General features: G+C 71.4%; 50 protein-coding genes and 3 pseudogenes (2 of these 53 cut by a window edge). 22 read left to right on the forward strand and 31 right to left on the reverse strand.

The genetic code is table 11. The features are described 5' to 3' along the window. A protein-coding gene (locus tag AC067Z_RS14745; RefSeq protein ID WP_478789865.1) for a pectate lyase crosses the window boundary here: on the reverse strand, nt 1–1,057 show its 5' portion. It extends 764 nt beyond the left edge of the window; 1,057 of the gene's 1,821 nt are visible here — the first part of the coding sequence; it begins with the start codon at nt 1,055–1,057; its stop codon lies beyond the left edge, outside the window. A 463-nt stretch (nt 1,058–1,520) separates the two neighbouring features. Here AC067Z_RS14745 and AC067Z_RS14750 point away from each other — a divergent pair, with 463 nt between their 5' ends. Further along, the gene (locus AC067Z_RS14750) at nt 1,521–2,918 is read left to right on the forward strand and encodes an MFS transporter (RefSeq protein WP_478789866.1); all 1,398 of its coding nucleotides are present in this window, start codon (nt 1,521–1,523) and stop codon (nt 2,916–2,918) included. Nucleotides 2,919–2,997: 79 nt separating this feature from the next. Here AC067Z_RS14750 and AC067Z_RS14755 read toward each other — a convergent pair whose 3' ends face one another. The 6 genes from AC067Z_RS14755 to AC067Z_RS14780 form a co-directional block, all read right to left on the reverse strand. Next, a complete protein-coding gene (locus tag AC067Z_RS14755; RefSeq protein ID WP_478789867.1) occupies nt 2,998–4,896 on the reverse strand; it encodes a helix-turn-helix domain-containing protein in 1,899 nt (632 codons plus the stop codon). 83 nt (nt 4,897–4,979) lie between these two features. After that, nucleotides 4,980–5,783, reverse strand: a complete 804-nt coding sequence (locus AC067Z_RS14760; protein ID WP_478789868.1) for a 3-hydroxybutyrate dehydrogenase — start codon at nt 5,781–5,783, stop codon at nt 4,980–4,982. Between the two features lie 55 nt (nt 5,784–5,838). Beyond that, nucleotides 5,839–6,321, reverse strand: coding sequence for an NUDIX hydrolase (locus AC067Z_RS14765; protein WP_478789869.1), 483 nt, complete (start codon nt 6,319–6,321; stop codon nt 5,839–5,841). Nucleotides 6,322–6,375: 54 nt separating this feature from the next. Beyond that, nucleotides 6,376–8,010 (reverse strand): apolipoprotein N-acyltransferase, encoded by a 1,635-nt coding sequence (gene lnt / locus AC067Z_RS14770; RefSeq protein ID WP_478789870.1) that lies wholly within the window; start codon nt 8,008–8,010, stop codon nt 6,376–6,378. Between the two features lie 182 nt (nt 8,011–8,192). Next, complete coding sequence (locus AC067Z_RS14775; protein ID WP_478789871.1) at nt 8,193–8,753, reverse strand: hypothetical protein; 561 nt, start codon at nt 8,751–8,753, stop codon at nt 8,193–8,195. A 308-nt stretch (nt 8,754–9,061) separates the two neighbouring features. Continuing rightward, nucleotides 9,062–9,859, reverse strand: a complete 798-nt coding sequence (locus AC067Z_RS14780; RefSeq protein ID WP_478789872.1) for a glutamate racemase — start codon at nt 9,857–9,859, stop codon at nt 9,062–9,064. 58 nt (nt 9,860–9,917) lie between these two features. Between AC067Z_RS14780 and AC067Z_RS14785 the strand changes: the two genes are divergently transcribed. Beyond that, entirely contained in the window at nt 9,918–11,132 is a 1,215-nt protein-coding gene (locus AC067Z_RS14785; protein ID WP_478789873.1) for a glycosyltransferase, read from the forward strand. 16 nt (nt 11,133–11,148) lie between these two features. Here the strand turns inward: AC067Z_RS14785 and AC067Z_RS14790 are convergent, their stop codons facing one another. Continuing rightward, entirely contained in the window at nt 11,149–12,423 is a 1,275-nt protein-coding gene (locus tag AC067Z_RS14790) for a TerD family protein (RefSeq protein ID WP_478789874.1), read from the reverse strand. Nucleotides 12,424–12,674: 251 nt separating this feature from the next. Here AC067Z_RS14790 and AC067Z_RS14795 point away from each other — a divergent pair, with 251 nt between their 5' ends. The 4 genes from AC067Z_RS14795 to AC067Z_RS14810 all read left to right on the forward strand — a co-directional run bounded on the left by AC067Z_RS14795 (nt 12,675) and on the right by AC067Z_RS14810 (nt 17,365). Continuing rightward, nucleotides 12,675–13,124: a DUF6643 family protein gene (locus tag AC067Z_RS14795; protein WP_478789875.1), complete on the forward strand. Its 450-nt coding sequence runs from the start codon at nt 12,675–12,677 to the stop codon at nt 13,122–13,124. Nucleotides 13,125–13,167: 43 nt separating this feature from the next. Continuing rightward, a complete protein-coding gene (locus tag AC067Z_RS14800; RefSeq protein ID WP_478789876.1) occupies nt 13,168–14,001 on the forward strand; it encodes an MOSC domain-containing protein in 834 nt (277 codons plus the stop codon). A 202-nt stretch (nt 14,002–14,203) separates the two neighbouring features. Continuing rightward, nucleotides 14,204–14,812 carry an Rv1733c family protein gene (locus AC067Z_RS14805; RefSeq protein ID WP_478789877.1) on the forward strand — a complete coding sequence of 203 codons (609 nt, stop codon included), beginning with the start codon at nt 14,204–14,206 and terminating at the stop codon, nt 14,810–14,812. 129 nt (nt 14,813–14,941) lie between these two features. Continuing rightward, entirely contained in the window at nt 14,942–17,365 is a 2,424-nt protein-coding gene (locus AC067Z_RS14810; RefSeq protein WP_478789878.1) for a right-handed parallel beta-helix repeat-containing protein, read from the forward strand. Here AC067Z_RS14810 and AC067Z_RS14815 read toward each other — a convergent pair. After that, entirely contained in the window at nt 17,335–19,791 is a 2,457-nt protein-coding gene (locus AC067Z_RS14815) for a hypothetical protein (protein ID WP_478789879.1), read from the reverse strand. The two genes, AC067Z_RS14810 and AC067Z_RS14815, sit on opposite strands and share 31 nt — an antisense overlap. Before the next feature lie 225 nt (nt 19,792–20,016). Here AC067Z_RS14815 and AC067Z_RS14820 point away from each other — a divergent pair, with 225 nt between their 5' ends. The 3 genes from AC067Z_RS14820 (at nt 20,017) to AC067Z_RS14830 (ending at nt 21,936) form a co-directional block, all read left to right on the forward strand. After that, a complete protein-coding gene (locus tag AC067Z_RS14820; RefSeq protein ID WP_478789880.1) occupies nt 20,017–20,862 on the forward strand; it encodes a DeoR/GlpR family DNA-binding transcription regulator in 846 nt (281 codons plus the stop codon). Between the two features lie 4 nt (nt 20,863–20,866). Continuing rightward, nucleotides 20,867–21,307: an SRPBCC family protein gene (locus AC067Z_RS14825; RefSeq protein ID WP_478789881.1), complete on the forward strand. Its 441-nt coding sequence runs from the start codon at nt 20,867–20,869 to the stop codon at nt 21,305–21,307. A 146-nt stretch (nt 21,308–21,453) separates the two neighbouring features. Beyond that, a complete protein-coding gene (locus AC067Z_RS14830) occupies nt 21,454–21,936 on the forward strand; it encodes an SRPBCC family protein (protein ID WP_478789882.1) in 483 nt (160 codons plus the stop codon). A gap of 74 nt (nt 21,937–22,010) precedes the next feature. Here AC067Z_RS14830 and AC067Z_RS14835 read toward each other — a convergent pair whose 3' ends face one another. From AC067Z_RS14835 to cds1, 3 genes are read right to left on the reverse strand one after another with little or no spacing between them, the layout of a single operon-like run. Continuing rightward, nucleotides 22,011–22,580: a TetR/AcrR family transcriptional regulator gene (locus AC067Z_RS14835; protein WP_478789883.1), complete on the reverse strand. Its 570-nt coding sequence runs from the start codon at nt 22,578–22,580 to the stop codon at nt 22,011–22,013. A gap of 9 nt (nt 22,581–22,589) precedes the next feature. Continuing rightward, nucleotides 22,590–23,168 carry a sugar O-acetyltransferase gene (locus AC067Z_RS14840; protein ID WP_478789884.1) on the reverse strand — a complete coding sequence of 193 codons (579 nt, stop codon included), beginning with the start codon at nt 23,166–23,168 and terminating at the stop codon, nt 22,590–22,592. 55 nt (nt 23,169–23,223) lie between these two features. Beyond that, on the reverse strand, nt 23,224–24,402 hold the full coding sequence (gene cds1 / locus AC067Z_RS14845; protein ID WP_478789885.1) for an L-cysteine desulfhydrase Cds1: 1,179 nt from the start codon (nt 24,400–24,402) through the stop codon (nt 23,224–23,226). A gap of 196 nt (nt 24,403–24,598) precedes the next feature. Here cds1 and AC067Z_RS14850 point away from each other — a divergent pair, with 196 nt between their 5' ends. Both AC067Z_RS14850 and AC067Z_RS14855 read left to right on the forward strand, forming a co-directional pair. Then, a complete protein-coding gene (locus AC067Z_RS14850) occupies nt 24,599–24,922 on the forward strand; it encodes a hypothetical protein (RefSeq protein ID WP_478789886.1) in 324 nt (107 codons plus the stop codon). Nucleotides 24,923–25,103: 181 nt separating this feature from the next. Next, entirely contained in the window at nt 25,104–25,625 is a 522-nt protein-coding gene (locus AC067Z_RS14855) for an ATP-binding protein (protein WP_478789887.1), read from the forward strand. Between the two features lie 43 nt (nt 25,626–25,668). Here AC067Z_RS14855 and AC067Z_RS14860 read toward each other — a convergent pair. The 3 genes and pseudogenes from AC067Z_RS14860 to AC067Z_RS14870 form a co-directional block, all read right to left on the reverse strand. Beyond that, nucleotides 25,669–26,805: pseudogene (locus tag AC067Z_RS14860) on the reverse strand (ABC transporter permease); the annotation flags it as partial. Continuing rightward, a pseudogene (locus AC067Z_RS14865) lies at nt 26,775–27,053 on the reverse strand (hypothetical protein); the annotation flags it as partial. The pseudogenes AC067Z_RS14865 and AC067Z_RS14860, both read right to left, overlap by 31 nt. Next, complete coding sequence (locus tag AC067Z_RS14870; RefSeq protein ID WP_478789888.1) at nt 27,050–27,334, reverse strand: SHOCT domain-containing protein; 285 nt, start codon at nt 27,332–27,334, stop codon at nt 27,050–27,052. The gene AC067Z_RS14870 and the pseudogene AC067Z_RS14865, both read right to left, overlap by 4 nt. A 227-nt stretch (nt 27,335–27,561) precedes the next feature. On the opposite strand from AC067Z_RS14870, the gene AC067Z_RS14875 reads away from it, so the two are divergent. Beyond that, nucleotides 27,562–28,143 carry a DUF4865 family protein gene (locus AC067Z_RS14875; protein ID WP_478789889.1) on the forward strand — a complete coding sequence of 194 codons (582 nt, stop codon included), beginning with the start codon at nt 27,562–27,564 and terminating at the stop codon, nt 28,141–28,143. Nucleotides 28,144–28,222: 79 nt separating this feature from the next. Here the strand turns inward: AC067Z_RS14875 and AC067Z_RS14880 are convergent, their stop codons facing one another. Continuing rightward, nucleotides 28,223–29,074: a YhjD/YihY/BrkB family envelope integrity protein gene (locus tag AC067Z_RS14880; protein WP_478789890.1), complete on the reverse strand. Its 852-nt coding sequence runs from the start codon at nt 29,072–29,074 to the stop codon at nt 28,223–28,225. 69 nt (nt 29,075–29,143) lie between these two features. Next, nucleotides 29,144–30,358: an ROK family protein gene (locus tag AC067Z_RS14885; RefSeq protein ID WP_478789891.1), complete on the reverse strand. Its 1,215-nt coding sequence runs from the start codon at nt 30,356–30,358 to the stop codon at nt 29,144–29,146. A gap of 76 nt (nt 30,359–30,434) precedes the next feature. Here AC067Z_RS14885 and AC067Z_RS14890 point away from each other — a divergent pair, with 76 nt between their 5' ends. From AC067Z_RS14890 to AC067Z_RS14900, 3 genes are all read left to right on the forward strand, one after another. Then, nucleotides 30,435–31,721 carry an MFS transporter gene (locus AC067Z_RS14890; protein WP_478789892.1) on the forward strand — a complete coding sequence of 429 codons (1,287 nt, stop codon included), beginning with the start codon at nt 30,435–30,437 and terminating at the stop codon, nt 31,719–31,721. 66 nt (nt 31,722–31,787) lie between these two features. Then, nucleotides 31,788–32,132 (forward strand): SCO4225 family membrane protein, encoded by a 345-nt coding sequence (locus AC067Z_RS14895; protein ID WP_478789893.1) that lies wholly within the window; start codon nt 31,788–31,790, stop codon nt 32,130–32,132. Between the two features lie 102 nt (nt 32,133–32,234). After that, complete coding sequence (locus AC067Z_RS14900) at nt 32,235–32,978, forward strand: maleylpyruvate isomerase family mycothiol-dependent enzyme (protein ID WP_478789894.1); 744 nt, start codon at nt 32,235–32,237, stop codon at nt 32,976–32,978. Nucleotides 32,979–33,030: 52 nt separating this feature from the next. On the opposite strand, the gene AC067Z_RS14905 is transcribed toward AC067Z_RS14900, so the two are convergent. After that, a complete protein-coding gene (locus AC067Z_RS14905; protein ID WP_478789895.1) occupies nt 33,031–33,441 on the reverse strand; it encodes a MarR family transcriptional regulator in 411 nt (136 codons plus the stop codon). An 87-nt stretch (nt 33,442–33,528) separates the two neighbouring features. Here AC067Z_RS14905 and AC067Z_RS14910 point away from each other — a divergent pair, with 87 nt between their 5' ends. Continuing rightward, the gene (locus AC067Z_RS14910) at nt 33,529–35,010 is read left to right on the forward strand and encodes an MFS transporter (RefSeq protein ID WP_478789896.1); all 1,482 of its coding nucleotides are present in this window, start codon (nt 33,529–33,531) and stop codon (nt 35,008–35,010) included. Between the two features lie 89 nt (nt 35,011–35,099). Here AC067Z_RS14910 and AC067Z_RS14915 read toward each other — a convergent pair whose 3' ends face one another. The 3 genes from AC067Z_RS14915 to AC067Z_RS14925 form a co-directional block, all read right to left on the reverse strand. Further along, on the reverse strand, nt 35,100–35,765 hold the full coding sequence (locus AC067Z_RS14915; RefSeq protein ID WP_478789897.1) for a response regulator: 666 nt from the start codon (nt 35,763–35,765) through the stop codon (nt 35,100–35,102). Further along, entirely contained in the window at nt 35,762–36,994 is a 1,233-nt protein-coding gene (locus AC067Z_RS14920; RefSeq protein ID WP_478789898.1) for a sensor histidine kinase, read from the reverse strand. The genes AC067Z_RS14915 and AC067Z_RS14920 overlap by 4 nt, the downstream gene beginning before the upstream one ends. A 134-nt stretch (nt 36,995–37,128) precedes the next feature. Continuing rightward, nucleotides 37,129–37,905 carry a TetR/AcrR family transcriptional regulator gene (locus AC067Z_RS14925; RefSeq protein WP_478789899.1) on the reverse strand — a complete coding sequence of 259 codons (777 nt, stop codon included), beginning with the start codon at nt 37,903–37,905 and terminating at the stop codon, nt 37,129–37,131. Between the two features lie 162 nt (nt 37,906–38,067). Between AC067Z_RS14925 and AC067Z_RS14930 the strand changes: the two genes are divergently transcribed. Beyond that, nucleotides 38,068–38,517: a nitroreductase family deazaflavin-dependent oxidoreductase gene (locus AC067Z_RS14930; RefSeq protein ID WP_478789900.1), complete on the forward strand. Its 450-nt coding sequence runs from the start codon at nt 38,068–38,070 to the stop codon at nt 38,515–38,517. Between the two features lie 150 nt (nt 38,518–38,667). Here AC067Z_RS14930 and AC067Z_RS14935 read toward each other — a convergent pair whose 3' ends face one another. Further along, nucleotides 38,668–39,963, reverse strand: a complete 1,296-nt coding sequence (locus tag AC067Z_RS14935; protein WP_478789901.1) for a geranylgeranyl reductase family protein — start codon at nt 39,961–39,963, stop codon at nt 38,668–38,670. A 110-nt stretch (nt 39,964–40,073) separates the two neighbouring features. On the opposite strand from AC067Z_RS14935, the gene AC067Z_RS14940 reads away from it, so the two are divergent. Continuing rightward, nucleotides 40,074–41,444 carry a M20/M25/M40 family metallo-hydrolase gene (locus AC067Z_RS14940; RefSeq protein ID WP_478789902.1) on the forward strand — a complete coding sequence of 457 codons (1,371 nt, stop codon included), beginning with the start codon at nt 40,074–40,076 and terminating at the stop codon, nt 41,442–41,444. A 73-nt stretch (nt 41,445–41,517) separates the two neighbouring features. Beyond that, nucleotides 41,518–42,225, forward strand: a complete 708-nt coding sequence (locus AC067Z_RS14945; RefSeq protein WP_478789903.1) for an MBL fold metallo-hydrolase — start codon at nt 41,518–41,520, stop codon at nt 42,223–42,225. On the opposite strand, the gene AC067Z_RS14950 is transcribed toward AC067Z_RS14945, so the two are convergent. Beyond that, entirely contained in the window at nt 42,199–43,236 is a 1,038-nt protein-coding gene (locus AC067Z_RS14950; protein WP_478789904.1) for an NUDIX hydrolase, read from the reverse strand. The genes AC067Z_RS14945 and AC067Z_RS14950 overlap by 27 nt on opposite strands. Nucleotides 43,237–43,403: 167 nt before the next feature. On the opposite strand from AC067Z_RS14950, the gene AC067Z_RS14955 reads away from it, so the two are divergent. Next, a complete protein-coding gene (locus AC067Z_RS14955) occupies nt 43,404–43,580 on the forward strand; it encodes a hypothetical protein (protein ID WP_478789905.1) in 177 nt (58 codons plus the stop codon). Between the two features lie 177 nt (nt 43,581–43,757). On the opposite strand, the gene AC067Z_RS14960 is transcribed toward AC067Z_RS14955, so the two are convergent. The 4 genes from AC067Z_RS14960 to AC067Z_RS14975 all read right to left on the reverse strand — a co-directional run bounded on the left by AC067Z_RS14960 (nt 43,758) and on the right by AC067Z_RS14975 (nt 47,537). After that, complete coding sequence (locus tag AC067Z_RS14960; RefSeq protein WP_478789906.1) at nt 43,758–44,117, reverse strand: hypothetical protein; 360 nt, start codon at nt 44,115–44,117, stop codon at nt 43,758–43,760. A gap of 242 nt (nt 44,118–44,359) precedes the next feature. Continuing rightward, complete coding sequence (locus tag AC067Z_RS14965; protein WP_478789907.1) at nt 44,360–45,286, reverse strand: carbohydrate ABC transporter permease; 927 nt, start codon at nt 45,284–45,286, stop codon at nt 44,360–44,362. Continuing rightward, nucleotides 45,283–46,245, reverse strand: coding sequence for a carbohydrate ABC transporter permease (locus tag AC067Z_RS14970; protein ID WP_478789908.1), 963 nt, complete (start codon nt 46,243–46,245; stop codon nt 45,283–45,285). The genes AC067Z_RS14965 and AC067Z_RS14970 overlap by 4 nt, the downstream gene beginning before the upstream one ends. After that, on the reverse strand, nt 46,245–47,537 hold the full coding sequence (locus AC067Z_RS14975; RefSeq protein WP_478789952.1) for an ABC transporter substrate-binding protein: 1,293 nt from the start codon (nt 47,535–47,537) through the stop codon (nt 46,245–46,247). The genes AC067Z_RS14970 and AC067Z_RS14975 overlap by 1 nt, the downstream gene beginning before the upstream one ends. A gap of 267 nt (nt 47,538–47,804) precedes the next feature. Between AC067Z_RS14975 and AC067Z_RS14980 the strand changes: the two genes are divergently transcribed. Continuing rightward, nucleotides 47,805–49,871 (forward strand): NPCBM/NEW2 domain-containing protein, encoded by a 2,067-nt coding sequence (locus AC067Z_RS14980; RefSeq protein WP_478789909.1) that lies wholly within the window; start codon nt 47,805–47,807, stop codon nt 49,869–49,871. A gap of 645 nt (nt 49,872–50,516) precedes the next feature. Here AC067Z_RS14980 and AC067Z_RS14985 read toward each other — a convergent pair. Next, on the reverse strand, nt 50,517–51,473 hold the full coding sequence (locus AC067Z_RS14985) for an ROK family protein (protein ID WP_478789910.1): 957 nt from the start codon (nt 51,471–51,473) through the stop codon (nt 50,517–50,519). Nucleotides 51,474–51,700: 227 nt separating this feature from the next. Between AC067Z_RS14985 and AC067Z_RS14990 the strand changes: the two genes are divergently transcribed. After that, entirely contained in the window at nt 51,701–52,681 is a 981-nt protein-coding gene (locus AC067Z_RS14990) for a LacI family DNA-binding transcriptional regulator (RefSeq protein ID WP_478789911.1), read from the forward strand. A gap of 39 nt (nt 52,682–52,720) precedes the next feature. Here the strand turns inward: AC067Z_RS14990 and AC067Z_RS14995 are convergent. The 3 genes and pseudogenes from AC067Z_RS14995 to AC067Z_RS15005 form a co-directional block, all read right to left on the reverse strand. Next, nucleotides 52,721–54,450 (reverse strand): annotated as a pseudogene (locus AC067Z_RS14995) (serine/threonine-protein kinase). A 74-nt stretch (nt 54,451–54,524) separates the two neighbouring features. Beyond that, a complete protein-coding gene (locus tag AC067Z_RS15000) occupies nt 54,525–55,814 on the reverse strand; it encodes a DUF6986 family protein (protein ID WP_478789912.1) in 1,290 nt (429 codons plus the stop codon). Nucleotides 55,815–55,984: 170 nt separating this feature from the next. Further along, nucleotides 55,985–56,272, reverse strand: partial view of an electron transfer flavoprotein subunit alpha/FixB family protein gene (locus AC067Z_RS15005; RefSeq protein ID WP_478789913.1) — the end only. It continues 675 nt past the right edge of the window; 288 of the gene's 963 nt are visible here — the last part of the coding sequence; its start codon lies off the right edge, out of view; it ends in the stop codon at nt 55,985–55,987.

Consider the following 56,272-nt stretch of genomic DNA (forward strand, 5'->3'; position numbering starts at 1 on the left):
TGGTGTGCGTGGCCAGGGCCCGAGGCTCGTACGAACGGGCACCCGCGGGCGCGCCGGCGGGACGGCCGCCGACCGCGTACGCGAGGTGCTGCAGACCCCAGCCCGCCTGCGGGCCGGGCTGCTGGAGACGGTGCAGGCACGCCATGGCCCGCAGCACGGGCCGGTTCAGATCGCGACGCCCGAGCGTCGAGGCGCACATCAGCAGGAACTTGATGTTCTCGCCGAGTACGTCGTCGTTGAAGGTGACGTGACGGGTGTAGTCGCCGTCCTCCATGCCGTGACCGACGTCGGAGGGCAGCCAGGAGGGCCGCACGTCGGGCCAGGGCATTTCGTCGACGGCGCCCGAGAAGGACGGGAAGCGCTGGGGCCAGCCGCCGTCCGTCGGCCCTCCCTTGAGCTGCGCCTTGAGCATGAAGGAGATGACGCGGTCGAGGGAGGCTCGGAATCTCGGGTGCCGCCGCTCCAGATAGAGGCGGAGGATGAACTGGGCGGCGGTGGAGGTGCCGGCGTCGTCGAAGGTGGCGTTGCCGTAGTAGTGCTGGAACTCCTCGAGCCGCCAGCCATTGGCGCCGATCGTGTCGTACCACCGGCGCAGTGACGCCTCTCCGGCGAAGTCGTGAATGTAGTTCCAGCCGCCGACGGGGAGCTGTGCGTCGACGAGGGCGAGGCCCGTGCGCTCGGCCGCCCGGTAGAAGGATTCGTCGCCGGTGGCGTGGTAGGCGTCGAGCAGACTGTGGCCGACGGTGGGTGTGCCGGGCGGCTGGACCCAGCACATGGTGCGCGCGGCCTCCATCTCGCCCCAGGTGACGGAGAGATCAGGCAGATAGCTCCAGACGTAGGCACCGCGGTAGGACACCTGCTGGTCCATGAAGAGTGCCGCGCGCCGCATGGCGCCGACCGCCTCGCCGCGGGCGGCCGCGGGAAGCGGCACGGTGGTGCGCAGACCGGCGGCGTGTGCCTGCCCGCTCGCGAGGCCGCCGGTCGCCGCGGCGAGGACGGGTGCCGCGGCCAGACGGGCGAAGGTGCGACGGGATATGCCGGTACCGGGGGTTCTCACGAGCGGTCGCCTCCAGGCATGACCGAACCGCGCGGCGGACGGCGCGCAGGTCGGCACCCTGCACGCGGCTTCACCACGCAGCTCTCGGGGAGAGGGATTTGGCGTGTGCTACAGGAACTATCACCGCTCCCTCGGGCGCCTTCAAGAGTTCGTATCAATGAATCTTGAACAAATATATGAACCACTGCTCAGATCACCGCGGAAGGATCGCTGTATCGGTCCGGGATGACCGAAAGGGCGTTCACATACAGGGACGACACGGAGCGCGAGCCGGGCTCGTCGACGCTCAGGGGGCTGGGGCACGGGGCACCGCATCCGCGACCTCCCCATGGGGGCCTCATAGGGGCCGCGTGCATAGGCACCATCAGAACTATGGTGCCCCACCACATACGCCCGTGACCTGCGTCTTCCTACGGTGTGGCGACACGAAAACGTCCCCGCCAACTGTCCGGAAGTGGTGTTCATGGCCGCCTCTGCTGCCGCTCCGCCAGCACCGTCCAACCTCCGGCGCATCGTCGCCGCGAGTCTCATCGGCACCACCATCGAGTGGTACGACTTCTTCCTGTACGGGTCCGCCGCCGCTCTGGTCTTCAACGAGCTGTTCTTCCCCGAACGCGACCCGCTCGTCGGCACCCTCCTGGCGTTCCTCACCTACGCGGTCGGTTTCGCCGCACGGCCGATCGGCGCTCTCGTCTTCGGACACTACGGCGACCGCCTCGGGCGCAAGAAGCTGCTGGTGCTCAGCCTGCTCCTGATGGGTTCAGCCACCTTCGCGATCGGGCTCCTGCCCACCCACGCGACCGTCGGCTCCGCGGCCCCGATCCTGCTCACCGTGCTGCGGCTGATCCAGGGCTTCGCCCTCGGCGGCGAGTGGGGCGGTGCGGTGCTGCTGGTCTCGGAGCACGGCGACGCCAAGCGCCGCGGGTTCTGGGCGTCGTGGCCGCAGACCGGCGCACCGGCCGGGCAGTTGCTCGCCACCGGCGTGCTATCCGCCCTGACCGCACTGCTGTCGGACGCCGCCTTCACCTCCTGGGGCTGGCGGATCCCGTTCCTGCTCTCGGGCGTACTGGTCATCGTCGGCCTGTGGATTCGTCTCTCTGTCGATGAATCCCCTGTGTTCAAGGCGGCACTGGCACAGGCCGAGGAGCGCAAGGCTGCCGCCGACCAGGTGGAGAAGATGCCGCTCGTGGCCGTGCTGCGGTACCACTGGCGCGATGTACTCATCGCCATGGGCGCACGGATGGCGGAGAACATCAGTTACTACGTGATCACCGCCTTCATCCTCGTGTACGCCACGACCGCCGTGGAGATGAGCAAGCAGACGGCGCTCAACGCCGTACTCATCGGATCCGCCGTGCACTTCGCCGTGATCCCGCTCTGGGGTGCGTTGTCGGACCGGATAGGACGCCGGCCCGTCTATCTCATCGGCGCGCTCGGTGTCGGTGCCTGGATGTTCCCCTTCTTCATGCTGATCGACCGGGCGAGCTTCGGATCGCTGCTGCTGGCCGTGACCGTCGGGCTGGTGCTGCACGGGGCGATGTACGCACCACAGGCAGCGTTCTTCTCGGAGATGTTCGCGACGCGCATGCGCTACTCGGGTGCATCCATCGGTGCGCAGTTCTCCTCCGTCGCCGCCGGGGCACCCGCTCCGCTCATCGCGACCGCGCTGCTCGTCGACTACGGATCCTCGACGCCGATCGCGCTGTACGTCATCGCCGCCGCGCTGCTCACGGTCGTGGCCATCGCCTGCGCCAAGGAGACGCGTGAGCGGGACCTCGGCAGCGTGGAGTCCGGTTCCGACGTGACGGCGGCCGCGGGCGAACCGGCGCCCGTCAAGGCGGACACGGCCCGCACCGCCTGAGCTGCCGCGCCGCAGCACCACGCAAACGACGCGGGGGCGCGCGGGATCCGAAAGGGTCCCGCGCGCCCCCGCGTTCGCGTCAGTCCCGGCGCGTGACCGCGGACGACATCCCGTACAGCCGCAGTGCCAGCTGGATCTCCAGCGAGCGGGCCGGTGTCTGCCAGTCGTCGCCGAGGAGCCTGCCGATGCGCTCCAGCCGCTGGGCGACCGTGTTCACGTGGACGTGCAGATCGTCCTTCGTACGGGCCGGGCTCATCCCGCTGGCGAAATAGGCGTCGAGCGTGCCGACGAGATCCGTGCCCCTCCGCCGGTCGTAGGCGATGATCTCTCCGATCGTCCGCCGGACGAAGCCGTCGATGTCGCCCGGGTCGGCGAGCAGCAGCCCGAGGAAGCCCAGGTCCTGCGCGGCCGCGCCCTGACCGGAGCGACCGAGCAGGCGCAGCGCTTCCAGACAGCGCCTGGCCTGCTCGTAGGCGAGCGACACCGGCGCGGGGTCGCCGGCCGGGGAGTCCACGGGGGACGAGGCGCCGACGGTGACCGACTCGCGGAGTGTGCCGCCCAGTTGGCGCGCGGTCTGCCGGGCGAGACCCGCCGCGGTGTCCTCGGGGCCGAGCGGCAGCAGCAGGACGGTGCCGCCGTCCCGCGCCGCGGCGAGGCCGGAGCGGGTGGCGGCCAGATGTGAGGCGGCCGACCACAGCCGCTGGCGGTCCGCGCTCTCGCGTGCGGCCGACTCGGGTCCGGCGCCGGGTCCCGTGGCGGGACCGTCGATGCGGGCGGCGAGGACGACGTGGGGCGTGTCGAGGTCGGCGCGGAGCCGGGCGGCGCGTTCGCGCAGCAGTCTGGGATCGCGGTCCGGTGCGTCGAGGAGGTCGTCGAGCAGTTCGCCGCGGACGCGCTGTTCGGCGTCGTGGGCGGACCGGCGGGCCAGCAGCAGGAGGGAGGTGACCATGGCGGCACGCTCCAGGGTGCGCTGGTCGACCGGGTCGAGGCCCGGGTGGCCGTGCAGCACGAGGGCGCCGAACACCTCGCCGCCCGCGGAGACTTCGGCGACCCAGTCGTCGCCGTGACGGCTCGCGTGCCCGTCCGTGCCGGAGGGGCGCGGACCGCTCTCCCGGAACTCGACCGTGCCGTCGAGGACCTCGGACAGCGCGGCGGCCACGTCGTCGACGCCTCCGCCGCGCAGGACCAGCTCCGTGAGGCGGTCGTGCACCTCGGACGCCCGCTCGATGACACCGCTGTGGTCCTGGATGATCGCGTTGGCCCGCTCCAGCTCGGCGAGTGCGGAGCGCGTCTCGGCGAGGAGATTGGCGGTGTCGATGGCGACGGCGGCGTGTGCGGCGAAGGAGGCGAGCAGGGCGACCTGCTCCCGCTCGAAGACACGGGCGCGGCGGTCGGCGGCGAACAGCACACCGATCACCTGGCTGCCGAGCATCAGCGGTACGCCGAGGATGGCGACCAGCCCCTCGTCCCTGACGGCCGCGTCGATCGAGCCGGTGTGCTCGAATCGGGCGTCGTCGAAGTAGCTGTCGGTCACATAGGGGCGGGCGGTCTGTGCGACGAGACCTCCGAGGCCCTCCCCCATCCCGAGCCGGACCTGCTGGAAGCGGGCGGACACCGAGCCTTCGGTGACCCGCATGTATGTGTCGCCGGCGGTGGGGTCGTTCAGGCTGAGATAGGCGACCTCGGTGCCCAGCAGGGAGCGGGCCCGCTGCACGATCGCGCGGAGCACCGCGTCGAGGTCGCGCAGGCCCGACAGGTCGTGTGCCGTCTCGAAGAGTGCGGACAGTTCCGCCTCCCGCCGCCGGCGGCCCTCCAGCTCGGCACGCACGCGCAGCGCGAGTTGCTTGGCGTGCTCCATGGCGGCGAGCGTGGCGGCGTCGGCGCCGTGCGCGCGGGCGAGCAGCACGGGCCGGTCGTAGGCCTCGGCTGCTGCTCCGCGGGCAAGGAGCTCCAGGTAGGCGGCTTGATCCAGGGACATGGACACAGGATTACCCGGCCCCGGCGGGGTCGCGCCAGCCCTGTGGAAAACCTCGCGTCCGTCCATGGCGGATCCGTCCGACGTCAATGAGCGGTCCATCCCCCGTCGAGGGCGAGGGAGGTGCCGGTGATGAACGCGGCCTGCGGGGTGCACAGGTACAGCACGGCCTCGGCCACCTCGTCCGGTTCGACGAGTCGCTTGATCGCGGAATCCTTGAGGAGGACGTCGGTGAGGACGCGCTCCTCCGGCAGAGAGTGCGCGGCCGCCTGGTCGGCGATCTGCTTCTCGACCAGTGGTGTGCGCACATAGCCGGGATTGACACAGACGGAGGTCACGCCGTGGGGGGCCCCTTCGAGCGCCGCGGTCTTGGAGAGTCCTTCGAGGCCGTGTTTGGCGGCCACATAGGCGGACTTAAACGCGGAAGCACGCAGTCCGTGCACGGACGAGATGTTGACGATCCGGCCCCAGCCCTGGGCGTACATGTGCGGCAACGCCCCCCGGATCAGTCGGAACGGTGCCTCCAGCATCACGGTCAGGACGGTGTGGAAGACCTCGGGCGGGAACTCCTCGATGGGGCGCACGAGTTGCAGTCCGGCGTTGTTCACGAGGATGTCCGCGCCCGCGGCCGCGGCCTCGGCGGCGTCGAGGTCCGTGAGGTCCAGGACCTGCGGCTCGACGGCGCCGGTCAGCCCGTCCGCCTGTTCCTCCAGGGCCGCCAGCCCGTCGCCGTCCCGGTCGACGGCGCGGACCTTGGCGCCCGCGGCTGCCAGCCGCAGCGCGCACGCGCGGCCGATGCCGCCCGCGGCACCGGTGACCAGGGCGGTGCGTCCGCCGAGGTCGAGGGAGACGGAGTGATCTGCGGAACCGGAGGTGATGGGCGCGGTCATGCTCCGCACACTAAGCAGTGATCAACCACGCACCGATGTGGTCAGCACCCATACTTCACCCCTCGGGGGTGGGTTGGAACCATGCCGGCCCGTCGGTCAGCGCCTGCTTGATCCTGAACAGCGCGAACTCCTTGAGCTCCGGCAGCGCGTCGACGGGGAACCAGCCCACCTCGAGCGACTCGTCGTCGTTGACCCGTGCCCGACCGCCCACCGCACGGCAGCGGAAGGTGATGTCCATGTACTGGCAGCAGTCGCCGTTGGGATAGGTGACCGGCTTGGGCAGGGCCTGCACGAGGACGACCCGTTCCGCGACGCACCGCACGGCCGTCTCCTCGAACACCTCGCGTTCGGCCGTCCCGGCGGGCTCCTCCCCCGGCTCCGGGATCCCGCCGATGATCGACCACTTGCCGGTGTCCGCGCGCCTGCCCAACAGGACCCGCCCCAGGTCGTCGAAGACGACGGCGCTGACGCCCGGCAGGAACAGCAGCCGGTGGCCGGCGGTGGCCCGGATCTCGCGGATGAAGTCAGGGGTGCCCATGCCTGCGACCCTAACGGGACCGGCAGCGCCGGGCCGCCACCGCCCGGCCTCCGTTCAGGACCCGGCGCCCTGCCCGGCGGTGGCCCCGTCCGTGGTCGCGGCTCGCCTGCGCCGCTCCCGTGCCGCATCGACCGCGACCTTGCCGAGCGCGCCCGCGGCGAGCAGCAGCAGCGCCACCTCGGGCCAGACCCCGAGCCGGGTCGCGGGGGTCAGGGAGGAACGCAGCGGTACCTCGGCGACCAGGGCGTCCGGGGTGAACATCTTCGTCTGCCGGACGATCTCCCCGTCCGGCATGATCACGGCGCTGACCCCGCTGGTGACGGGAACGACGACGGAACGGCTGTGCTCCACGGCCCGGACGCGCGACATCGCCAGCTGCTGATAGGTCATCTCGCTGCGGCCGAAGGTCGCGTTGTTGCTGGGTACGGAGATCAGTTGCGCGCCGTGGGTGACCGTGTCGCGCGCCGCGTCGTCGAAGGCCGCCTCGAAGCAGGTGACCATGCCCACGTCGGTGCCCGCGAGGTCGAAGACACCGACCTTGTCTCCCGGGCCGAAGTCCCGCCGGACGCGGTCGACGTCGGAGTTGAAGATCCGTACGAACGAACGCATCGGGATGTACTCGCCGAACGGCTGGACATGGCGTTTGTCATAGGTGTCGACGGGGCCCCTGCGGGGGTCCCACTCGATCAGGGTGTTGCGGAGCTTGCCCGTGTCGGGGCTGACGACGGCACCGACCACCGTCGGGACGCCGATCGCCTTGACTGCGTCGTCGATGACCAGGCGGGCGTCCGTCTCGCTGTAGGGGTCGAGGTCGGACGAGTTCTCCGGCCACAGCACGAAGTCCGGCTGCGGCACCTTGCCCGCCGCGACGTCGTCCGCCAGTTGCTCGGTGCGGCGGGCGTGGTTGTCGAGCACGGCCCGGCGCTGGGCGTTGAAGTCGAGGCCGAGCCGGGGCACGTTGCCCTGGACTGCCGCCACGGTGGCGGTGCCGTCCTCCGCGGAGTCGTCGACGAGGGGCCGGGCGGCCAGCGCCGCCGCGAGCGGCACTAGCAGGGCGAGGAGGGCGACAACGGCCGCGCTGCGCGGCACGCCGCCTGTGCGCCGGTACGCGACCACCTGGCGCACCGTCTCGTACAGGCCGAATCCGCACAGGACGACGGCGAAGCCGAGGACGGGAGTGCCGCCGAGCGCGGCGAGCGGCAGGAAGAGACCGTCCGCCTGACCGAACGCGATCTTTCCCCAGGGAAAGCCGCCGAACGGCACCCGGGCACGGGCCGCCTCCCCCGCAATCCACACGGCGGCCGCCCACACCGGCCATGCGGGCAGCCGAGAGACGGCCGCGACACCGAGGCACGCGAAGGCGACGAACAGCGCCTCCACCGCGGCGAGCGCGATCCACGGGACCGGCCCGACCTCCTCGCCCGTCCAGATCAGCAGCGGAAGCAGAAAGCCGAGACCGGTCAGGTAGCCGAGGCCGAGGGCCGCCCGCAGTCGGCGCCCGCGCAGGGTCCAGCCGAGGAGGGCGAAGGCCGGCAGCGTCAGCCACCACAGCGGCCTCGGCGGAAAGCTGAGGAAGAGCAGTACCCCGGCCAGTGCGGCGGCACCGGGGCGAACGAGTCGCCCGGCGAAGGGGCGGCCCGCCGCGGGGACGGGCTGAGGGGTGTCGACGGTGGTGATGGTGGCGCTCACCTGCCGGAGTCTACGGCGGCGGCCTGTCCGCCCGGGAGTGCGGGCTTCCGCTGCCGCGGGCACTGCAGGGGCGCTCCTGCGCCGAGGCGTTCCGCGGCCGGCCGTCCCCTTCGCCCGCATGCCGTCCGACGAGTGTGCCCCGGGGCCCCTCGAACCGTTCGTGCGCAGGGCCGCCGGCCCTGTCAGACCTGGGGGACGGAGCTGGTGCGGATGCGGCCGAGGTGGTCCCTGATGACCCGGACGGCCATTTCCGCGTCGTCGACGGTCACGGTGAAGATCTTGCCCTCACCCAGCGTGATCACCAGTCCCTCGCCGCGCCTCACGACCACGGCCGTGCCACGCTCCGGCCGCCATCGGCAGCCCCAGCCGCCCCACTGGCGCGGGTTGACCTTCGGGTCGAAGTCCGCGCCGACCACCTCGGCCAGCAGAATGCGTTTGCGCGGCAGCCCCATGTGCCCGCAACGCACCTCGACGGCCTCCCGGTCGACGGTCACCTCGCAGTGGACGAACGCGAGCGTCCCGTAGAGCATCAGCAGCCCGGCTGCCACGCAGCCGATCACAGCCATGAGCACTGCGGCGATACCGGAGTCCCAGTTGGCGTCGACGGCGATCTTGATACCCAGCGCCAGACAGGCGGCACCCGCCGCGGCGAGCACCCACTGCATGCGGTTGGTCGCGCGGCCGGTCCAGATCTCGGGGAGGGGCTCTGCTGCGGGCCCCACGTCACGGGAATGGTGCCTCATGCAAGGAGGGTACCCACCATCCCCGGACCGAGCACGGTCCCGGAAGTGACGCAGCGTAGTTCTCGGGCCGTAAGCGGCAGCGCCCGCCAGGTGCTCGGGGGCCGGCGTCACCGGGAGGGGAAGCCGTCCGTCAGGCCACCGGGGTGACCCGCCCGGAGACGTCCGTCAGACCGCCGGAGTGACCCGCCCGGAGAAGCCGTCCGTGAGACCGCCGGGGTGACCGGCCCGGAGAAGCCGTCCGAGAGCGAGTGCCCCGCCCGGAGACGTCCGTCAGACCGCCGGAGTGACCGTCCCGGAAAAGCCGTCCGTCAGACCGCCGGAGTGACCGCCTGGAGGAGCCGTCCTTCGACGTACGCCAGGGCGGCGGCGGGCAGTGGGGACTCCCGGCCGCTGAGGAGCACCGTGACGCGGCCGCTCGGTTCCGCGTTCGGCGCGGGGACCGCGCCCCCGCGCCGAAGGGCCTGCGCGGCGACCGCGTCCGCCGAGCCGTGGAGGACAAGGGGGGCACGCTCGGCTCCGGGACCCGATGGCCGGACGGCGGCACGGATACGTTCGCCGACGAGCTCGTAGTGGGTGCAGCCGAGGACGACGGCCCGCACGTCCGGCGGAGTGAGTGCGGCGGCCGCGGCGATCGCGTGGTCGATGGCGTTCTCGTCGGCCTTCTCGACGGCGTCCGCAAGACCGGGACAGGGGACCTCGACGACGTCGACGGAGTGGGCGAACTCCTTGATCAGGCCACGCTGGTAGGGGCTGCCGGTGGTTGCCGGGGTTGCCCAGATGGCGACGGGGCCGCCGCCGGCCGCGGCTGGCTTGATCGCGGGAACGGTGCCGATGACGGGCAGTCCGGGCTCCAGCTCCGCGCGGAGTGCGGGCAGCGAGTGCACCGAGGCGGTGTTGCAGCCGACGATCAGGGCGTCGGGCCGGTGGGCCGCGGCCGCGCGTGCGACGGCGAGGGCACGCTCGGTGATGCCGTCGGGGGTGCGGGGGCCCCAGGGCATGCCGTCCGGGTCCGACGAGAGCACCAGATCGGCGTCCGGCCGCAGCCTGCGCACCGCGGCGGCCGCCGGGAGCAGGCCGATTCCGGAGTCCATGAGCGCGATCTTCACCCGGTCACCATAGTCGACCGCCGCGCCCGCACTGCCGGTGTGGGGCAGACTGCGGCGGATGAGCGCCGTTGCGTGGATCGCCGTGGGATCTCTGGCCGTCTGGTGCTGGCTGCTGTTCGGCCAGGGGTTGTTCTGGCGTACGGATCAACGGCTGCCGCGTCGGCAGGATCCGGATCGCTGGCCGGACGTCGCCGTCGTGGTGCCTGCGCGGGACGAGGCCGAGGTGCTGCCGCTGAGCCTGCCGTCGCTGCTCGCCCAGGAGTACCCGGGCAGGGCGGAAATCATCCTGGTCGACGACAACAGCGCGGACGGTACGGGCGCGCTGGCCCGGTCGCTCGCCGCCCGGCACGGCGGCCTGCCGCTGCGGGTGGTGGCGCCGGGCGAACCGGAGCCCGGCTGGACGGGGAAGCTGTGGGCCCTGCGGCACGGGATCGCCCTGGCCGAGGCGGACGGACCCGAGTTCCTGCTGCTCACGGACGCCGACATCGCCCACGAACAGGACAGCCTGCGCGAGCTGGTGGCCGCGGCCCACGGAAGCGCTCGGGGGGAGGTGCGCGAGGAGACGGCGGGTAGGGGGGACACCTTCGACCTCGTCTCACAGATGGCGCGGCTGCGGGTCGAGAGCGGCTGGGAGCGGTTGGTGGTGCCCGCGTTCGTCTACTTCTTCGCCCAGCTCTACCCCTTCCGCTGGATCAACAAGGAGGGCACGCGGACGACGGCGGCGGCGGGCGGCTGTGTGCTGCTGCGCACGGACGTCGCCCGCCGGGCGGGCGTCCCGGCCTCGATCCGGCAGGCGGTGATCGACGACGTCTCGCTGGCGCGCGCCGTGCGGGACGCGGGCGGCAGGGTCTGGCTGGGGCTCGCGGAACGGGTGCACAGCGTGCGGCCGTACCCGCGGCTCGCGGATCTGTGGCGGATGGTGTCGCGCAGTGCCTATGCGCAGCTGCGGCACAGTCCGCTGCTGCTCGCGGGCACGGTGCTCGGGCTGGTGCTGGTGTATCTCGTGCCGCCTGTCGCGCTCGTGGCGGGGCTGGTCGCCGGCGACACGGTGGCCTCCTGGGCGGGAGGACTCGCGTGGACGGTGATGGCGGGCACGTATCTGCCGATGCTGCGTCACTACCGGCAGCCGTCGCTGCTCGCCCTCACCCTGCCGTTCACCGCGTTCCTCTATCTGCTGATGACCGTCGATTCCGCGGTGCAGCACCACCGGGGGCGCGGCGCGGCCTGGAAGGGGCGTACGTACGCCCGTCCCGAGGCCGCGCCGGACCGCTGAGCCCGTCGGGCAGCGCTCACTTCCTGCCCGGCGTCCAGTTCATGCCCCAGCCGTAGACGTGGTCGATGGTGCGCTGGGGGCTGACGCCCCGGTCGGGGACGAGGAAGCGTGCCTCGCGCTGGACGACGAGGTCCGAGCCGGTGTTGGTGATCAGGGCGAGGGCGCAGACCGTGGACGGCACGGTGCATTCGCCCAGTGAGAAGTCGATGGCAGCACCGTTCTGCGGCTGGAGTGTCACCGTCGCGTCGAGATCGGCGAAGCTGCGGGCGCCCTCGTAGATGGTCACGAAGATCACGAGGCGGCGGAGGTCGTTCTTGTGGTCGAGGTTGATGGTGAGGTTCTCGCCGGGTGTCCCGCCGGTGCGGTCGTCCCCGTCGAGGTGGATGTACGGCGGCTGATGCAGGGCGCCGAAGGCGTTGCCCAGCGCCTGCACGACTCCCTTGCGGCCGTCGGTCAGTTCGTACAGCGCGCACAGGTCGAGGTCGAGATCGCCGTGCATGGCGATGGCGCGGCCGAGTTTGGCGCCCCAGCCCTGGAACTGCTTGCGCACCTGCCAGCTGAGGTTCACCCGCATCGCGCCCGAGGTGCCGCCCTGCTTGGTCAGCGAGACGGAAGGCGCCTCCTTCGTCAGCGTGATCTTGGACAGCCGGACCGGGGTGGCCGGAGCGGACGGCGCCGGCGGCGGGGCGGCCGGAGGCGCAGGGGTGTGCGTGGCGACGGGCGCCGGTGGGGTGGGCGGCGGGGCGGGGGCGGCCGGCGGTGCCTGGGGTTCGTCGACCGTGATGCCGAAGTCCATAGCGAGGCCCTCGAGCCCGGTGCCGTAACCCTGGCCGACCGCGCGGAACTTCCAGACGCCCTGGCGCCGGTAGAGCTCGCCCAGGACGAAGGCCGTCTCGACTGTGGCGTCCTGGCTTTCGTAACGTGCCAGTTCGGCACCGGTCGCTTCGTCGAGGACCCGGATGTGGAGTCCGGGGACCTGCCCGAAGGTGCCGCCGTCGGCCGAGGCGACCAGCACGACCCGGTCGATGGCGGTCTCGACGCGGTCGAGGTCGACCGCGACCGTGTCGGTGGCGGCTCCCTGGGCGGTCGACTTTCCCTCGTGGCGCACGGCCCCGGAGGCGTGCGCGGGCTGGTTGTAGAAGACGAAGTCCGCGTCGGAGCGGACCTTTCCGGATGCCAGGAGGAGCGCGGAGGCGTCGATGTCCGGAACGCCCGGTCCCGGCCGCCATCCCAACTCCACGCGTACGCGGCGCGACTGCACCGCTGTATTGGCTCCCTTAGGCATCGACATGATCGCCCCCATCGCGGTTCGGTGCGCCCGGAAGTTCATTCATCGTCAACCTATTCCGCATACGTCCCCTTCAGCTGTGCCGACCCATCGGTAACCCTCCCTCAGCTCGCGCTTTACACGATCACAAGACGCAAGGGCGACCGTTTTTACCGGATTCGCTCGAATTGGGGATCCGTCGTCACTCACAGCTGCCGAAACAACCCTCTTATCGGGCTCCCCAACCAGCACATCGTGGGCTTAACTTATGTGCCATGACCTCCCCCCGCGCCACCTACGGCGGCGGTTACTACTCCGCGCCGTTGTTCCCCGACACCCCGATCTACGACTCCCTGGTCGCGGAGCGGGGCACGCCTCAGATCGCGCCGATCCGAGTGCCTTCCGCGTACGACACCGGCAACAGCTATCTGCCGGCGCTCCCCGCGGCCATGCCCGCCCTCCCGGCGGCACCGTCCCCGGCCTACGGATACCCGCAGCAGATGCACCAGCCCGTGCCTCTGCAGCAGGCGCCCGCGCCGTACATCCCGCAGCAGGCGGCACCGCCCCGCGGCTACCCGGGTCCGCAGTACCAGGGCCAGCCGCAGCAGCCGCGGCCGGCCGCCAACGGCTACGAGGCCATGCGGCCGGCGGCGGCACGCCCCGTCCCGGCGCAGGCACCCTACGAGGACCCGTACAACCGCCCGTACCAGGGCCGGGGGTACTGACCCGCCGCCCGTAGCGGCCGGCAATGACTGGCACCATGGCGGTATGTCCGAACCGGTCGTGCGGTCCCTTCATGTGTATCCCGTCAAATCCCTGGCGGGGTGCGCTCCCGATGCGGCATGGGTGGAACCGTGGGGGCTTGCCGGCGACCGCCGGTGGGCACTGGTCGACGCGTCGGCCCGGGTGGTCACACAACGGCGCCATCCGCTGCTGGCGTTGGCACGCGCCGAGCCGTTGGGGGACGGCGCGGTGCGGCTCACCGCGCCCGGACGTGAACCGCTGACCGTGCCCGTCCCGGAGCGGGTGGACACACTGGTCACGGATGTCTTCGGGGACACCGTCGAGGCGATTGCGGCCGCCGCTGCGGCCCACGCCTGGTTCGGTGAGTACCTCGGCGCGGAGGTACGGCTGGTCCACCTCGACGACCCCGCCCGTCGGCGCCCGCTCGACCCCGCGTACGCGAGGGCGGGTGAAACGGTGCATTTCGGCGACTCGTCGCCCGTGCATGTCATCACGGTCGCCTCTCTCGACGCACTCAATTCGCTCGTTGCGCAGGGGGATCACGCGGACGAGGGCCCGCTGCCCATGACCCGGTTCCGCCCGAATCTCGTGGTCACCGGTACGGCGCCCTGGGCGGAGGACGGGTGGCGGCGCATCGCCATCGGCGACACGGTGCTGCGGGTGACCAAACCGTGCGGGCGCTGTGTCATCAGCACGACCGACCAGCACACCGCGAGCCGCGGCAAGGAGCCGCTGCGCACCCTTGCCCGGCATCGCCGTATCAAGGGGGTACTCGCCTTCGGCCAGTACCTGGTGCCCGAGCGCACCGGCCGGATCCGCGTCAGGGACGCGGTCACCGTTCTCGGGCAGAATTGCTGAGGAACGGGAATCGCGCGCGGAGGCCCGCTCGTTGGAACTGTCGCGAGGACGTCCTCGCGACGGACCAGGGTCTGTCCCGCAGCGATCTGCCGGGCCGGCCCGGTGAGGGCCGACGGGGGGTGACGTTGCTCTCTCTTCGCGTGACCCGCGCTTGTTCCGTGTCGTCCACGGCTATCACGGACACAGAAGGGGGTGGCGAACGGTGCGCGCAGCAGCGGGAGTCTGGCGCTGGCGGCACAACCCCCTGCGCCGTGCGACCGATCTGGCCGAGGCCTGGCTCGCGCTCGTCGCCGCGATGCTCGTCGTCACGGCCGCCCCCGCCGTCGGCTGGATCACCAGCACGCTGACGGACGAGTCGCTGCGCCAGAGCGTGCGGATCCAGCGGCAACAGCGGCACCCGACGACGGCCACGGTCGTGGATCCCGCGCCCGTGACCCGACCGGCAGCCTTCAACCCCGAGTCGGGCGCAGACGCCGAGACCCACCGCTCGGTCGTGGCGGTCTGGACCGCGCCCGACGGAAGCCGGCGCACCGGGACGCCGACCGTCTCGCTGCCGTCCCTGCAGGCGGGGGACACGTTCCGTATCTGGACGGACGACGCCGGCCGAATAGTGCCCCGCCCCATGGGACTTGCCGCCGCGCACGTCCATGCCACGCTGGCCGGTGTCGGCGCGGCGGTGGGTTCCGGCGTGGTCGTCGAATGCGCCAGACGGCTGGTCCTGTGGCGTCTGGTACGCCACAGACTTGCCGACCTGGACCGGGCGTGGGCCGCCGTGGGGCCCGACTGGGGACGCGCCGGCGCCGGAAGCTGACCTGCCACATCCCGTCAACTGCCGCCCGTCACGCGCGCTACGGTGGTGCGACCCCCTCGGGGGTGCGGAAGGCGTCCCCGTCAGCGGCGCGGCGGTGCACGGAACACGAGGTGGGGGCAGAGCAGCACGATGGCACAGGGCACGGTCCAGGTGACGCACACCGGCACATCGCGGTGGCGGCGCCGCACGGGCGAGTACGCCTCTCTCGCCGCCGCCCTGGAGGCCGCCGGTGACGGCGACGTTCTCACCGTGGCCCCGGGGACGTACCGCGAGAATCTCGTGATCCAGCGGGCAGTGACGCTGCGCGGTCCCGAGGGCGCGGTCGGGTCCGTGCGCATCGCGCCCGTCGACGGTGTGGCGGTGACCGTGCGCGCCTCCGCCACCGTGCAGGACCTCCATGTCGAGGGCCAGGACTCCGCGGCGCCCGCGCTGCTCGTCGAGGACGGCACGCCCGAGCTGACGGATCTGCGGATCGTGACGCGTTCCGCGGCCGGGCTCGAGGTGCGCGGCGCTGCCCGGCCGACGGTGCGCCGCTGCACCGTCGACAATCCGGGGGGCGTCGGTATCGCCGTACTGGACGGCGCCGGCGGGGTGTTCGAGGAGTGCGAGGTCGTCGCCGCGGGCCAGTCGGGTGTGTCGGTGCGCGACGGGGCGCATCCGCGACTGGAGCGCTGCCGGGTGCACCACACCTCCGGCGCGGGGATCGCGGTCACCGGTGAGGGCAGCGGGCTGGAGGCCATCGGCTGCGAGATCTACGAGATCAAGGGCACCGGGGTGCAGATCGCCTCGCGGGCCGCGGCGCATCTGACGGACTCCTCCGTGCACCGGACCTCGTCGGACGGGATCACGCTCGACACGGACGCCGTGCTCACGCTCTCCGACTGCGACATCCACGACATCCCGGAGAACGCGATCGACCTGCGTTCGCGTTCCGTGCTCACCCTCACCCGTTCCACGGTGCGCCGCTTCGGCCGCAACGGGCTGTCCGTCTGGGACCCGGGCACCCGGGTGGACGCCAACCAGTGCGAGATCCACGACAGTACGGGCGACTACCCGGCAGTCTGGGTGAGCGACGGCGCGACGGCGGTGCTGGACTCCTGCCGCGTGCACGACGTGCCCGACGCCCTGTTCGTCCTGGACCGCGGTTCACGCGCCGACGTCGTGGACAGCGACCTGTCCCAAGTGCGCAACACGGCGGTGTCGGTGAGCGACGGGGCCACCGCGCAGCTCGACGACTGCCGTATTCGCGAGGTGTCCACCGGTGCCTGGTTCCGTGACCACGGCAGCGGTGGCACGCTCAACGGCTGCACGATAGACGCGGCGCAGACCGGTGTCATCGTGACCAAGGGCGCAGACCCGCTGATCGAACGCTGCACGGTCACCTCGCCCGCCGAGGCCGGGTTCTATGTGTCCGCCGAAGGCCGGGGCACGTTCCGCGGCTGCCGGGTGACCGGCAGCGGGGGGTACGGCTTCCACGTGATGGACGGCTGCCGCACCCTTCTGAGCCGCTGCCGCACCGAGCGGTGCACCCGCGGGGGTTACGAGTGCGGCGAGGACGACGGCCCGGTGGTCGAGGACTGCACGAGTGACGAGAGCGGCACGGTCCGGCCGGGTGCGGAGCGGGCGACCGCCGTGCTGACCGCGCCCCGGTCGCCCGGTCTGCTGTCCACCGTCCCCGCCCCGACTTCCGCTCCCCCGGCAGCGGCCGCCGACCCCTCTGCTTCGGCGGCCGACGAAGCGGTGCGCAGCTCCGGTGCCGTCCTCGGTGAACTGGACGCGCTGGTGGGCCTGGACAGCGTCAAGCGCGAGGTGCGCACTCTGACCAACATGATCGAGGTCGGCCGGCGCCGTCAGGAGGCAGGGCTGAAGGCCGCGTCCGTACGCCGTCATCTCGTCTTCACCGGCTCCCCCGGCACCGGCAAGACGACGGTCGCCCGGCTCTACGGCGAGATCCTGGCCTCCCTCGGGGTGCTGGAGCGGGGCCATCTCGTCGAGGTGTCCCGGGTGGACCTGGTGGGCGAGCACATCGGCTCCACCGCGATCCGCACCCAGGAGGCCTTCGTCCGGGCGCACGGCGGGGTGCTCTTCATCGACGAGGCGTACGCCCTGTCCCCCGAGGACTCCGGCCGGGATTTCGGCAAGGAGGCCATCGACACCCTGGTGAAACTGATGGAGGACCACCGGGATTCGGTCGTGGTGATCGTGGCCGGCTACACCGCCGAGATGGAGCGGTTCCTCACGGTCAACCCCGGTGTGGCGTCCCGTTTCTCACGGACCATCACCTTCCACGACTACGCGCCGGAGGAACTGCTGCGGATCGTGGAGCAGCAGGCCGAGGAGCACGAGTACCGGCTGGGCGAGGGGACGGCCGAGGCGCTGCTGAAGTACTTCACGGTGCTGCCCAAGGGCCCTGCGTTCGGCAACGGCCGTACCGCGCGCCAGACGTTCGAGTCGATGGTGGAACGGCACGCGGTACGGGTCGCCGAACTCGCCGAGGTGAGCACCGACGATCTGACGCTCCTCTACTCCGAGGATCTGCCCGAACTGCCCTGAGGGTCGGCATGCGTCTCGGCGTCGGCGTGCGCCTGTGTGTCCGCGTGCGACTGATGCGGCACGAGCGGCGTGAGCCGGTCGAGCAGATGGGCCCGCTCCTTCGCGAACACCGGATCGGCCTGGTACTCCGAGTGTCCGAGGATGGGCTCCGGTAGTGGATAGCGGTCGGAACGGCCGTGGACGAGAGGGTCCTTGAGCGCGTCGCGGTCGACGTCGGGGTGGCCGTTCGCCGCGGGGATCAGCACGGGCCCGCCGATGGGGTCGGTGGCCCGCCACAGATTGCGCCAGCAGTCGATCTGGCTGTTGAGCTCGGCAAGGGCGGTGGGCCCGAAGTAGGCGGGGAACCAGCGGCCGTAGAGCCGTTCCAGCGGTGATCCGTAGGTCAGCAGGGCAACACGGCGGCGTGTCACCGAGGGCAACTGCCACACGGCCGCCGCCGCGAGCACACTGCCCTGGGAGTGGCCGGAGATGACGAGGCGTCCACCGCTGCGGGCCGTCCATGTGCACATGCGCCAGGTCAGGTCGGGCACGGCACGCTCGGCGTAGCAGGGCGGTGCGAAGGGATGGGCGGCGCGCGGCCAGAACGTGCCGACGTCCCACAGGATGCCGATGGTGCGGCGGGCGGACCTGTCGCGGTAGGCGCGCCGCCCCATGGTGACGAACAGTATGAAGCCGAAGCCGACGAGCCAGGAGCCGAGTGCCTGGGCGGTCTCGGCCACGGTGTCGGTCGGGCCGCCGTCGCCGAAGGCACGGCCGGGTACCTCGCCGCTCAGCCAGGCGCCGGCGACGGCGACGATGCCGAGCAGGAGCGTGGAACCGGCCAGGATGCCGACCAAGAGCGGTGCGTCGTCGGTGAGTTGAGACCGCGCACGGGTACCGGCGATCCGCCGGGTACGGGAGGGCTCCGGGCGGCGCTCTCGGTAGTCGGCCTCGACGGCGGGGGCGAGACGGCGTCCGCGGAGCCAGGTCCGTAATCCGAGGGCGAGCGCTGGGAGCAGCAGGGCGGTCAGCAGCACGGGGATGACGGAGGCCTGCCAGCTCAGGAGGACGGGCGGACCGGGGATGGTGCCGCGATCGTCCATGCCCGGTGTGCCCGAGCCGTCGAGCCAGTCCGCGACGCGCTGCGCGACCCCGCCGGTCATCACGCCGCCGAGGGCGCAGGCGAGCATGGCGACGGCGGGGCCGCCGAGTCCGTGGAGCACGGCGCGCGGGTGGTCCGCGCGGCGGTGCAGCCGCAGGGCGACGACGGCGAGGGCGACGACGAGGGTTCCCTGGGCGAGGACGATGACGCGGAAGGTGACGTCGCCGGGCAGCGTGGCGGTGGAGACCCAGCCGGGCCGCGACCAGGAGGCGTAGAGCACGGCGAGGAGCAGCAGCGCGAGCGCGGTTCCGGGCAGGAAGCGTACGGCCGCCCGGTCGAGCCGTGCGTCCATGCGCTTCTCGCTGCGGCCCCTGCGGAACACGACCCACAGCACGGCGGCACCGGCGGTCGCGAGCGCGCCCTCCAGCAGTACGCCGCAGATCTCCAGCAGCGTGTTGTCGGCCGAGCGGTCGTGGCGGGCGGCGGCCCCGCCGACGGCAGCCGCAACGGTGAGGAATCCGGCCGCGGTGTGCGCGGCGCGCAGCCGGGCGACGAGCCGGCGGCCGTACCAGAAGCCGGGCCTGCCGAGCGCGGGCCGTACGAGGGGCACCCGTGCCCTCTCGCCGTCCGTCCGCTCCTCCCCTGCTGCCTCGTCCTCGTCGGTGTCGGCGTCCTCGTCCCGGGCGTCCTCGTCGGCGGGAAGCCCGTCCTCGCCGGTGGGCGGACGCTGCGACTCGTACGCGCTCCAGGTCCGGTTGGACAGGTACCAGAGCAGGGCGACGAGTGCGGTCGGCACCACGGCGGCGAGTGCGAGACGCCGGCCGGGCTGCGACCACCAGCCGCCGCGCTCCGCGGAGAGGAAGCCGAGCCAGGACCGGTCGCCGGCGCACTGTCCGGAACCGGCGCACTGCCAGGCCAGCAGGTCGAGCGCGACCTCGCTGGCGGCGGCCGTCAACAGCACCGTGAGGCTGAGCGCGACGAGGCGTACCAGCACTCCGTACAGGCGGGTGGTGCGCCGGCTGCCTCTGGCCCTGGGCCGCATCCAGTGGGCGAGGTTGGCCACCATGAAGGGAAGCAGCAGCAGCCACAGGGCGCGGGCGCCGTTGCCGGATGTGAGGTTGGACCAGCAGTAGGCCTCGGGGACGGGCCGGTCGAGGTACTGCTCGGGGTGGGCCTCGGCCTCGGCGTCGTCGGTGCGCCGGTACACGGCCGCCTTCTCGTCGCCGGTGATCCGGACCGTGCGGGGGTCGCCGAGCATATCCTGCGGGGTGGCTCCGCCGACGCCGTGGACCAGCAGTTCCAGCGCGGGCCCTTCGCCGTACGGTGCCGGGGTGGCAGGGGACACTGAGGTGCCTCGCTCTCTGGTCGGGGGTGCGGACGGCGGGGGCGGATCGGTGCGCGGCCGGGCAGCGGTTCGTGACCAGAATCCCGGATCGTGGCGGTTCGCCGCACGGCCCTTACGGAATCTCCCCGAGCCCGCTGCGGGAAGCGCGTGCGAGGATGAGAAACCTTGGCCAACAGGCGCTGTACGACGAGGTGCGGCGACGACACGGAAGGACCGGCCCCGGCGGTGAGCGACAACCAGAACCTGCTCGCGGAGCAGCGGCGTGCCCTGATCCTCGACGAGGTCCGCAGGCGCGGCGGCGTGCGGGTCAACGAGCTCACGCGCAAGCTCAACGTCTCGGACATGACGGTGCGCAGGGACCTGGACGCGCTGGCCCGCCAGGGTGTGGTCGAGAAGGTGCACGGCGGTGCCGTTCCGGTCGTCGAGGCGAGCACGCACGAGCCGGGGTTCGAGGCCAAGTCGGCGCTGGAGCTGAGCGCCAAGGAGGACATCGCGCGGGCGGCCGCGCGGCTGGCGGTGCCCGGCAGCGCGATCGCGCTGTCCGGCGGCACGACCACGTATGCGCTGGCTCACCATCTGCTGGACGTTGCGGATCTGACGGTGGTCACGAACTCGGTGCGGGTGGCGGACGTGTTCCACGCGGCGCAGCGCACGGGAGCGGCGGGCGGCACGCGGCCGGGGGCGGCGACGGTGGTCCTCACGGGTGGCGTGCGCACTCCCTCGGACTCGCTGGTGGGGCCGGTGGCGGACCAGGCGATCCGTTCGCTCCACTTCGACGTGCTGTTCCTCGGGGTGCACGGCATCTCGGTGGAGGCGGGGCTGTCCACGCCCAATCTGGCGGAGGCGGAGACGAATCGCCGGTTCGTGGGCGCGGCACGACGGGTGGTGGTGGTCGCCGACCACACCAAGTGGGGCACGGTGGGCCTGAGTTCGTTCGCCGAACTGTCGGACGTGGACACGCTGGTGACGGATGCCGGTCTGTCGGCGGCGGCGCGCGAGGAAATGGCCGAGTTCCTGCCCGGCCTGGTCGTCGCGGGCGAGGACGAGGCTGCCGACGGGCAGGGCGGCTGAGCGGGTGGCCGTGTTCCGGATCGGCCGGCGGACCGCGCTGCCGGCCGGCCAATGCTGGCTGCGGGTGACGGACTGGCCCGCGCATGCGGCGCAGGTCCCGCTGACGTCGGTCTCGGTGGCCGGTCCGGCCCCGACACGCACGGGCACGGTGTTCATCGCACGCAGCGGGCTGGGACGCTTCGGCTTCGACGACCCGATGGAGGTCGTCCGGTGGGAGCCGCCTGCGCACGGACGCCCGGGCCGGTGCCGGCTGGAGAAGCGGGGCCGGGTGATCACGGGCTGGGCCGAGATCGGCGTGCATCCGGCGGCGGGCGGTTCGGTGGTGCTGTGGGTGGAGGAGCTGCGGATCCGGCCGCTGCCCGGCGTGCTCGATCCGCTGGTCGCCCAGGTGGCGCGGGTGGTGTTCGGCCGTGCGCTGGACGGGCTGCTCGCACGCGGGGCGTAGGGTCCGGTGGCCGCAGGCGGACCAGGCGCTCACGGCCCCTGCTCCCCGCGGACCGTGGAGGACGCGCAGGGAGGGGACATCCCACGGCGCCGCCGCTAGGGTGTGCGGTCCCCACCCGCCCTTCGCCGCCACTGGAGGTACGGACCATGGCACGTCAACTGCGCCCGGTCGAGCTGGAATTCGTGGAGAATGCCCCGATACGTCTGGTGTTCTCGACCCCGGTGACGGCCACCCCGGCCGCCGTGTACGCCGCGCTCGCCGAGGACGTGGCGGGGCTGCCCGACTGGTTCACCGCCGTGACCGCCGCCCGGTCGACGGAGGGCGGCGCGGGCCGCGAGGTCCGGCTCAAGGGCGGCACGGTGTTCACCGAACGCATCCTGGCCAGGGAACCGGACAGCCGTTACGCGTACCGCATCGAGCAGACCAACGCCCCTGGCCTGCGTGCTCTGGTGGAGGAGTGGCGGATCACGCCGACGGCGACCGGTTCGCGGGTGCAGTGGACGTTCGCCGCCGACGGCCCCGCGCCGCTGCGGCTCGCGCTCCGTCTGGGCAGGGCGGGCCTCGGTCGTGCTTTCAAGGACGCCGTGCGCAATCTCGACCGCCGGCTCGCCGGATCGGGCACCCCGTGAAACCCCGCATACGGCACCCGGCCGGCGCCCTCGTCAGGTAGGGCGCCGGCGGGCGGTTCGGGGGCGGTCGCCGGTCAGGTGCCGGCGCCGGGTGAGAGCGGGGCAGCGGCGGTGATACGGGCGATGGCCTCGACGGTCAGCTCGCGGTCGTGCGGTTCGGTGTCGAGGGCGCGGTGGATGGCCAGTCCTTCGATGAGGGCGTCGAGCTGACGGGCGGTCGCGGGGTCGAAGTGGCGCTCCAGGGCGACACGGCTCCGGCGCATCCATGCGCGTGTCAGCTCGCGGAAGGCGGGCCGGCGTGCGGCCAGCGTGTACAGCTCGTGCGTGAGCACCAGTTCCCGCCGGCCGCCGCCCGACAGGCGGTGCACGAGCCCGGCGACCGCTTCCCGCGCCTCGTCGGGGCCGGCCGCGGGGGCGAGGCTCTCCTCGAACTGGGCGACGACGGTGTCGGAGAAGCGGGTGAACGCCTCGCGCAGCAGCTCGTCCATGCTGTTGAAGTGATAGGTCATGGAGCCGAGCGGGACGCCGGCGCGGGCGGCGACCTTGCGGTGCGAGGTGCCCGCGACGCCCTCCTCGGCGATCAGGTCCAGTGCGGCGGCGATGATGCGCTCCCGCCGCTCGGGGTCGATGCGTCCGGTCGCCACGACGGCCGCCTACAGGGACCGGACGACGCGGGCGGGGTTGCCGACGGCGACGACATCGGCCGGGATGTCGCGGGTGACCACGGCTCCCGCGCCGATGACGCTGTTGTCACCGATGGTGACCCCGGGCAGCACGATCGCACCCCCGCCGAGCCAGACGTTGTCGCCGATGGTGATCGGCAGCGCGGCCTCCAGCTTGTCCCGGCGCGGCTGAGGTTCCAGCGGGTGCGTGGGGGTCAGCAGCTGGACGTTGGGGCCGATCTGGCAGTCCCTGCCGATGGTGATCGGGGCGACGTCCAGAGCGGTGAGGTTGAAATTGACGAAGGTCCCTTCGCCGACGCTGATGTACGTGCCGAAGTCGACGAACAGCGGTGGCCGGATGTGGGCGCCGGAGCCGAGTTCGCCGATCAGTTCGGCGATCAGCGGCTGCGCGGCGTCGGCGTCCTGGGCGTAGGCGGCCTGGTAGTCGGCGGCCAGACGCACGGCGCGCTGCTGTGCGCGGGCGATCTCGGGATCGTCGGCGACATAGAGGTCACCGGCGAGCATGCGCTCACGGTTCGTACGGGTGTCACCGGCGAAATGGTCGGTCATGCGTACGACCGTACACCTGAGGCGTACGGTCGTACACTCTTGAGCCGGGCGTTGCTCAGCAGCGCCAGACGCCCGTGTCCAGGAAGGACTCGATCGCCGCAGCGTAGGGGCGGATGTCCAGGCCCTGATCCGCCAGCCAGACGTCGGAGTAATACTTGTCGAGATAACGGTCGCCCGGGTCGCAGATCAGAGTGACGACGCTACCCTTCTCCCCGCCCTGCACCATCTCGGCGACGATCTTCAGCGCGCTCCACAGGCCGGTACCGGTCGAGCCGCCCGCCTTGCGCCCGATGGCCGCCTCCAGGGCACGCACGGCGGCGACGCTCGCCGCGTCGGGCACCTTCATCATCCGGTCGATGGCACCGGGCACGAAGCTCGGCTCCATGCGCGGGCGGCCGATGCCCTCGATACGCGAGCCGCAGTCGCTGCTCGCCGACGGGTCGCCGTTCGTCCAGCCGTCGAAGAAACACGAGTTCTCCGGGTCCGGGACGCAGATCCGGGTGTCGTGCTGCATGTAGTGCACATAGCGCGCGATGGTCGCCGACGTGCCCCCGGTGCCGGCCGTCGCGACGATCCAGGCGGGCTCCGGGTAACGCTCCAGGCGCAGTTGCTGGTAGACCGACTCGGCGATGTTGTTGTTGCCGCGCCAGTCGGTGGCCCGTTCCGCGTAGGTGAACTGGTCCATGTAATGGCCGCCGGTGCGGGCGGCGAGGGCCGCGGACTCCTCGTACATCTTCCGCGAGTCGTCGACGAAGTGGCACTGCCCGCCGTGGAACTCGATCAGCCGGATCTTCTCGGGACTCGTGGTCCGCGGCATCACCGCGACGAAGGGGACACCGATCAGCTTGGCGAAGTACGCCTCGGAGACGGCGGTCGATCCACTGGACGCCTCGATGACGGGCTTGCCGGGCCGCACCCAGCCGTTGCACAGGCCGTAGAGGAACAGCGACCGGGCCAGCCGGTGCTTGAGACTGCCCGTCGGGTGCGTGGACTCGTCCTTGAGGTAGAGGTCGATGCCCCACTCCTCGGGGAGCGGGAAGCGCAGCAGGTGGGTGTCGGCGGACCGGTTGGCGTCGGCCTGCACCTTGCGCACGGCTTCTTTGAGCCAAGCCCGGTACGCGGGGTCGCTGCGGTCCACGTCGGCCGTGGCCACCGCCTCGCCGGAGCCCGCCGTCACCCGATCGGGCGATACGGCCGCGATCCCGGCCGTCACTGGGTTCTCACTTGTACTCATCTGCGCCGCCCTTGCCTCGTCCACCACTGTTCCCACTGCCTTCCCGGTCGGCAACAGTAAGCCCCTCACCTGCACAAACGTTCACTTTGGGGATCCATAGAAGTCGCTTGTGGGAGGCTGGTGGCATGCGCACTGGTGCACGGCGGCCCAAGTGTGCAGACTTCCCACAGGAGTCACTGCGAAGGGGGCGGAGACGATGGCAACCGCGGAGCCGGATTTCAGTGCCACGGGCGTACGGATCGAACGCTGGCCGCGTTCACTCACCCGCGCCGGTCAGGTGCTGATCAAGGACGGCCGGCTGGCTCTGATGACCAGCTACGGCAAGGTGATCGAGAGCGCGCCGGTGCGCGCGGTCTCCGCGGGCAGGCCGTGGTTCGCAGGTGACGACAGCACGGTGGCGACCGTGAACGGCAAGCGGTACCGGCTCACGATGGGCCAGCGCAGCCACCGGCCCGAGGCGAAGGCCCTCGCGGGACGCTTCCTCGACGCGGTGCGCGGGGCGGGCGGCAACAGGAGTTGAGAACGGGCACAGGGGTGCCGCGAGTTGCGGCCCCACCTGCCATGGTTCACGCTGATTCCACATCACTCAGGGTTCACCGGCGGTCACGCTGAGATCCAGCCCCGTCGGTACGTTCAGCAGGCGGCCGACTGCTGGATCTCTTGTCTCGTCTTCTTCCGGACTATTTCGGGGAGTCGCAGCCGTGATCAGCCAGCCCAGCAGGCACTGCACGGTGGAGCTCCAGGCCCTGCCGTCGCGGATCGGTCAGGTCCGCAGAATCATCTCGGCGCAACTGCGCTACTGGCATCTCGATCCTCTGATCGACCAGGCCGCACTCGGCGTCACCGAGCTGCTGACCAACGTGCACCGGCATGCTCAGCCGGACAAGACATGCACCGTGGACGTCGAGCTGCTGCTCGACCGGCTCACGGTCTCCGTCCATGACCACGACCCACGCCTGCCGACCGTCCATGACGCGGACTCCTCCGCCACCCACGGACGCGGCCTCGCACTGGTGGCCGCCTTCAGCGAGAGCTGGGGAGTTCGGCCGACGGGCGACGCCGGCAAGGTCGTCTGGTTCACCCTGCCCGCCTCGAGCCCGGCAGTCGCACTGCCCGGGTACCCCGCGGTCTACGGAGCGACGACCACGGGCCCGTTCACCGAGGCGCCCGAGACCGCGGACGTGACCACGCCGACGACCGCCCGGTCTGCCGTTGCCGGCTGACCGGGCGGAGCGGAGGCGGCAGTTCGGCCGCCCACGGGAGCGCTCACTCCGTCGCGATCGCTCGCAGGACGTCGAGCCTGGCCGCCCGCCGCGCGGGCCGCCAGGCCGCGACGGCCCCGGCCACCAGACCGACGAGCGCGACGACGAGGAACTGAGACAGCGGGACGGCGAATGCGAACGCGGTGTCGCCCGTACTCTCCGACGCCTCCACCAGCACCCAGCCGAGCAGCACTCCGAGCGACAGACCTCCGGCCGTTCCGAACGCGGAGACGAGCACGGACTCCCAGCGCACCATGGCGCGCACTTGGCTGCGGGTCTGGCCGACGGCGCGCAACAGGCCCAGTTCCCTGGTCCGTTCATGGATGGCCAGGGTGAGCGTGTTGGCGATGCCGAGCAGCGCGATCACCACGGCGAGTGCGAGGAGCGCGTAGACCAGGGTCAGCATCATGTCGATGGCCCCGGCCGAGCTCTCGGCGTACTCGTCCCGGGTCTGCACCTCGGGGTTGCCGTAGGCGGCCGCCGTCTTCTCCACGGCCTGCTTTCCGTCTGCCGTGCTCACGCCCTCCGCGAAGGTGACGGCGACGAGCGTGTCGGAGTCCTGGCCGCGGTGCGGCGCCCATGCCTCACGGGTGATGACGTAGTCACCGGCGAGTTCGGACTCCTCGAACACGGCGCGCACCGCGAAGGTCTCCTCGGTGCCGTCGGTGAACGTGAGCTGCGCCGTTGAGCCGGGCTGCCAGCCGTGCTTGTCCGCCTCGCTGTCGGCGACTGCGATGCCGTTCGTGCCGAGCCCGTCGAGCGAGCCCTGCACGGCGCCGAGGTCGAACGAACCGGCCAGCGCCGCCGGATCGGTGACGGTCAGCTGCCGTCCGCCGCCGTCGACCTCCGCCACGCCGCGTCCGAGTCCGACCGCGGACCGCACCTCGGGCAGTTCGGCGACCGCCGGGGCGAGTTCGGGGCTGAGTCCGCTGCCGCCCGCGCCGAACGCCGGTGTGCTCACCGCGACATCGCCCGCGAACGAGCGGGAGACGGTCCGGTCCATCGTCGCCTTCAGCGAGGCTCCGAAGACGGTGAACAACGAGACGACCGCGACGCCGATCATCAGGGCGGTGGCAGTGGCGGCCGTGCGCCTGGGGCTGCGCAGGGCGTTGCGCTTGGCGAGGCTGCCGTGTCGAGTCCGGCGGCGCAGTGCATGAGCGTGGACTTTCCGGAGGTCGGTGTCGCCGATGAGCACGGAGCTCGATGTCAGGGTCCCGAGGGCCCCATGATGGCGGTGAAGCGGCCGGCCGGGAAGCCGACGCTCACCCCGTCCAGGGCCCTCACTTCGGCGTCGCCCACGCCGTAGACCTTCACCGCGTCGACGACGCGGGCGGCGGTGCCGTGCTGGTGATCCGGTCGCGGGCGGCCGACGTCGGTGACGGTGGTCATGCCGCACCGTCCTTGGCCGCGCGGCCGAACTGCTCGTCCAGGACGGACAGCCGCCGCCAGTACTCCTCCTCGTCGATCTCGCCCGCGGCGAAGCGGCGGCCGAGCACGGCGATGGGCGAGCTCTCGCTGATGGCGGGGCGGCTACCCTGCCAGGGACCGCGCCGGCCGCGCCAGATACCGGTCCGGCGCAGGACCGTGACGGCGCCGATGACGACGGCCGCCCAGATCAGCGGGAAGAACAGGATCCACGGGCCGGGCCCGTCGTAGGCCAGCGTGTTCATCTCGGTTCAGCTCCTCGGTGGCGCTCGATGACGTGGTGCTGTGACGCTTCCGAGACTCCCGCCGGGAGGGGCTCCGCGTCGTCGTACGGCCAGCGGCAGTGGGCGTACCCCACGGGGAGTACGCGGGCGTTCCGGGACTGCTTTCGAGCGGTGATGCGACCGCGCCTGGATTCTGTACCTACTGGTATGTACCGTGATCACTGTCCGAGACGAGGAGCTGACCTGCCGTGCACGCGATGCAGTACGAGATCACTCTGCCCGCCGACTACGACATGGGGATCATCCGAGAGCGGGTGGCGGGCCGGGGGCATCTGCTCGACGGCTTCCCCGGCCTCGGCCTCAAGGCGTACCTGATGCGCGAACGCGGCCAGGGATCACCCGTGAACGAGTACGCCCCGCTGTATCTGTGGGCGGCACCCGAGGGGATGAACGCCTTTCTGCTCGGCCCCGGATTCCAGGGCATCGTGGACGACTTCGGCCGCCCCGAGGTGCTGCACTGGGCGGGCGTCGCGTACCACGACGGCCCTGCGGCGGCCGCACGGCCGCGGACCGCCGTCCGGCGCAGACAGCGCCTTCCGGCGGGTGCGGCACCGGGCCCGTTCGTCGAGGAGGCGGCCGCGGAGACCGAACGGCTCGCGGCCCTGGAGGGGGTCGTCTGCGCGGCGCTCGCCTACGATCCGCGCCGGTGGGAGCTGCTGTACGTCACCCTGTGGGAGCACGACTCCCCCACGGCGACGGGCGACCGCTACGAAATCCTGCACCTCTCCGAGCCGGAACGCGGCGCGCTGCCGCGTGGCCGGCACCGCTGAGCATCGGCGCCCAGACCCGCCCGGGGTCGGAGCTCGTCCCGGCCCGCCCGGGGTCGGAGCTCGTCCCGGCCCGCCCGGGTCAGAGCTCGTCCTGCGCAAGCTCCCGCTCCACGCGCCGACGCGTCCGTTCCTCATGGAAGATGCGGCCGACCAGCGCCCCGCCGTAGACCACCACTCCGACGCCGACCAGCCACGACTGGATCACCAGCACGGTGCCGAACGGGCCGTACGTCACGGCGTTCGAGGCGATCAGCGGCGAGAAGACGACCTGCGAGAAGACGCGCAGGCCGAGCATGCCCAGGGCGGTCGCCACGGCCCCCGGCACGAGGGCCCGCCAGCGGACGCGGCCGCCGAGCAGCAGCCGCTGCGAGGCCCAGATGAACAGGAAGGTGCCGATCAGATCGGCCACTGTGCCCAGCGCGGACACCGTCGCCGACTCCGAGGGCACCGGAATGTTGACGAACACCACGAGGAACAGAATGAGCAGCGCCAGCCACACCACGTGGCGCCACATGGTGTGCCAGCGCGCCGTGGGCACATCCCACACCTTCTCGTAGCCGGTCTGGACGGCCGACCCGAAGGTCAGACCGAAGACGGCGAGTGCGGCCAGACCGAACGCCGTGGTGCGCTGCAGTGCCTGGCCGGGCATGCCGAACAGTTCCTCGACCTCCTGTTGCGACTCCTCGGAGACCCCGAGCGCCTGACCGAGCCACCGGGCGAAGCCCTGCGCGCTCACCGGGTCCGCGGCCGCGACGACGATCAGGAGCGGGACGAGGGTGAGGAAGCCGAGCGCCGCGAAGCCCATCGCGCGATGCATCAGCTCCACCTCGCGACCGCGGTTCCAGGCGAGTCCGACCGGTGATTCGACGACCCTGCGGCGCAGCTGCTCGAACCGGTGCGCACGATGCGGGCCGGAAGGCGTCTCGGTCATACGTCGTGCACTACCCGCCGACGCCACAGGCCTCGCGGATCGTCCGCCGGACGGGTGGTTCGCGCGATGTCAGGCGAGGGCGGCGAGGGGGTCGTCCAGGACCGGCTGCCAGGCCAGCTCCGCCGCTCCGACCAGGCTGTTGTGGTCGAGGGTGCAGGCCAGGATCGGCACTCCGCCGCTGCGCCCCCACAGGCTGCGGTCGGCGACGACGGCCCGCAGGCGTTCCGGGTCGGCCTCGAGCAGTTCGCGGTGCAGTCCACCGAGGATGATCCGGTCCGGGTTGAGGATGTTCACCAGACCGGCGAGGCCGAGGCCGAGGCGGTCGATGAGTTCCTCGGCGGCACCGCGTACGGCAGGGTTCTCGTACTCCCCGCGGAGCATGTCCCTCGCCTGCTGGAGCAGCGACACCTCGGGGCCGAGGTCGCGTCCCGCGGCGGTCAGAAAGGCGAGCGGATCGGCCTCGACGTCGAGGCAACCCCGGCTGCCGCAGTGGCAGGGGCGGCCCTCGGGGTTGACGGTCAGGTGGCCGACCTCCAGCGCGAGGCCCGAACTGCCGGTGTGAAGTCTGCCGTCGAGGACGAGTGCACCGCCGACGCCGCGGTGGCCGGTGGCGACACAGAGCAGATGCTGCGCGCCGCGGCCCGCTCCGTGCCGGTGCTCGGCGAGGGCGGCGAGGTTGACATCGTTGCCGGTGAAGGCGGGGCCCTGGATGCCCGCTGCGGCGACCTGGTCGGCGAAGATGTCGCGCACGGGCGCTCCCGCGGGCCAGGCCAGATGCAGGGGGTTGAGGGCGGTGCCCTCGGGTTCGGCGACGGCGGAGGGCACGGCGAGACCGGCGCCCACGCAGCGTCGGCCGCTCGCGCGCAGCAACGCGGCACCGGCCTCCACGACCTCGCCCAGCACTTGGGCCGGGTCGGCCTGGACGGTGACGCAGCCCGGTGCGGTGGCGACGGTCCGCCCGCCGAGGCCGACGAGGGCGGCGCGGAATCCGTCGGCGTGCACCTGGGCAGCGAGGACGACCGGGCCGGTGTCGTCCACGGCGAGGCGGTGCGAGGGCCTGCCCTGGGATCCTGCGGCGGCGCCGGGCCGGGAGTCGACGCGGATGAGGCCGAGCGCTTCCAGTTCGGCGGCGACGGCACCCGCGGTGGCGCGGGTGACGCCCAGCTCGGCCGTGAGGACGGCGCGCGTGGGCGCGCGTCCGGTGTGCACCAGTTCCAGGGCGGGGCCGAGCGCGCTGCGGCCTCTCTCCAGTCGTGTGCGGGTGGTCGTCGCCTTGCCGTTCATGCAGGTGAGTGTCCCATGATCCGGACCTGGATCGGCCGCCTTGTACGGAACGGGGCACTGCCCCTATCCTGACTTTGTGCCGCTTCTAAACAAACTACGGACGGCCGTTCCGGGGGGCTCCGGCGGAAACACCGCCCACGCCTCCCTGTCCCGCCTCCGCACCGCCCTGACCCTCTTCTTCGCCCTCGACGGCTTCCTCTTCGCCGGCTGGGTCGTCCGCATCCCCGCGATCAAGGAGCAGACCGGCTCCTCGGCGAGCGACCTCGGTCTCGCCCTGCTCGGCGTCTCCGCCGGCGCCGTGGTCACCATGACGCTCACCGGCCGCCTCTGCCGTCGCTACGGCAGTCACGCCGTGACCGTGTGCAGCGCCGTCCTGCTCTCCCTGAGCATGGCTCTGCCCCCGCTGACGCACTCGGCGCTCGCGCTCGGCCTGGTGCTGCTCGTCTTCGGCGCCGCGTACGGCGGGATCAACGTCGCCATGAACAGCGCCGCCGTCGATCTCGTCGCCGCGCTCCGACGTCCCGTCATGCCCGGCTTCCACGCCGCGTTCAGTCTCGGCGGGATGCTCGGCGCGGGCCTCGGCGGTCTTGTCGCGGGCGGGCTCTCCCCCACAGTGCATCTGCTCGCGCTGACCGTGGCCGGCCTGCTGGTCACCGCCGCCGCGGGACCCGTACTGCTGTCCCACCCGGCACCGGCGGCCCAGAGGGCCCAGGCACCCGCGGCCCCGGCCCGCCTGCAGGGCCGGACGCGCAAGCTGGTGCTGCTGTTCGGCGTGATCGCGCTGTGCACCGCGTACGGGGAAGGTGCGATGGCCGACTGGAGCGCGCTGCACCTGGAGCAGGATCTGCACGCCCACCCGGGCGTCGCCGCCGCCGGGTACTCCTTGTTCGCTCTCGCCATGACCGCGGGACGGCTGTCCGGCACGCTGCTGCTGGAGCGCCTCGGCCAGAACCGTACGCTCGTCGCCGGCGGCGCCACCGCCTCGGCCGGAATGCTGCTCGGCGCGCTCGCGCCGACGGTGTGGCTCGCGCTGGCGGGCTTCGCGGTCGCCGGTCTCGGGCTGGCCAACATCTTCCCGGTCGCCGTCGGCAGGGCAGGAGAGCTGGCGGGCCCCGGCGGGGTCGCGGCCGCTTCCACGCTCGGTTACGGCGGCATGCTCCTCGGCCCGCCCGCGATCGGCTTTCTCGCCGACTGGTTCTCGCTGCCCGTCGCGCTGACGACGGTCGCCGTCCTGGCGGCAGGCGCCGCGCTGATCGCGCACTGCGCCCGGGGTGCCTCGGCTCCCGGTCCGGCGCTCAACCGGCAGGAGCCGGCTCCTCGGACCGCCGCCGAGCGGACGTCCGCCCTCGGCACGGTTGAGTAGCCGTACTCAGGCGCGGACACCCGATCGGTCGCAGCATGGATTGCACACGACCACGGGGAGATGGCCATGCACGACCGACTGATATCGCTCGCCCGCCTCACGTTCGGCAGCCTCGCCGCACGGATCTATCTGGTACTGGTGGCAGCTGCGGCCGTTTTCGTGGCCGTCGACAGCGCATTCGTCCAGCACGAGGACGCGTCGATGGCCGGGATCTGGCTGTTCCTGCTGACAGCGCCCACGATCTTCGGCCTGATGGCGCTGGCCACGCTGTTCGGGGACGGCGTGGCGGAGTCTGCGGCGTTCCTCTATCCGGCACTGGTGCTGTCGGTGCTGATACAGGCATACGCGCTGGCGCTGTTCGTACGACTGCTGAAGGGCGGCGGGCACACCGCCCGGCCGTACGGCGCCTGACCGCCCGGGTCCGGCCCTGTCCGCACGACGACTCGGCCCTCTCCGCCGGACACCCGGGCCCGGGCCGCGCCGGCGCCGGGCGTGCCTGGCACAATCTGCGCCATGGAGACGTCCGCCCTGATCAAGTCCCTCGTTCGCGAAGGGCAGTTGCTGGCAAGGGCCGCCGAATCGGCGGGCCCCGGTGCCCCGGTGCCGACCTGTCCGGGCTGGCAGATCCGTGACCTGCTGCGGCACACCGGCATGGTGCACCGCTGGGCGACGGCCTTCCTCACGGAGGGACACCGGACCTTCCAGCCCGACGGGGGCGAACCGGACCTCGACGGCGACGAACTGCTCGCATGGTTCCGTGAGGGCCACGGGCTACTGGTGAAGGCCCTCGGCGAATCCCCGGCAGATGTGGACTGCTGGTCCTTCCTGCCCGCTCCCTCGCCGCTCGCCTTCTGGGCACGCCGTCAGGCGCACGAGACCGCCGTGCACAGGTCGGACGCAGAATCGGCGGCGTACGGAAAGACGGGGCCCGTCGACGCGGCGTTCGCCGTGGACGGGATCGACGAACTGCTCGTCGCTTTCCACGCCCGCGCCAAGAGCAGGGTTCGGACGACCGAGCCACGGGTGCTGAGAGTCTTCGCGACGGACACGGGTGACGTGTGGACCGTTCGACTGTCCGCGGAGCCGCCGCGCACGGAGCGCAGCGCGGAGGGGCCGTGCGACTGCGAGTTGAGCGGAACGGCGGAGCAGCTCTATCTGACGCTGTGGAACCGGCTGCCGCTGGACGCCGTCGCCCTGACGGGCGATCCCGGCCTGGCACGGCTGTGGCGGGAGCGGTCGGGCATCACCTGGTCGTAGCCGCGGGCCGCCGGCCGTAGCCGCCGGCCGTAGCCGCCGGCCGCCATGGGCCTCAGCCGGCCGCGCCGCGGAGCATCCGGGACAGCACGGCACGCTGCAGCGGCTGCACCTCGGCGTGGCGTGCGCGGCCCTCCTCCGTCAGCCGTACCCGTACGCCCCTGCGGTCCTCGCTGCACATGCCGCGGGTCACCAGACCGTCTTTTTCCAGCCGGGCGATGAGGCGCGAGAGCGCACTCTGACTGAGATGGACGCGTGAGGCGAGGTCCTGCACCCGGTGCGAGCAGTCGCCGGGCTCGGCGTCCTCGGCACGCATATCGGCGAGGACGTCCAGCACCTCGAAGTCGCTGGCGCCCAGGCCGTGCCGGTGCAGCTCGCGATCCAGCTCGCACATCGTGCGAGCGTGCAGGGCGAGAACGTCCCGCCACTCCTCCACGAGCGCTCGCTCGGACTTCGTCGCAGCCATGACCGCACGTTAGCAGAAAAGTCGCACTTTGTTGCATCGGAATTAAATGCACTTGCAGTCAATGCATGTGCATGTAATGTGCTCCGCATGACCTCTCCGCTCAACGTCCCCTCCTCGCAGGACCGCTGGAGCCCACGACTGTGGGGCACCCTGCTCGTGCTGTGCGCCGCGATGTTCCTCGACGCCCTCGATGTGTCGATGGTCGGCGTCGCACTGCCCTCGATCGCCACTGATCTCGATCTGTCCACCTCGGCCCTGCAGTGGATCGTCAGCGGCTACATCCTGGGCTACGGCGGCCTGCTGCTCCTCGGCGGCCGCGCGGCCGACCTCCTCGGCCGCCGCCGCGTCTTCCTGATCGCCCTCGCCGTCTTCGCCCTCGCGTCCCTGCTCGGCGGACTTGTCGACTCCGGTCCCCTGCTGATCGCCAGCCGCTTCATCAAGGGCCTGAGCGCGGCGTTCACGGCACCCGCCGGACTGTCGATCATCACCACGACCTTCCGGGAGGGCCCGCAGCGCAACCGCGCGCTCGCGATCTACACCACCTGCGCCGCCACCGGCTTCTCCATGGGCCTCGTGCTCTCCGGTCTGCTGACAGAGGTGAGCTGGCGGCTGACGATGCTGCTGCCCGCGCCCATCGCCCTGATCGCGCTGGTCGTCGGCATCAGGCTGATCCCGCGCAGCAGCCGTGAGGACTCCGGCAAGGGCTACGACCTGCCGGGCGCCGTCACCGGCACGGCCTCGATGCTGTTGCTCGTCTTCACCGTCGTCCAGGCCCCCGAGGTGGGCTGGGCGTCAGCCCGCACCCTCCTGTCCTTCCTCGCGACCGCGGTGCTGCTCGCAGCCTTCGTCACCATCGAGCGGCGCAGCGCGCATCCCCTGATCCGACTCGGCGTGCTGCGCTCGGGCAGCCAGATCCGGGCGAACCTCGGTGCCGCCTTCTTCTTCGGTTCGTACGTCGGGTTCCAGTTCCTCGTCACGCAGTACATGCAGTCGCTGCTCGGCTGGTCGGCACTGCAGACGGCGCTCGCCTTCCTGCCCGCGGGTGCCCTGGTCGCCCTGTCGTCGACGAAGATCGGTTCGGTCGTGGACCGCTTCGGCACCCCGCGGGTGATCTCCACCGGCTTCGCGCTGCTCGTGATCGCCTACGCGCTCTTCCTCCAGGTCGACCTGACGCCGACGTACGCCGCGGTGATCCTGCCGTCGATGCTGCTGCTCGGCGCCGCCTGCGCCCTGGTGTTCCCCTCGCTCAACATCCAGGCCACCAACGGTGTCGAGGACCACGAACAGGGCATGGTCTCCGGGCTCCTGAACACCTCCATCCAGGTCGGCGGCGCCATCTTCCTGGCCGTCGTCACCGCGGTCATCACGGCGGGCGGCGAGACGGGCCGCTCCCCGCAGGCGGTGCTCGACAGCTACCGGCCGGGCCTGCTGGTGGTCACCGTGATCGCGGCGCTCGGCCTCCTGATCACCGCGACCGGGCTGCGTACGCGGCGCCGCGGCCAGGAATCGGTCGTGGTCGCGAAGTCCGTGCCGGACGCGGAACCGGAGCGGGTGACGGTCGGCGACTGACCTCACCCCGGCCACGGGGGAACGCGGCCGGCGGGCTTGTCGCCCGCCGGCCGCGCCGTGCTCGTGCCGCGCCTGCCCAGGCGGCCCCGTCAGCCCAGCCAGCCGGGGCGGACCAGGCCCGACTCGTAGGCCAGGACGACCAGTTGGGCGCGGTCGCGGGCTCCGAGTTTCACCATCGTGCGGCTCACATGCGTCTTGGCCGTGAGCGGGCTCACCACCAGGCGCCGGGCGATCTCCTCGTTGGACAGACCGATGCCGACGAGCGCCATCACCTCCCGTTCGCGCTCCGTGAGCTCCTCCAGGCCCTCGGCGTCCGCCGGCCCCTTGGAACGGGCCGCGAACTCCGCGATCAGCCGCCGCGTCACCCCCGGCGAAAGAAGCGCGTCCCCCTCGACCACCGCCCGTACCGCCTTCAGCAGTTCATCGGGCTCGGTGTCCTTCACGAGGAAACCGGAGGCGCCGGAACGGATCGCCTCGAAGACGTACTCGTCGAGCTCGAACGTGGTGAGCATGACCACCTTCACCGCGTGCAGGCTCTCGTCGCCGGTGATGCGGCGGGTGGCGGCCAGGCCGTCGAGGATCGGCATGCGGATGTCCATCAGCACGACGTCGGGCCGCAGTTCGCGCACCAGGCGCACCGCTTCCTCGCCGTCCGACGCCTCGCCCGCGACCTCGATGTCCTGCTGGGCGCCGAGCAGCGCGCTGAACCCGGCCCGCACCAGCATCTGGTCGTCGGCGAGCAGTACGCGGATCACATCGTCTCCCTCGGCTGCGCGGGCAGTTCGGCCCGGACCCGGAAACCGCCGTCGGGGCGCGGACCCGCCTCGATGGTGCCACCGAGCGCGGCGGCACGCTCCCGCATCCCGGCCAGTCCGTTGCCGCTTCCGCCGGCATCGGATCCGGTTGCCGGGCCGTCGTCGTCGATCTGCAGAACGAGCCGGCCCGTCGTGTACGTGATACGCACCCGCGCGGTGCGCGAGGCCGAGTGGCGCACGACGTTCGTCAGCGCCTCCTGGACGATACGGAAGGCGGCGAGGTCGGTGCCGGGCGGGAGCGCGGGCACCTCCTCGGCCCCGTCGACGGCGACGGCGAGCCCGGTGGTCGCCGCCTGTTCGACGAGTTCGGGCAGGCGCGAGAGGCCCGGGGCGGGCGCTCGTGGCGCATCGCCCGGTGTGCGCAGGGTGTCGAGGACCTGTCGCACTTCCCCGAGCGCCTCCTTGCTCGCCGCCTTGATGGTGGTGAGCGCCGACCTCGCCTGTTCGGGATCGGTGTCGAGGAGCGCGAGGCCCACACCGGCCTGGACGTTGATGACGGAGATGGAGTGGGCGAGGACGTCGTGCAGTTCGCGGGCGATGCGCAGGCGCTCCTCGTCCGCGCGGCGCTTCTCGGCCGCCGCACGTTCGGCTCGCTCGCGGGCCCACACCTCACGCCGCACACGCACCGCCTCGGACGCCGCGATGATCGCCACGACCCAGGCGGTGATGAACACCTCCTGCCCCCATGGCGCCGCCTCGTCCCCGGCCGGCGGCAGGTAGCGGTACAGCCAGTGCGCGACGAGCAGGTGCCCGGCCCACAGCATGCCGATCGACCACCACGCGGCACGGCGGTGCCCGGCGACGATGGCGGCGAAGCACCCGACGGCGATGGTGAGGAAGATAGGCCCGTACGGATATCCCGCCGCGAAGTACACGAAGGCGATCGCGCAGACACCAAAGACGGCAACGACCGGATACCGATGGCGCAGAAGGAGCAGCGCCGGTCCGGCAAGCAGCAGGATGCGTGCGAAGACGTCGAGCGGTTCGCGCACACCCACCTGGCCCTCGGCGGCGAAGCCGGTGCCGACCATCACGAACACCGCCAGGGCGACTGTCGACAGCCAGGGAATCCGGCCCCGGTCGCGGACGGCGTCCCAATGACGCATCAGCGGTGGTCCGCCCCGTGACCGGGGCGGACCACCGCAGGTTCGGGTGCGCTGGTGTTCCATGGCCGCCACGCTAGACCGGAGCGGGGCGCCGGGGCGTCACCCGCGCGTGGCGATCGCGCGTACTCCCTGTGCAGTACGGAGCGGCCGTGATGCCGAGTGCAGTACGGAGCGGTTACGTGGGGCCGAGCGGCGGGTCACCGGTCGCGCCGGGCCCCGGTCCCGTTTCCCGGCGCACGCAGTCCGACCTCGGCGGCGAGCCGCTCCGCCGTCTGCTCGAAGAAGGCGGCGCGATCCTCGACGACGCGGTGGAACTGGCCGAAGACCTCGAACGAGACGAGGCCGAACAGCTGCGCCCACGCCGCGACGAGTGCCGCCACGACAGCAGGTGGCAGATCGGGCGCGAGATCGGCCCCGATGCGATCGGCCTCGGCCCGCGCACCCTCGGCGAGCGGCGGGACGGCAAGGCCCTCGGCGACGTGGGCGTCGCGGGCGACCGAGATGAGGACGAGGCCGACCCGGGAGGCGGGCCCGATGGTGTCCTGCGGCGCGGTGTAGCCGGGGACCGGTGAGCCGTAGATCAGGGCGTACTCGTGGGGGTGGGCCACGGCCCAGGCGCGCACGGACAGGCAGACGGCCACCCAGCGGGCGAAGTGGTGGCCGACGGGGGGCGGTACGGCCGGTGCACCCTGCGTGGGGGCGTGCGCGGCGGGCTCGGGGGCGTGCGCGGCGGCCGCGGCTTCGGCGGCGGCGCCGACCGCGTCGTAGGCCTCGACGATCAGGGCGGTCAGCAGGTCGTCGCGGCTCGGGAAGTAGCGGTAGAGCGCGGACGACACCATTCCCAACTCACGGGCGACGGCGCGCAGGGACAGCTTGGCAGCACCCTCTGCGGCGAGCTGCCTGCGGGCCTCTTCCATGATCGCCGCGGTGACTTCGATACGGGCTCGTTCCCTGGCCCCTCGGACGGTCGTCATGCGCGACAGTCTGTCACGTTTCGGAGCACCGCTCAATTACGAGAGCACCGCTCTTGCTTTGGAGCACGAGGCCGTGCACACTGCTCTTAAGCGAGAGCAGTGCTCTCGCAGAGATGGCCCACCACAGAACGCCCCGTGCACGAAAACCGAATGGAGAACGCCATGTCCCAGAGCCACTACATCGAACCCAAGCTGTTCGACAGGATCCTCAGCAAGACCATCGGCCGGCTCGCCCGGCACGGGGTCAGCCTCATGGGCACCGCCGAGCTCTCGGTCCGCGGCCGCTCCACCGGCGAGTGGCGGCGGATCCCCGTCAACCCGCTGCCCTACGAGGGCGGCCCCTACCTGGTCTCCGCCCGCGGCCACTCGCAGTGGGTCCGCAATCTCCGTGCGGCAGGCGGCGGACGGCTCCGCGTCGGCCGCCGCACCCAGCAGTTCACCGCCGTGGAGCTGCCGGACGACGAGAAGCCCGCGCTGCTGCGCACCTACCTCGAGAAGTGGGGCTGGGAAGTCGGACGCTTCTTCGGTGACGTCACTGCCGACTCGACGGACGAGGAACTGCTCGCCGCCGCCGACAAGCACCCGGTTTTCTGCATCACCGTCTCCGGGTGAGGCGCTGGCGTGCCGCGACCTGCCCGCGACGGGCGCACCGAAACGGGACCACGGCCACGCACCGCGCCGGCACTGCCCGGCACCCGGCACCCGGCACCCGGCACCCGGCACCCGGCACCCGGCACCCGGCACCCGGCACCCGGCAGACAGCTACGCCCGCTTGTCCAGCACGTCCAGCGCGCGCCGCGCCAGCGAGTGTGTGCGGACCAGACCGGCCAGCGTCGTCGCACCGCGCGTGATGTCCGCGAACGCCTTCCACGCGGGGCGGAAACCGGTGATCACCGCATGCAGCAGACCCGGGCGGCGCTCGAAGATCGCGAGCATCCGCCGCCCGACCGCCATCTCCACGCCGAGCCCGGCCTTGATCGCGAAGGCGTAGTTCAGCGCCTGCCTGCGCGCGTCCACGGCATCGTGCGCCTCGGCGATCCGCGCCGCCCACTCCCCCGCCAGCCGTCCCGACCGCAACGCGAACGAGATCCCTTCGCGGGTCCACGGCTCCAGCAGTCCGGCCGCATCACCGCACACCAGGACCCGGCCGCGCGAGAGCGGGGAGTCGTCGCTGCGGCAGCGCGTCAGATGCCCCGAGGAGATGGCGGGCTCGAAACCGGCCAGCCCCAGCCGGGCGATGAAGTCCTCCAGATACCGCTTGGTCGCGGCACCTTCCCCGCGCGCCGAGATCACACCGACGGTCAGCGTCCTGCCCTTCGGGAACACCCAGCCGTAACTGCCGGGCATCGGGCCCCAGTCGATGAGTACTCGGCCTGCCCAGTCCTCGGCCACCGTCTCCGGAATCGGGATCTCCGCCTCCAGACCGAGGTCCACCTGGTCGAGCTTCACTCCGACGTGCGCGCCTATCCGGCTCGCGCTGCCGTCGGCACCGACGACCGCACGCGCCAGGACCGTCTCCTCCGCGCGCTTGCCGGCGGAGGCCGCCGCGTCCGACAGGACGACCGCGACCGTGCGCCGGTCGGGCACCGCGGGGCCGTGCTGTTCCACCCGTGAGACGGTGACGCCGGTGCGCACCACCGCACCCGCCTTCTCCGCCTGCTCGACCAGTCCGGCGTCGAACTCGGGGCGGTTGATCAGCCCGAACAGCATGCGCCGCGAGCGGCGGGTGCGAGCGAGCCTGCCGTTCAGCGAGAAGGTGACGGCATGGACCTTGTCGCGCAGCGGCAGCTCGAACCCCGGTGGGAGGCTGTCGCGCGAGGGGCCGATGATCCCGCCACCGCACGTTTTGTAGCGGGGCAGTTCGGCCTTCTCCAGGAGCAGGACCCTGCGGCCGCTCACCGCCGCCGCATACGCCGCCGAGGCTCCCGCGGGTCCTGCGCCGACCACGACGACGTCCCACACCGGGGCCTCGCCAAGCTCATTTGCCGCCTCTGCTCCGGTGGCATCGTTCTCGCTGCTCACGATGTACTTCTGCTCCCGATCCGACCCATGGCCCATGCTCTCTTCCGCATCCTACGGCGCGAGCCCTGTCCGCCCGCTGTGGGAGGATCGGCCACACATTCGCCGTACACATATCGCACAACGTCGCACCCACAAGGAGCGTGCCCATGACCGCCGATCCGATCTCCGAGACCGTCGCCTCGCTGATGCCCCGCGCCAAGGCGGAGCTCACCGAGCTGGTGGCCTTCCAGTCGGTGGCGGACGAGGCGGTGGCGCCGCGCAGCGAGTGCGAGGCAGCCGCGAACTGGGTGGCCGGGGCGCTGCGCGCCGAGGGGTTCGAGGACGTCGCGCTGCTGGACACCCCCGACGGCTCGCAGTCGGTGTACGGACTGCTGCCCGGCCCCGTGGGCGCCCCGACCGTGCTGCTGTACGCGCACTACGACGTGCAGCCGAAGCTGAACGAAGCGGCGTGGCTGAGCCCGCCGTTCGAGCTGACCGAGCGGGACGGCCGCTGGTACGGCCGCGGCGCGGCCGATTGCAAGGGCGGTTTCATCATGCACCTGCTCGCCCTGCGCGCCCTCAAGGAGAACGGCGGGGTCCCCGTTTCCGTGAAGGTGATCGTGGAGGGGTCGGAGGAGCAGGGTACGGGCGGCCTGGAGCGGTACGCCGAGGATCACCCCGAACTGCTGACGGCCGACGCCATCGTCATCGGTGACACCGGGAACTTCCGGGTGGGTCTGCCGACGGTGACGGCGACGCTGCGCGGCATGACCATGGTCCGCGTGCAGATCGACACGCTCGAGGGCAATCTGCACTCGGGCCAGTTCGGCGGAGCCGCGCCGGACGCGCTGGCCGCGCTCATCCGCGTACTGGACTCGCTGCGCGCCGAGGACGGTTCGACGGTGATCGACGGGCTTCCGGGCCAGGCGGAGTGGGACGGACTGCAGTATCCGGAGGAGGAGTTCCGCAAGGACGCACGGGTGCTCTCCGGTGTCGCTCTGCCCGGCGCCGGTTCGGTCGCGGACCGTATCTGGGCGCGTCCGGCCGTCACCGTGATCGGTATCGACTGCCACCCGGTGGCCGGTGCCACGCCGTCCATCCCGGCGACGGCGCGCGCGCAGATCAGTCTGCGGGTGCCGCCCGGCCAGGACGCGGCGGAGGCGACGAAGCTGCTGTTCGCGCACATCGAGAGGCACACGCCGTGGAACGCCCGGGTGACGCTGGAGCAGGTGGGCCAGGGCCAGCCGTTCCAGGCGGACGTGACCAGCCCGGCGTACACCTCGATGGCCGAGGCGATGCGTGTGGCGTACCCCGGCGAGGAGATGCAGGCGTCCGGCATGGGCGGCTCCATCCCGCTGTGCAACACGCTCGCGGCGCTCTACCCGCAGGCGGAGATCCTGCTGATCGGTCTGAGCGAGCCGGAGGCGCAGATCCACGCGGTCAACGAGAGCGTGTCCCCCGAGGAGCTCGAGCGGCTGTCGGTCGCCGAGGCGCACTTCCTGGTCAACTACGCGGAGTCGAAGAAGGGTTCCCGGTAGTTCCGCGCTCGGCGAAGATCGCGGGGAGCGTATTCGGGGGCGGCGGACGTACGTGGGTGCGTACGTTCGCCGTATGGACTTCATCCGGGTACTTCCGCAGCTGCACATGCTCCGGTTTCCGATCGGCCAGGCGTACCTGTGGCGCGACGCGGACGATCTGACGCTCGTCGACGCGGGGCACCGGGACGCCGCACCGCTGATCGAGGGTGCGATCCGGGACGCCGGGCTCGACCCCGCCCGCATCCGCCGGATCGTGCTGACGCACTGCCATCGCGACCACGTGGGTGCGGCCGGTGAGCTGGCCGCCCGGTACGGGGCCGAGGTGCTGGCGCACCGTCTGGACGCGCCCGTCGTCCGGGGCGAGGCCCCGGTGCCCGAGCCCGTACTGCTGGACTGGGAGGTCCCGCTGTACGAGCACGGGCTCACCGTGCCGCCCGCCCCGCCGACCCGGGTGGACCGGGAACTCGAGGACGGCGATGTGCTGGACTTCGGCGGTGGTGCGCGGGTCGTCCACTCCCCCGGCCACACCGACGGTTCCATCGGTATCCATCTGCCGGACCACGGCGTGCTGTTCACGGGCGACTGTGCGGCGGGCGTGGGCCGGGTGATGCTCGGTGTGTTCAACGTGGACCGTGCCGCGGCGCAGGTGTCGATGCGCCGGCTGGCCTCGCTCGCGCCTTCCACGGTCTGCTTCGGCCACGGCGACGTGCTCACCGAGAACGCCGCCGCGGTGCTGCTCGAGGCGGCTGACGCGTCAGCCGACGGGGCTGCCGGCCTCTAGGTTGAGGACGGTTCCGCGTTCGCGGGCGCGCAAGGCCCACCGCAGCCGTTCGTAGCGGGTGGGTGGCAACAGATGGGCGGCCTCCTGCTCTCCGACGAACCGCCAGTCGCGCAGTTCGGGCCCGGGCAGGCGTACGCGCCCGGCGTCGCCGTCCGGCAGTCTGCCGCCGTCGAAGAGGAGCCGCAGCCCGCCGAAACCGGGCGGGCGCGGCGCCTCCCAGTCGACGACCAGCAGGCGTGGCACATCGGCCAGTTCGATGCCGAGCTCCTCCGAGACCTCCCGGATTCCCGCGCGTGCGGGGGCCTCCCCGCTCTCCACGACCCCGCCGGGGAATTCCCAGCCGGGCTTGTACGTGGGATCGACGAGGAGTACCCGGTCCTGTTCGTCGAAGAGGAGGACGCCGGCGGCGACGGTCTCCGCGGTCGGTTCGGGCGTCTGCACGATCTCGCAGACCGGAGCAGTGCCGCTGTGCACGGCCTCGGCGACGGCCAGAGCCGTCTCGCGGGCGGTCAGTGCGCTGTTGTCGACGACGTGTGCGTCGGCGGTGATCCAGCCGAGTGCCGCTTGGTAGCGCTCGAGTGCGGCCTGGCACCACTGGCGGGTGCGCTCGTTCTCGTCATGATCGTCGGGGAGTACCTCCCGTTCGGTGCTACGTGTACGCAGGATCGTTTCCTCAGGTGCCAGCAGCACATGCCGGACCGGTATCCGACGCGAGGCGAGACCACCGAAGATCTCGTCGCGGTAGTCCTGCCGCAGCAGGGTCATCGGCACCACCAGAACGCCGCCGAGCTCCGCCAGCAACGCAGCCGCGGTGTCCACGACCAGACGCCGCCAGATCGGCAGGTCCTGGTAGTCGCCCACCTCGTCGAGTCGCTTCTGAGGCAGCAGGCACCGCATCCCGCCGCCGACCAGTTCGGGGTCGAACAACGTGCAGTTCGGGATCAGATCGATCAGTTCGCGCGCGGTGCTGGTCTTGCCCGCTCCGAATGAACCGTTGATCCAGACGATCACGAGTCCCCCTCTTCCGTAGCCCACAGTGGATTGCCCGCAACACCCTGCCACGGAAACCCCCGGCCGGAACCGGTCGGGCGGGCGACCGCGGGAACTGCGGCAGGGCCGTTGCCCGTGACACCTGCCGGGGGCTTGTCGTTGGAGCGGAGGAGAAAAGGGGGTGCGTGATGCGCCGTACGGTGTTGGAGAAGTTCCCCGCCGGAGACCCGCGGGGAAGCTGGCACGCCGAGGAGTACGCCCGGCACCGCCGGGACGAGGGCCTGGCGGCGGAAGTGGTGATGGACCTGGACTCGGACGCGTTCCTGGTCGTCGTGCCCCAGCAGCAGACCGACATGCCCTGGTGATCACCCCTGGTGACGGGTGCCATCCACGGTCACCCCTTCGCCGAGCTCAGGGTCAGGCCCGCGAGGAAGCGGCACCGCATTCTCCCTGCATCCGGCGTGCCCACAGCAGAGTGCCGCCCCGGTCGACGACCGGGGCGGCGCTGTATGTGGCGTCTACGAACCGAGCGGGCTCAGCACTCAGAGGCCACCGAGGAGACCGTTCAGAAGGCCGCCGCCGGGATCGCCAGCGGCGAGTCCAAAGCCCTCCTGCCCCTGCCCGGAGAAGCTGTCCCCGCCACTGCACTGCTGCGAGATCGCATTCTGGGACACTTCAACGCTGTTGGTGCCGCTCAGGAGGTTGAGGGGCGAGTCCAAGAGGGCGACGTTGACGAGACCGTTCTGTTCGACCTCGTCGCCGATCCTGGCCTCCTGGTTGCAGAAGACCGGGGAGCTGTCGCCGTCCCCGTAGGTGCCGGTGGCGGAGGCGACTCCGGCCCCGAACATGCCGAGGGTGCCCACCATGGCAGCCACCAGAGCAGCCTTGCGAAGGTTACGCATTACTTCTCCACTTCCGTTTGGGTCACATGTCGCGAATGACCGAAAGCCTTACGGTTGCGCACCGTATCTAACGTATGCGCTATGCGTTACCTCAACACGCGTCCCAGCCGCGAGCAACCGCAGGGCGTCGGCCGTCCGGACCACAGATCCCCACCCCGACATCTGACGCGGCAGTAACACCATGCCTGCCCCCGGCAGGGCGGATGACTGCCCAAGAGGCGTCGTCTGTACAGGTCAGGCCGTCACCCCTTGGTCGAGCCCAGGGTCAGGCCCGCGATGAAGTGGCGTTGGAGAAGCAGGAACACGATCAGCGTCGGCAGGGCGACGATCACCGAACCCGCGGCCAGCAGGTTGTAGTCGGTGAAGAACTGGCCGCGCAGGTTGTTCAGCGCGGAGGTGACCGGGAGTTTGTCGCCGTCGGAGATGAAGACGAGGGCCCACAGGAAGTCGTTGTACATCCAGGTGAACTGCAGCGTGCCCAGCGCCGCGAGGGCGGGGCGGCACAGCGGCAGGGTGATGCGCCAGTACTGCGTCCACACACCGGCACCGTCCACGATCGCGGCCTCCAGGATCTCGCGCGGCAGGGTGCGCATGAAGTTGGAGAGCACGAAGACGCAGAAGCCGATCTGGAAGCCGATCTGGACCAGGACCACGGCCCAGTACGAGTCGAACATCGTCATCGAGTCCGACATCCAGTACGGCAGTGGGATGCGGTTGAACAGCACGTACAGGGGGGTGACGATCACCTGCTGAGGCAGCAGATTGCCCGCGGTGAACAGCATCAGCAGCACGATCGAGCCGCGCATGTCGATCCGCGCGACGGCGAAGGCGACGAACGACGCCAGGAACAGCGTCACGAGCACACCGGGGACCGCGATCAGCAGGGTGTTGAGGAAGTACTTCGTCATCCCCGAGTCGCTGAACGCCTGTCGGTAGTAGTCGAAGGAGAGTGTGTCCGGCAGCGAGAAGTAGCCGTGCTCGGACGTCTCCTCGTAGGGCCGCAGCGAGGCGTAGACCGCGAGCAGCAGCGGCGCGAGGAACGCCAGCGAGACGGCCATCAGGAACGCGTGCACCCCGAGCCGGCCGGGGCGCAATCCCCTGCGGGCGCGGGCGGGAGGCGCGGCAGGGATGGGAGCCGTGGTGGGCGGCGGGGCGGTGTCGAGTGTCATCGGTTCTTCTCCCCACGGATCTCCTGGACCAGGAACGTCACGACGAATCCCATGGAGACGAGCAGCAGCACGACGGCGATGGCGGAGCCGAATCCGATACGGCTCGCCTCGCCGATGATGTTGTCGGTGACGAGGACGGAGAGCAGTTCCAGGCCGTTGCGGCCCTTGTTGACGGCGTAGACGATGTCGAACGCGCGCAGCGACTCGATGACGGTGATCACGCCGACGATGACGTTGACCGGGCGCAGTGTCGGGAAGACGACGCGGAAGAACGTCTGGGCCTCGCTCGCGCCGTCGATCGCGGCGGCTTCCTTCAGCGCCGGATCGACGGCCTTGAGTCCGGCCAGGTAGAGGATCATCACATAGCCCGTGTGGCGCCAGGCCGCTGCCAGCAGCACCATCCAGATGTTCAGATCGGGGTCGCCGAGCCAGTCGGTGGGATTCTCGGTGTTGCCGAGCAGCGCGTTCAGCGCGCCCTGGTCGCGGGAGAAGACGAGTTGGGCGATGAACCCGACGACGGCCAGCGACAGCACGACCGGCATGTACAGCGTCGACTGGTAGAAGCGGCTGAAACGCACTCCCCGGTCGATGAGGACCGCAAGCAGCAGCCCGAACGGCGTCGCGACGAGGCCGAGGAACGCGAGCCAGAGCAGGTTGTGCCGCGCGGCGGGCCAGAAGGCCGGGTAGTTGGTGAAGAGGTTCTCGTAGTTCCGCGTACCGACCCACGAGATCTCGCCGATGCCGTCCCAACTGGTGAAGGAGAGCACGACGGAGGCGAGGGTCGGCCCCCAGACGACGAACAGGTCGAGCAGGATCGGTATGCCCAGAAGCACGCCGATGACAGCGATGTCGCGGCGCGTGAAGCGCCGCGGACCGCGTCGAACGGCGCGCCGCGCGGTGGTGAGCGGCACGGGTGGTGACTCCGGTTTCGTGTCGTGCGGCAACGGCGGAGCGGTCATCAGTCGGAGGCGAAGATCGTCTTCTTCTGGCGCTCGATGTCGTTGACCAACCCGTCGACGTCCTTCGGGTTGTTGATGAAGCTCTGAATGGCCGGGATCATCACCACGGAGGAGAAGTCGGGGCGTGTGTCGCGGTCCAGGAACTGCGAGATCTGCTTGGCGCCGGAGACGAGTTCGACGGCCTTCTTCTGGATCGGTGTGTACTTCGAGGTGTCGGCCTGGTCGCTGACCGCGATGTTGTTGGGGTCACTGGCGAGGTATATGTCCTCGGCCCTGCCCGTGGCGAGCCACTTGAGCAGGTCCTTGGCGCTCTCCATCACCTTGTCGTTCTTGAGGGTCTTGGACTTCTTCGCCAGCAGGAAGCCGTCGATGGGCGCCTCGACCGCGTCCTGGCCGTGCTCCGGGTTGATCACGGGGAACGGGAAGAAGTCGAGGTCCTCCTGCTCGGCCTTCGGGAACTGCGCACCGGGGTGCGGGAGCCCGAAGACGGCCATGCCCGCTTCCTTCTTCTGCAGACTGGTGGCGGCCTCCTGCCAGGTACGGCCGTTGGCACCCTGCTGGCAGTAGGGAAGCAGCCTCGCCCAGGTGTCGAAGACCTCCCTGACCCTCTTGTCGGTCCAGGCCTCCTCGCCGGCCATGAGGCTCTTGTGGAACTCGTAGCCGTTGGTGCGCATGTTGATGTAGTCGAACGTGCCCATCGCCGGCCACCCGTCCTTGTCGCAGAACGCGATCGGAACGAGCTTGTCCTTCTGCATCTGCTTCGCGAGCGCGACGTACTCGTCGAGCGTCTTGGGGGCCTGGTAGCCGCGTTCCTGGAACAGGCTTTTGCGGTGGAAGACGGCCCACGGGTAGTAGTAGTACGGCGTGAGGTACTGCTTGCCGTCCTCGCCGGTCGACTGTGCCTTCAGCGCGGGCGAGAACCCCTCGTAGCTCTGCCAGTTGTCGCTGATGTCGTAGAGCAGTCCCTTCTTGGCGAAGAACTGCATCCGGTAGCCGGCGAACCACATGAAGACATCGTCAGGCTTGCCCTGGAGGTAGCGGTTGATGTTCTCCTGGAAGGAGTTGTGGTCGACGGTGTTGACCTCGACCTTGCGGCCTTCCTTCGACTGCTTCGCATAGGCGGCGAAGGCGTCGGCGAACGCCTTCTTCGGCACGGGGTCGGAGGAGTTGGACCCCATCGTGACGGTCATGCCGTCGCCGCCGGGACCGCCGCCACATGCCGTGAGCAGCGACGGCAGCGTGATCGCTCCCGCTCCCAGCGCGGCACCCCGCAGCAGATTCCGCCGGGACATCCGATGTCCCGCGACACTCCCGGGCACGGCAGGCCCCTTGAACGATGACTGCGCCATGTCCCCTCCTCCGAGGTGCAACCAAACACAACCGAACGCGAGGATTGGATCTCACTCCCAATAAGGGGTGTCGTCAAGGGTTTGGACGAGACAAACAACAAGCGTTACCGCTTCTCTTCCAACAGACTCCAACAAGCCCTACCGTAAACGATCGTCAATGACGCGTTCATGACGTCATCAGATCTTGAGCGATTGCGGAGGAATGTAACGATGCGTCACCTTCCGACCCGCACCACCCGAACGACCCCCAGAAGAGTCGTCGGAGCGCTGACCGCCGGGCTGATCGCCACTGCCGGGCTCGGCGCCCCCGCGGCGGCGGCGCCCACCGACCGGCCGCCGACCGCCGCCGGGCCCACCGGCGCGGGGCAGTCGTCGGCCGCGACCGACGACGGGCTCGCCCTCACCCCGCCCATGGGCTTCAACAACTGGAACACCACGCACTGCAGGGCGGAGTTCAACGAAGCGATGGTGAAGGGCATCGCCGACATCTTCGTCGAGAAGGGCCTCAAGGACGCGGGTTACCAGTACGTCAACCTCGACGACTGCTGGGCGCTGCCGCAGCGCAACGCCGAGGGCAAGCTGGTGCCCGACCCGGTCCGCTTCCCCAACGGCATCAAGGCCGTCGCGGACTATGTCCACGCCAAAGGCCTCAAGTTCGGCATCTACACCAGCGCCGGCACCAAGACCTGCAACACGGCCGGCTTCCCCGGCGGGCTGGGCCACGAGTACAGCGACGCCCGTCAGTTCGCGGACTGGGGCGTCGACTACCTCAAGTACGACAACTGCAACAACCAGGGAGTCGACGCCAAGCTGCGCTACAACACGATGCGCGACGCCCTGAAGGCGACCGGCCGTCCCATCGTCTACAGCATCTGCGAATGGGGCGAGAACAAGCCCTGGGAATGGGCCGCCGACGTCGGTCACCTGTGGCGCACCACCGGCGACATCAGCGACAACTGGGGCTCGATGCTCTCGATCATGAAGCAGAACCTGCCGCTCGACGCCCACGCCGGGCCCGGCGCATGGAACGACCCCGACATGCTCGAGGTCGGCAACGGCGGCATGACGGACACCGAGTACCGCACACACTTCTCCATGTGGTCCGTCATGGCCGCACCCCTGCTCATCGGCTCCGACCTGCGCACGGCGCAACAGTCCGCGTTCGACATCCTCGGCAACCGCGAGGTCATCGCCGTCGACCAGGACCCGCTGGGCAAGCAGGGTTCGGTGATCAGCTCGGAGGGCGGGCGCTGGGTGGTCGCGAAGGAGATGGCCGACGGCAGCCGGGCGGTCGCGCTGTTCAACGAGAGCTCGCGCGCGCAGCGGATCACCACCACGGCGAAGGCCGTCGGGCTGCCCGACGCCCCTGCCTACAAACAGCGCGACCTGTGGAAGCACACCGACACCAACACCGCGGGCACCATCGCCGCGACCGTCCCGGCGCACGGCACGGTGCTCGTACGCGTCTCCTCCGACGACCGCTGGGCCCAGCTCCCGCCCGCCGTCGACGTGAGCACCGCGCACGACGTACTGACCGAGGCCGGCCGGACCGTGCGAGTCGTCTCCCACGTCACCGACCTCGGCCGCACCCCGGCCACGCGGGTGTCCGTCGCGCTGACCGGCCCGGCCGGCTGGCAGGCGAAGCCGGCCTCCGCGACGTCCACGCCCGTGCTGCGCAGCGGAGCGACCCTCGCCACCCGCTGGGACCTCGCCGTGCCGCAGGGCACGACGCCAGGCACGCACGAGCTGACGCTCACGGCGAAGTACCGGGCTCCGTCCGGGCAGTGGCTCACCTCCACCGTGCCCGTGACGGCACAGGTCGGCGTGGCTCCGCCCGCCGGGGAGTCGTACCTCGGCGACCTCGCGGCGCTCAGCACGGTCAACGGGTGGGGCCCGGTGGAGAAGGACCGCAGCAACGGCGAGAGCGCCGCGGGCGACGGCAATCCGCTCACCATCGGGGGCCAGGTGTACGCCAAGGGGCTGGGCGTGCACGCGTCCAGCACCGTGGAGTACTACACGGGCGGCCGGTGCGCGACGGTCACGGCGCAGGTGGGCGTGGACGACGAGAAGGGCACGCGCGGCACGGTGGCGTTCGAGATCTGGGCCGACGGCAGGAAGGCGGCGGCGACGGGCACGCTGACGAACGCGCAGCCGTCGCAGGCGATTTCGGCGGACGTGAGCGGGGCGGAGCTGGTGCGCCTGGTGGTGACGGACGGCGGAGACGGCATCGACTCGGACCACGCGGACTGGGCGGACCTCCGGGTGACCTGCGCGTAGCGCTCTCGGGGGCGCTTGCGCCCCCGTGTGCCCCCTGCGGGGGCGGGGGCTTGGGTGGGTGCGGGGGCCGGGGCCTCCGGAGGGGGATACCCGGACTGCTTTCCCGTACCTGCGCCCCCCTGCTCACGACGCCTTACGTCCGGGCACCCCCCTCCTCCGACCCCGTCCCCCTCACGCCGACATCGCTGGTTCGCCCGGTGGTCGTCGCCGATGGCGGATTCGCCCCCGTCGAGGGCGGGTGCGGACAGCTGCTCACGGGGCGGGAGCGAGACGGCCGGGACCGGGGAGGGGGACGCGCAGGGGGCGTGTTCGGGACGTAAGGCGTCGTGAGTCTGGAGTGGCGCAAGTAAGGGAAAGCAGTCCCGGACATGCCCCCGGAGCGGCACCCGGACGCCAAACCACCCGGACCGGGCCCACTCCGGAAGCCCGGGCCACGCCCAAGCGCGCACCCGGACGCCACGCACCCGGACCCGGCCACGCCCAAGGCGGGCAACCGGACGCTGAACCACACGGCCCGGGCCACGCCCTCGCACACCTGCGTCACGCCCACGACCCGACCACGCCCGAGGGTCGGCGTCACACGCAAGTGCGCCGCACACACGGCCCCGGCCGCACCCGGGCGCCGTAAGCCGGTCGGACGCGACGTCAGGCGCGCACCGCAGTCGGTTCCTGTTCGCGGTCCAGCGTCGCCGCCGCCGCCGCGCCCACCAGCCCCGCGTCCGTGCCCATCCGCGCCGGTGCCACCGACAGACGCTGCACGAACGACAGCGTCGCGTAGTCGCGCAGCGCGCGGCGCAGCGGCGTGAAGAGGACGTCCCCCGCGCCGGCCACACCGCCGCCGATCACCGCGATGTCGATCTCGACGAGCGTCGCCGTCGCCGCGATGCCGGCCGCCAGTGCCTTCGCGGCGCGATCGAAGGAGGCTATGGCGACCGCGTCACCGGCCCGGGCGGCCTCGGCAACCGCGGCGGCAGACGTGTCGCCGTCCGGGCCGGGGCGCCAGCCGTTGTCGAGTGCTCTGCGGGCGATGTTGGGGCCGCTGGCGATGCGTTCGACGCAGCCCCGCGCCCCGCACGGGCACAGGTCACCGTCGAGGTCGACGCTGATGTGACCGATGTGGCCCGCGTTGCCCGTCGGGCCCGCGTGGAGGCGGCCGTTCAGCACCAGACCGCCGCCGACTCCCGTGGAGACGACCATGCAGAGGGCGTTGTCGTAGCCGCGGGCCGCACCCAGCCAGTGCTCGGCCGCGGTCATGGCGACGCCGTCGCCGACGAGCTCGACCGGCAGTCCGCCCACTGCCCGGGCCACACGCGCCACGAGGGGGAAGTCCCGCCAGCCGGGGACGTTCACCGGGCTCACGGTTCCCGCCGAGCGGTCGACCGGCCCCGCGCTGCCGATGCCGACCGCGCGGACGCTCGCCCACAGGTCGGACGAGGTCAGCTCGGCGAGGACGCTCTCGACCGCGCGCATCACCGTGTCGCCGTTCTCACGGGCAGGCGTGGGGCGCTGGGCGCGCAGCAGAATCGCACCACCACCGTCCACCAATGCGCCGGCGATCTTGGTGCCGCCGATGTCGAGAGCGGCGACGAGGCTGGTATGCATCGGTGTGCGATCCCCCGGGGAGACAGTCGGACCTGCGGTTTCGATAACAGTCTCCATTCCCCTGACAACGTTGTCCAGGCCCTATGCTCGACGCCACACCTTCCCATACCATCGAACCCGACCGCCTGCCTCCGGACAGAAAGTGCACCGTGGCCGATTCGACCCGTCCCCTTCCGTCCTCAGGCAGCCCTCGTGGACCCGAGCCGCGTTACGGAAACCGGCCGACGATGAAGGACGTGGCAGCACGGGCCGGCGTCGGCCTCAAGACCGTTTCGCGCGTGGTCAACGGGGAGCCGGGGGTCACGCCCGACACCGAGCGACGGGTGCAGGAGGCCATCGAGTCCCTCGGCTTCCGGCGCAACGACAGCGCGCGTGTGCTCCGCAAGGGACGCACCGCGTCGATCGGTCTGGTGCTGGAGGATCTGGCCGACCCGTTCTACGGACCGCTCAGCCGCGCCGTCGAGGAGGTCGCCCGCGCCCACGGAGCGCTGCTGATCAACGGCTCCAGCGCCGAGGACCCCGACCGCGAGCAGGAGCTTGTGCTCGCGCTCTGCGCCCGCCGGGTCGACGGGCTGATCGTGATCCCCGCCGGGCACGACCACCGCTATCTGGAGCCGGAGATCAAGGCCGGTGTGGCCACGGTGTTCGTGGACCGCCCGGCCGGCCGGATCGATGCCGACGTGGTGCTGTCGGACAGTTTCGGCGGTGCCCGCGACGGTGTGGCGCATCTGATCGCGCACGGTCACCGGCGTATCGCCTTCATCGGTGACCAGCCGAGGATCCACACCGCGGTCGAGCGTCTGCGCGGATACCGCGCGGCGATGGAGGACGCGGACCTGGAGATCGACGAATCGTGGGTCTCGCTCGGCTCCACCGCCCCGGACCGGGTCGAGGGGGCGGTGACGGCGATGCTGGACGCCCCCGAGCCGGTCACCGCGATCTTCGCGGGCAACAACCGGGTGACGGTGACGGTGGTACGTCTCCTCGCCGCCCGCGAGAAGCCGGTCGCGCTGGTCGGCTTCGACGACATCGAACTGGCGGACCTGCTCGGCATCACGGTCATAGCCCAGGACGCGGCCGCGCTGGGCCGCACGGCGGCGGAGCGGTTGTTCCGCCGGCTGGACGGGGTGAACGAGGAACCGTCCCAGGTCGCCCTGGAGACCGTGCTGATCCCCCGCGGCTCGGGCGAGATCCCGCCCTCGTCCTGACGGGCGGGCACGTCCGCGTCCGGGGCTGCCGGGCCGGCGTCAGCAGACCGGCAGGCCCGGCACCGGCGAGTCGTTGTCGCCGCCCTGGATGTAGACGTCGCTGACGAACACGTTCCGGTTGCCGCTGTCGTCGTCTGTCTTCGCCCACCAGACGTTCGTCCACTGGCCCGAGGTCTCACGACGGCCCAGATTCTGCTGGCAGTAGAAGTAGTTGGTGCCCGCGTGCAGGACTCCGGCCTGGGCGCCGGACGCGGTGTACGAGTTGGCGTCCTTCCAGACCTGGCAGTTGTACTTGCCGCCGCCGATCGCATGGCAGACGGGCTCGGGCTCCGCGCCGCCACCGGTCGTCGAACCGCCCGTCGCGGAACCGCCGGAGGCGCCCGAGGTCCCGGAACCGCCGGTCGCGGAGCCGCCGTCGGAGCCGCCCGAACTGCCGCCCTTGGCCGGGGGCTTGGCGCTCGGGGACGAGTCCCCGCCCTTGTCCTGGTCCTTCTCCTCGGTCTTGCCCTTGTCCTTGTCCTTCGCCGATGCGCTGGGGCTCGCGTTGCCGTCGGTGGGTGCTGCGCCCGGGGTGTCGCCCGATGCGCTCGCCGAGGGGTCCCCGGCGTTGCCGGCCGGCGCGCCGCCGGCGCTGGTGTCTTCGGTGCGGTCGGTCAGCGCATAGGTGATTCCACCGCCCGCGAGCACCACAGCGGCCACCGAAGCGGCCACGAGCATCCGACCGCGGCCGCGACGCGCGGGTTGCGGGGCCGAAGCGGGAGCCGGAGCGGCCCCGTGACCGGCAACGGGTGCGGGCACGGGCGGCGGCGTGGGAGGGACGGCCGGGCCGAAGCCCTGGGGCTGGTGCGGCGCCGCGTTCAGCGTGGTGGGCACCCTCGGCGCGGCGGACGCGGGCGGGGGTCCGGACAGCGGCACGGTGTGCCGGTCGGTGTCCTCGGCGTCGGCGACGGCGGCCAGCAGGCGCGCCGCGGTGTCCGCGTCGGGCCGCTGCGCCGGGTCCTTGTGCATCAACTGCCGCAGCACGGGGCCGAGTGCGCCCGCCCGCCGGGGCTCGGGCAGCGGGTCGGCGACGATCGCCGTGAGGGTGGACCACGTCGACGTACGGCGGAACGGGGAGGCCCCTTCGACGGCCGCGTACAGCGTGGCGCCGAGCGCCCATACGTCGGACGCCGGTCCCGGGTCGTTGCCCTGGGCCCGCTCGGGCGCCAAGTAGTCGAGCGAGCCGACCAGTTCGCCGCTGCGGGTCAGATGGGTGGTGGAGCCGTCGCCCGGGTCCTCCATCGCCGCGATGCCGAAGTCGGTGAGGACGACACGCCCCCCGCGGTCGAGGAGTACGTTGCCCGGCTTGACGTCGCGGTGCAGTACACCCACCTGATGCGCGGCGCCGAGGGCCGCCATGACCTTGGCGCCGATGCCCACGGCCTCGCGGGGATCGAGCACGCCGCGCTGCGTGAGGACGTCGTCGAGCGAGGGGCCGTCGATCAGTTCCATGACGATGACCGGCCGCCCGTGGTGCTCGGCGACGTCGTGCACGGCGATGACCCCGGGGTGGCGTACCCGGGCCGCCGCGCGCGCCTCGCGCTGCATCCGTACGGTCAGATCGGCCAGTTCGGGCGCCGAGGAGTCGGTGTAGGTGCGCAGTTCCTTGACCGCGACCTCTCGCCCGAGTACCTCGTCGACGGCGCGCCAGACGACGCCCATGCCCCGCGGCCGAGCTCCTCGACCAGTCGATAGCGGCCGGCCAGCCGCTCATTCTCCCCCGATGACACCGCTGCCCCGCTCCCGAGTCCCGACTGTGACGGCACACAGCCTAAGCGGGCGGCGGGGCGCCCGATGCCAACTGTTACTCGGCTGTGGCGGTCAGTTCGCCGCGCCGGGGGGCCGCGAAGCCGTCGAGGTCCGCTCGGGTCAGGCCGGTGAGCCGGGCGACCTCGGCGGTGTCGAGGGCGCCGCAGTCGATGCCGCGCAGCAGGTAGGAGCTGAGAGCCTTGGCGGTGGCGGGTTCGTCCATGACGTCGCCGCCGGTGTGATTGGCGTAGGCGGCGAGGCGGGCCGCGGCCTGCTCGAAACCTTCACGGTAGAAGGCGAAGACGGCGGCGTAACGAGTGGGCAGGTGGGCGGGGTGCATGTCCCAGCCCTGGTAGTAGGCGCGGGCGAGGGCGCGGCGGGTGAGTCCGTAGTGGAGGCGCCAGGCGTCGTGCACCTTCTCGGTCGTGCCGATGGGCAGGACGTTGGTGGAGCCGTCGGAGACCCGTACGCCGGTGCCCGCGGCGGCGACCTGCATGACGGCCTTGGCGTGGTCGGCCGCCGGGTGGTCGCTGGCCTGGTGAGCGGCGCTGACGCCGAGGCAGGCGCTGTAGTCGAAGGTGCCGTAGTGCAGTCCGGTGGCCCGGCCCTCGGCGGCGTCGATCATGCGGGCGACGGTGGCGGTGCCGTCGGGGCCGAGGATGGACTGGCTGGTCTCGATCTGGATCTCGAAGCCGATCCGGCCGTTCTCCAGGCCGCGGGCCTTCTCGAACTCCTCGACGAGGCGCACCATCGCGGTGACCTGCTCGGTGTAGGTGACCTTGGGCAACGTGAGCACGAGTCCGCCGGGCAGTCCCCCGGCCTCCATCAGCCCCGTGAGGAAGACGTCGAGGGTGCGGATGCCGCGGTCACGGACGGCGGCCTCCATGCACTTCATGCGGATGCCCATGTACGGGGCGGCGGTGCCCGTCGCGTACGCCTCGGAGATGAGGCGCGCGGCACGCGCGGCGTCGCTGTCCTCGTCCTGCCCCGCGTAGCCGTCCTCGAAGTCGACGCGCAGGTCCTCGATCGGCTCCCGCTCCAACTTGGCGCGTACGCGCGTGTACACGGGCTCGGCGAGTTCGTCGCTCAGGCCGAGCACGCGGGCGAGCGTGGCGGCGTCGGGGGCGTGCTCGTCGAGTGCGGTGAGGGCCGCGTCGCCCCAGGTGCGGATGGTGTCGGCGGCGAAGGCGTCACCCGGGACGTAGACGGTGTGGACGGGCTGACGGGTGCCGGGGTCCCCCGGGTAGCGGCGTGCGAGCTCCGCGTCCACCGTCGCCAGGGAGGCGCTGATGCCCTCACCGACCGCACCGGCGAGGCTCGTTGCCACCTTTTCCTGCTGACCCATTCCCACACCCTCCGCACGCTCCGGCATCCGCGTGTCTCGCTCCACGGATTCAACATTCTGTTGAATGACGTTAATGGGCGGCCTGATCTGCGTCAATGGTCCCGCACAACGAGCAGGGGCCGCGCGGTGAAGATCACCACGCGGCCCCTGGCCGGATCTGCCCTGCGGGATCAGCCCTTGCGGGTCTTGACCTCTTCGGTCAGCTGCGGGACGACCTCGAAGAGGTCGCCGACCACGCCGTAGTCGACGAGGTCGAAGATCGGGGCCTCGGCGTCCTTGTTGATGGCCACGATCGTCTTCGACGTCTGCATACCGGCGCGGTGCTGGATCGCGCCGGAGATGCCGGAGGCGATGTACAGCTGCGGCGAGACGGACTTACCGGTCTGGCCGACCTGGTTGGTGTGCGGGTACCAGCCGGCGTCGACCGCGGCACGCGAGGCACCCACGGCGGCACCGAG

This window comes from Streptomyces sp. NPDC043812, from assembly GCF_056436245.1.

Coding starts and splice junctions, on each gene's coding strand:
- AC067Z_RS14955 (WP_478789905.1), top strand. CDS start 43,404: ATGCGCCGTACGGTGTTGGAGAAGTTCCCCGCCGGAGACCCGCGGGGA.
- AC067Z_RS14930 (WP_478789900.1), top strand. CDS start 38,068: ATGTCCCAGAGCCACTACATCGAACCCAAGCTGTTCGACAGGATCCTC.
- AC067Z_RS14775 (WP_478789871.1), bottom strand. CDS start 8,753: ATGAGGCACCATTCCCGTGACGTGGGGCCCGCAGCAGAGCCCCTCCCC.
- AC067Z_RS14840 (WP_478789884.1), bottom strand. CDS start 23,168: ATGACCGACCATTTCGCCGGTGACACCCGTACGAACCGTGAGCGCATG.
- AC067Z_RS14850 (WP_478789886.1), top strand. CDS start 24,599: ATGGCAACCGCGGAGCCGGATTTCAGTGCCACGGGCGTACGGATCGAA.
- AC067Z_RS14760 (WP_478789868.1), bottom strand. CDS start 5,783: ATGACCGCGCCCATCACCTCCGGTTCCGCAGATCACTCCGTCTCCCTC.
- AC067Z_RS14750 (WP_478789866.1), top strand. CDS start 1,521: ATGGCCGCCTCTGCTGCCGCTCCGCCAGCACCGTCCAACCTCCGGCGC.
- AC067Z_RS14870 (WP_478789888.1), bottom strand. CDS start 27,334: ATGAACACGCTGGCCTACGACGGGCCCGGCCCGTGGATCCTGTTCTTC.
- AC067Z_RS14800 (WP_478789876.1), top strand. CDS start 13,168: ATGTCCGAACCGGTCGTGCGGTCCCTTCATGTGTATCCCGTCAAATCC.
- AC067Z_RS14985 (WP_478789910.1), bottom strand. CDS start 51,473: ATGCATACCAGCCTCGTCGCCGCTCTCGACATCGGCGGCACCAAGATC.
- AC067Z_RS14945 (WP_478789903.1), top strand. CDS start 41,518: ATGGACTTCATCCGGGTACTTCCGCAGCTGCACATGCTCCGGTTTCCG.
- AC067Z_RS14830 (WP_478789882.1), top strand. CDS start 21,454: ATGGCACGTCAACTGCGCCCGGTCGAGCTGGAATTCGTGGAGAATGCC.
- AC067Z_RS14990 (WP_478789911.1), top strand. CDS start 51,701: ATGAAGGACGTGGCAGCACGGGCCGGCGTCGGCCTCAAGACCGTTTCG.
- AC067Z_RS14755 (WP_478789867.1), bottom strand. CDS start 4,896: ATGTCCCTGGATCAAGCCGCCTACCTGGAGCTCCTTGCCCGCGGAGCA.
- AC067Z_RS14795 (WP_478789875.1), top strand. CDS start 12,675: ATGACCTCCCCCCGCGCCACCTACGGCGGCGGTTACTACTCCGCGCCG.
- AC067Z_RS14920 (WP_478789898.1), bottom strand. CDS start 36,994: ATGGAACACCAGCGCACCCGAACCTGCGGTGGTCCGCCCCGGTCACGG.
- AC067Z_RS14905 (WP_478789895.1), bottom strand. CDS start 33,441: ATGGCTGCGACGAAGTCCGAGCGAGCGCTCGTGGAGGAGTGGCGGGAC.
- AC067Z_RS14765 (WP_478789869.1), bottom strand. CDS start 6,321: ATGGGCACCCCTGACTTCATCCGCGAGATCCGGGCCACCGCCGGCCAC.
- AC067Z_RS14895 (WP_478789893.1), top strand. CDS start 31,788: ATGCACGACCGACTGATATCGCTCGCCCGCCTCACGTTCGGCAGCCTC.
- AC067Z_RS14885 (WP_478789891.1), bottom strand. CDS start 30,358: ATGAACGGCAAGGCGACGACCACCCGCACACGACTGGAGAGAGGCCGC.
- AC067Z_RS14880 (WP_478789890.1), bottom strand. CDS start 29,074: ATGACCGAGACGCCTTCCGGCCCGCATCGTGCGCACCGGTTCGAGCAG.
- AC067Z_RS15000 (WP_478789912.1), bottom strand. CDS start 55,814: ATGGGTCAGCAGGAAAAGGTGGCAACGAGCCTCGCCGGTGCGGTCGGT.
- AC067Z_RS14935 (WP_478789901.1), bottom strand. CDS start 39,963: ATGGGCCATGGGTCGGATCGGGAGCAGAAGTACATCGTGAGCAGCGAG.
- cds1 (WP_478789885.1), bottom strand. CDS start 24,402: ATGAGTACAAGTGAGAACCCAGTGACGGCCGGGATCGCGGCCGTATCG.
- AC067Z_RS14970 (WP_478789908.1), bottom strand. CDS start 46,245: ATGACCGCTCCGCCGTTGCCGCACGACACGAAACCGGAGTCACCACCC.
- AC067Z_RS14925 (WP_478789899.1), bottom strand. CDS start 37,905: ATGACGACCGTCCGAGGGGCCAGGGAACGAGCCCGTATCGAAGTCACC.
- AC067Z_RS14980 (WP_478789909.1), top strand. CDS start 47,805: ATGCGTCACCTTCCGACCCGCACCACCCGAACGACCCCCAGAAGAGTC.
- AC067Z_RS14790 (WP_478789874.1), bottom strand. CDS start 12,423: ATGTCGATGCCTAAGGGAGCCAATACAGCGGTGCAGTCGCGCCGCGTA.
- AC067Z_RS14960 (WP_478789906.1), bottom strand. CDS start 44,117: ATGCGTAACCTTCGCAAGGCTGCTCTGGTGGCTGCCATGGTGGGCACC.
- AC067Z_RS14900 (WP_478789894.1), top strand. CDS start 32,235: ATGGAGACGTCCGCCCTGATCAAGTCCCTCGTTCGCGAAGGGCAGTTG.
- AC067Z_RS14785 (WP_478789873.1), top strand. CDS start 9,918: ATGAGCGCCGTTGCGTGGATCGCCGTGGGATCTCTGGCCGTCTGGTGC.
- AC067Z_RS14910 (WP_478789896.1), top strand. CDS start 33,529: ATGACCTCTCCGCTCAACGTCCCCTCCTCGCAGGACCGCTGGAGCCCA.
- AC067Z_RS14965 (WP_478789907.1), bottom strand. CDS start 45,286: ATGACACTCGACACCGCCCCGCCGCCCACCACGGCTCCCATCCCTGCC.
- AC067Z_RS14975 (WP_478789952.1), bottom strand. CDS start 47,537: ATGTCCCGGCGGAATCTGCTGCGGGGTGCCGCGCTGGGAGCGGGAGCG.
- AC067Z_RS14940 (WP_478789902.1), top strand. CDS start 40,074: ATGACCGCCGATCCGATCTCCGAGACCGTCGCCTCGCTGATGCCCCGC.
- AC067Z_RS14810 (WP_478789878.1), top strand. CDS start 14,942: ATGGCACAGGGCACGGTCCAGGTGACGCACACCGGCACATCGCGGTGG.